Here is a 47622-nt window from a genome sequence, read left to right on the forward strand (position 1 = left end):
GGCCGGCGGGAGGCGACCACCGAGAGGATCAGCGGGCCGAGGACCTCCAGCGTCACGGCGGCGCCCAGCGGTATCCGGTCCGCGGCCTGGTAGAAGAGGATGTTCATCGCCGCCATGGCGGCACCGAAGACGAGGACCGTGCCCCAGTCCGCGCGGCCGTAGCCGCGGACCTTGGGCCGGCAGACGACCAGCAGCACGGCCGCCGCGAGGACGAGGCGCAGGGTGACGACCCCGAGGGCCCCGGCGCGCGGCATGAGCAGCACGGCGACGGCGGACCCGAACTGCACGGAGAGCCCGCCCGCGACGACGAGCGCGACGGGCCCGAGACGGCGCCCCGCGATTCCCCGCCCGGCGAGACCGGCACCTGGCGACCCGGCTTCCGCGACGTTCGCGACCGGGGCGGGACCCGCGACGGCAGCGGCGACCGGGGCGACCACATCCTTGACCGGACTGTCCACCGACTACTCCTCTGTACGACGACTCCACACGACCCGTCGATCAAGTTGATCAAGAAGTCCATGAAACTGAACCACTAGTTCAGAATAATGCACTCCAGGTGGGCCGTCCTCCTGATTCCCCCTCCCCCCTCACCACTCACGCTACGAGCCCCCGCGCGGCACCGGAAATGCCGATTGCCCTGCGGTTATGCTCCCGACGCATGAGCATCGAGCTGCGTCACCTCCGCTGCTTCCTCGCCATCGCCGAGGAATCCAGTCTGACCAGGGCGGCCGCCCGGCTCCACCTGACGCAGCCCGCGGTGTCCCGTACTCTCGCCGCGCTCGAACAGCACCTCGGCGCGCGCCTCGTCGACCGGTCCACCCACCACCTCGCGCTGACCGCCGAGGGCCGCGCGTTCCTGGACCGGGCCGGCGCGGCACTCGCGGCCTTCGAGGACGCCGTCGACCCGGCGCGGCTCCGCCACCGGCCGCTGCGGCTCGGGCACGCCTGGTCGGCGTTCGGCCCGTACACCACTCCCCTGCTCCGGCGCTGGCAGCGCGAGCATCCCGAGACGCCCCTCGAACTCCTCCGCGTCGACGACCGCACCGCGGGCCTCGCGCGGGGCGACGTCGACGCGGCGCTGCTGCGCGGTCCGGTGGACGCGCCGGGCCTGGTCACCGAGGAGCTCACCACCGAGCACCGTGTCGCGGCCCTCCCCGCCGACCACCCGCTCGCCGACCGGCCCCGGCTCGCCCTCGCCGACCTCACCGGCGAGACCGTCGTCCTCAACACCGTCTCCGGCACGACCACCCTCGCCCTCTGGCCCCCGACCGCCCGTCCCTCCGCGACCCTCACCGTCGCCAACACCGACGACTGGCTCACCGCCATCGCCGCCGCCCGCGGCATCGGCGTCTCCTCCGCCTCCACCGCCACCCTCCACCCCCACCCGGGCGTCACCTACCGCCCCCTCCCCGACGCCCCCGCCCTCCCCGTCGTCCTGGCCTGGCGCGACGCGTTCCCCCACCCGGCGACGGGCGCGCTGGTCGCGATGGCCCGGGACATCGTCGGCGGAACCTGACCCGGCCCCTCGCCGCGCTCGCGCGGGATCACCGGCGGACCCGGACCCGGGCCGGGACCGCATCCGCCCCGGCCGCGCGGGAGTCAGTGGGATGCGCGCCCGTCCCACTCCTCGCGGAGGATCCCGTACGTGATCGAGTCGCGCCAGGCGCCCCGGACGTGCACGTGCCCCCGGATGCGGCCCTCCTCCGTCATCCCGGCGGCGAGCAGGGTGCGGGCGGAGGCGGTGTTGAGGGGCGCGCGGGCGGCCCAGACGCGGTGGAGGCCGAGTTCGCCGAAGGCCAGGGCGAGGAGGAGGCCGACGGTCTCACGGCCGTAGCCGACGCCCCACGACGCGGGGCGCAGCGCGAAGCCCAGGGTGGCGGCCCGCTGCTGGTGCGGGTCGAGCGCGAGGCGGCCGAAGCCGACGAGCTCGTCCGTGGACCGCTCGACGACGCCGAGCGCGTACTCCTGCCGGGGAACGGCCCGCGCCGACTCGCGCGACCGGTCGACGATCGCCCGGACCTCCGCCACCGATCGCGGGGTGAAGCTCAGGTGCTCGGTCGCCGCGGGAGAGCCGTAGATGCCGTGGACCGCGGTGACGTCACCGGGTTCCAGCTCGCGCAGGACGAGCCGGTCGTACGGGAAGGGTGACCGCTCCATCGTGCGAGCGTATCCGGGCGCCCCGCCGCGCGAGGGGAGTCGGGCGATGCGGTGCGGGCCCGTCAGGCGGTGGGAGCCGGGGCGGGTTCGTGCCGTCGGAGGGAGCGCCAGACGTGGCCGGCCCAGGTGTGCGCGGCGGCGTCCTCGTGCGAGCAGTACAGCCCGGCGGCGGAACCGTCGGTGTCGACCGCGTACGCGGTGAACTCGTGCCGTCCGCGTCCGGTGTCCGCCGGCGTGCACCAGAAGGCGTGCCGCACGCCTCCGTCCGGCAGCCGCTCGGTGTGGCGCTGCGCGGCCGGGACCTCGGGCGCGCGGTCGAGGAGCGCGGTGAGGAAGTCCTCGGCGGTGCGGTCGGCCCGGTCGTCCTGGAAGAGCGCGACGGCCGCGCTGCGGTCGGGGCCCGCGAACTGGTCCGCCCCGTCGGCGAACCGCGCCGAGAGTCCCGCGCTGCGCTCCACCGACCAGCCGTCGCCGAGGTCGGTCCGGACCGCGACGGGCAGCGGCGTCGGGAAGCGCTCCAGGACGTGGTCCCGGTCCCAGACGTCGCCGAGCAGCCGGACGGCGGTCGGCCCGTGCCCCTCCACGAGGTACGGCAGCTCGTCGGGGTCCGCGATCCGCCCCGTCATCTCCAGGCCGAGGGCCTCCTCGCCCCACGGCTGGACGGCGTTGGCGAGCCGTCCGCGGACGACGAGGTCGGGGTAGGCGGCCTCGTCGTACCAGACGGCGGCCGTCCGCCGGAGCGTCTCCTCGTCGACCTCGAGCCAGGTCCCGAGGACGAGTTCGGTGTCCCCGCCGAGCTTCAGCGGCAGCAGGCACCGCACGAAGCACCCCACCCCGTCCACCGCGAGCAGCGCGTCCGGTCCCGGCGTCCGCCGCGCCTCCTCGGGCGTCCCGAGTGCCGCGTCCGGCAGCCCGAACCGGATGTCGATCCGCCGCTCGTCGGCGAGGGGCTCGCCGCAGCACGAACAGGAAGGGGAGGGGGTCTCGGTGCTCATTCCCGCACTCTATTCGGGCCGGTCCCGGCGGTCGGTGCGGCGCCCGGACGACGGCCCTCCGCCGGCCGGCCCTCCGCCGGCCGGCCGGTCGCCCGGCCGCGTCTCGCCCAGCCCCTCGGCCAGCGCCTCCGCCAGCAGCTCGGCCAGGTGGCGGCCGCGGTGGCCGGTGAGGTCGGCGATCTGGGTGCGGCAGGAGAAGCCGTCGGCGAGGACGGCGGTGTCGGGGGGTGCGGCCGCCAGGGCGGGGAGGAGCTGGTCTTCGGCGCAGGCGACGGAGACGTCGTAGTGGCCGGGTTCGAAGCCGAAGTTGCCGGCGAGGCCGCAGCAGCCGCCGGCGAGGTCGCCGGTGAGGCCGGCGCGGGTGCGGAGGCGGCGGTCGGGGGTGTCGCCGAGGACGGCGTGCTGGTGGCAGTGGGTCTGGCCGGTGACGGGGCGGTCGAGGCGGGGTGGGGTCCAGTCGGGGGCGAGGGTCTCCAGGGCCTCGGCGAAGGTGCGGACCGAGGCGGCGAGGCGCGCCGCCCGAGGGTCGTCGGGAAGGAGTTCGGGGAGGTCGGTGCGGAGCGTGGCGGCGCAGGAGGGTTCGAGGACGACGACCGGGGCGTTCGACTCCCCCGTCACGTCGAGCGCCCTCCGCATCACCTTCCGGGCCGCGCCCAGCTGTCCGGTCGAGACGTAGGTGAGGCCGCAGCAGACGCGGCCCGGGGGGAGTTCGACGCCGAGGCCGGCGTCCTCCAGGACGCGGACGGCGGCCTGTCCCACCTCCGGGGCGAGGTGGTTCGTGAAGGTGTCGGGCCAGAGGGTCAGGGCGGGTGGCCGGTCGGAGGCGCGTTCGGCGAACCAGGACACGAAGGTCTGCGCGGCGACCCTGGGCATGGTCCGCTCGGGGGTGACCCCGGCGAACCGTGCCGCGAAGGGCAGCCGCATCGCCGTGTTCAGGCCGCGGCCGAAGAGGTCGAGCCAGCGCGGGAGGCGGCCCATCGTCCAGTGGGAGCGGGGCCGGCGCCAGGCGCCCGTGGGGCCCGCGTAGTGGTGGTGGAGGAATTCGGCCTTGTAGGCGGCCATGTCGACGCCGACCGGGCAGTCGCTGCGGCAGCCCTTGCAGGAGAGGCAGAGGTCGAGGGCTTCGCGGACCTCCTGGGAGCGCCAGCCGTCGGTGACGACCTCGCCGAGGGCCATCTCGTGGAGGAGTCGGGCGCGGCCTCGGGTGGAGTGCTTCTCCTCCCCGGTGGCCCGGTACGAGGGGCACATCACGCCCGGGCCGGAACTCGGTCCTTCGACGCGGCATTTGGCGACGCCCACGCAGCGGGCGGCCTCGCGGCCGAGGCCGACGAGCGGGAGGCCTTCGAAGCGGAGGCCGGAGTCCAGGGGCTTCGGGCGGACCAGCACGCCCGGGTTGAGTCCGCCGTCCGGGTCCCAGACGTCCTTGACGGCGCCGAAGAGGGCGACGAGTTCGTCGCCGTACATCTTCGGGAGGAGTTCGGCGCGGGCCTGGCCGTCGCCGTGTTCGCCGGAGAGGGAGCCGCCGTGGGCGACGACGAGGTCGGCGACGGCTTCGGAGAAGCGGCGGAAGTCGCGTACGCCGCGGTCGGTCCAGAGGTCGAAGTCGATGCGGACGTGGACGCAGCCGTCGCCGAAGTGCCCGTACGGGACTCCCCGGAGGCCGAATTCGGTCAGGAGGGCGCGGAAGTCGCGGAGGTACGCGCCGAGCCGGGCGGGTGGCACCGCGCAGTCCTCCCAGCCGGGCCAGGCCTCGCCCCCGGGGCCCGAGGGGCCTCCGGGCATCCGGGTCGCCGTCCCCGCCGCGTCCTCCCGGATCCGCCACAGGGCCCGCTGCCCGGCCGGGTCGCCGACGACGACGGCGTCGATCGGGTCGGCGGCGCGGACGAGGGCGCGGGCGGGCCCCTCTCCGTCGACCTCGCAGAAGAGCCAGGCGGCGCCCCGGGGCAGTCCCGCCGCGCCCTGGACGAGGTCGGCGGCCATGCCCTCGACGGTCAGCGGCCCGTACGGGAGCAGTCCCGCGGCGGCGTCGGCCGCGGCGGTCTCGTCGGCGTAGCCGAGGACGACGAGGACGGGTTCGTTCGGGAGGGGGACGAGGGCGACGGTCGCCCGGGTGATCACGCCGAGGGTGCCTTCGGTGCCGCAGAAGGAGCGGGTGACGTCGACGCCCCGTTCGGGGAGGAGGGCGTCGAGGGCGTAGCCGGAGATGCGGCGGGGGAGGCCGGCCGGGTAGCCGGTCCTGAGCAGGGCGAGGTTCCGGTCGACGAGGTCGAGGAGGCCGGGCGGGGCGCCCTGTCCGCCGGGGCCGAGCGTCAACTCCGCGCCCCGGTAGGTCACCACGTCGAGGGAGCGCACGTTGTCCGCGGTGGTCCCCCAGGCGACGGAGTGCGCCCCGCACGCGTTGTTGCCGATCATGCCGCCGAGGGTGCAGCGGCTGTGGGTGGAGGGGTCGGGGCCGAAGGTGAGGCCGTGGGGGCGGGCCGCGTCCCGCAGCCGGTCGAGGACGAGCCCCGGGCGGACGACGGCGGTGCGGTCCTCCGGGTCGAGGGAGACGATCCCGCCCATGTGCCGTGTGAGGTCGAGCACCACGCCGGTGCCGGTCGCCTGGCCTCCGATCGAGGTCCCGGCGCCTCGGGCGACGACCGGGGTGACGCCGTGGGCACGGCACACCTCCAGGGCCGCCGCGACGTCGGCGGCGTCGCGCGGGGCGACCGTACCGGCGGGAACGCGGCGGTAGTTGGAGGCGTCCATGGTCGTCAGGGCCCTGGCGGTGGCGGAGAAGTCGACGTCTCCGGCGACGGCGGCGCGGAGGTCGGCGGCGAGGTCGGACGCGTGTTCCTGGTGTGTTCCCACAAGGCCAGGATGTCCCAGTACTCGTCTCATCCGGCGGACATCGGGCGACCGGCCCCTTCCGGACCCGATACTCTCCGCCTCGTGGCTGATATCCAGATTCCCGCTGACATCAAGCCCGCCGACGGCCGTTTCGGCGCGGGCCCCTCCAAGGTGCGTACGGAGGCGCTGGACGCCCTGGCCGCCACCGGCACCTCCCTCCTCGGCACGTCCCACCGCCAGGCTCCGGTCAAGAACCTGGTCGGCGAGGTACGTTCCGGCATCAGTGACCTGTTCTCGCTTCCCGAGGGTTACGAGGTGATCCTGGGCAACGGCGGCTCCACCGCCTTCTGGGACGTCGCGACCCACGGTCTGATCGAGAACAAGTCCCAGCACCTCACCTTCGGCGAGTTCTCGTCGAAGTTCGCGAAGGCCGCCAAGCTGGCGCCGTGGCTCGCGGACCCGACCGTGGTGTCCTCCGACCCGGGTACGCACCCGGAGCCGGTGGCCGAGGCGGGCGTCGACGTCTACGCGTACACCCACAACGAGACCTCCACCGGTGTCGCCGCCCCGATCAAGCGGGTCGCCGGCGCCGACGAGGGTGCGCTCGTCCTGGTCGACGCGACCTCCGGTGCGGGCGGCCTGCCGGTCGACATCACCGAGACGGACGTCTACTACTTCGCCCCGCAGAAGTCCTTCGCCGCCGAGGGCGGCCTGTGGCTCGCGGCCTTCTCCCCGGCCGCCCTGGAGCGGGCGCAGCGGATCCACGCGTCCGGCCGCCACGTCCCGGAGTTCTTCTCCCTGCCGACGGCGATCGACAACTCGCTGAAGAACCAGACGTACAACACCCCGGCGCTCTCGACCCTCTTCCTGCTCAACGAGCAGCTGAAGTGGATCAACGGCCAGGGCGGTCTCGACTGGGCCGTGGCCCGGACGAAGGAGTCCTCGGACGCGCTGTACGGCTGGGCCGAGGAGTCCAAGTACGCGTCGCCGTTCGTCACGGACGCGGCGAAGCGCTCGCAGGTCATCGGCACGATCGACTTCGCGGACGAGGTCGACGCGGCCGCCGTCGCCAAGGTGCTGCGCGCCAACGGCATCGTGGACACCGAGCCGTACCGCAAGCTGGGCCGCAACCAGCTGCGCATCGCGATGTTCCCGGCGATCGACCCGGCGGACGTGCGGGCGCTGACGGCCTGCATCGACTACGTGATCGAGAAGCTGTAACACCCGGTTCCGTACGGAGGGCCCGGCGTCGGACATCGTCCGCGCCGGGCCCTTCGGCGTACCGCCCGGGGGTCAGCGGCTCCCGCGCCGGTGGTCGCTGGGGGCCATGCCGTACGCGCGGCGGAAGGCGCGGCTGAAGTCGGCCTGGTGCCGGAAGCCCCAGCGGCTCGCGATCTCGCCGACGCCGTGGTGGCGGAGCTCCGGGTCGGCGAGGTCCGCCCGGCAGCGTTCGAGGCGGCGGCGCCGGATGGTGGCGCCGACGGTCTCCGGCTCGTCGCGGAAGAGCTGGTGGAGCAGGCGGACGGAGATGTGGTGGTGGGCCGCGATGGCCGCCGGTGCCAGGTCGGGGTCGGACAGGTGGTGGTCGATGAAGGTGCGGATGCGGGCGCGCAGGACCTGTTGCCGGGTCTCGGCCGACAGCGGGGCGGGGCTGTCGCCCGCGGCGGCGAGGAAGGTGGCGGCGAGGTCGAGCGCGATGCCGCCGAGGCGTCGCAGTTCGGCGGGTTCGCACCGGTCGGCCTGGGCGCGGAGCCCGTTCAGGTAGGCGGCGAGCAGCGCCCCGGATCCGGTCCGCGAGGGCAGCGCGGTGCCGAGCAGCCGGTCCGCCAGGTCCTGCCCGAGCGGCATGGCCGCCCGGGGCAGTCGCAGCAGGCTGACCCGCGAGAGCCGCCCCTCGTCGCGGAACTCGCAGTCCAGCGGGTGGGAGGTGTCGAAGAGCGCCATGTCCCCGGCGGTGAGCAGGGAGTTGTTGCGGCGTTGCTCGATGCCGATGGGGCTGCCGTGGACGAGGAAGAGGAAGTACTGCTCCGGGTCCGCGCGCCGGATGTGGGCGGCGGCCCGCCGCGCGGACATCGGGGAGAAGGCGAAGCAGGAGACGTCGGTGTCGACGAGCGCGATCGCGGTGGCGGAGCCCTGGAAACGGTCGGCGTACGGGCTGGTGATCGACACCGGCATGACCAGGTCGCCGACCATGTGGGCCCACCATTCGAAGCCGTCGCGCGCGCTGACGCTGGTGGTGGAGACCGATGCCTTCACCCTCACCCCCCAGTGATGTGTCCACGCTCATAGTGGACACCCTGCGGGCGGCGCAACAGCGCGGTATCGGCCAACTCGTCCGAACTCGGCGGTTGTTCGCGCCCGCGGTGCCGCGCACGCGGTTGCTCGCGCCCGCGGTGCCGCGCATCGGTGCGGTGGAGCGTACGGGCGCGGGGGCGGGTGAGGCCGCCGGCCCTTGCTTCCGGGTCAGCTCCTGCGCAGCAGGCGCTTGACGCCGACCACGAGGACGGTGGCGCCGGCGAGGACGAGGAAGCCGGTCGTGACGTTGCCCTGCTCGCCCTCGGTGGCGGACGCCGAGGGGGACTTCGGCGCACCGCCCGGAGCCGCCTCCGTCGGCTTGCCCGACGGGCGGCCGGCGTCCGGCCGGTCCACCCGCACCACCCGGCTGCCGCGACCCTCGGAGCCGAACATGAAGGCCGAGCCGTCCGGGGTGTACGTCACCGACTCCGCCTGACCCTGGAAGGGCGCTCCGGCGGAGGTGCCGTCGTCGCCGAGGCGGCCGTCCTTCCAGGCGTACTCCTTGGCGCTGAAGTAGCCGCGCAGGACGAGCCGGTCGCCGTCCGGGGAGAACGCGCCGTCGGTGACCCACGGGACCTCGTCGACGCGGCGGAAGACGTTCGTGGCTGACGCGGAGAGGCGGTCGGGGCCGGCGTAGAGGCCGCCGCCGTCCTCGTTCTTGCTGGCGATGTAGACCCGGCCGGTCTTCGGGTGGACCATCATCGCCTCGGCGTTGCGCGGCCCGTCGGCGTACTTCACGTCGTACTGGGTCGCCGTCACCGTCTGGTCCTTCAGGACCTTCGGTTCGGGGAAGCGGTAGATCCAGACGTGGTTCCAGGAGCCGTCGAGGTTGTCGCCGATGTCGCCGACGTAGATGTCGCCGTCCGGGCCGACGGAGATCGCCTCCATGTCGCGGGGCGTGCCGACGCCCTTCATCGTCAGGGTCGCGACCGTCTTCCCCGTACGGGAGTCGATGCCGTAGATCAGGGGCGCGTCCTGGTCGTTGTGCGTCCAGTAGATCCCCGGGTGGGCGCGGCTCGCGGCGAGGCCGCTGGACTCGGTGATCCGGGGGTCCTCGATCGTGAAGTCCCGGTCGGGTTCCTGTCCTTCGGCATGGGCATGGCCGGCCGGGAGCAGCACCAGGGCCGCCGCCGCGCCGAGGGCGCACAGAACGGATCGCATGGGCCCAAGCCTGCCACGACGGTGCTGCGGACGCCGGGCGGTGCGGCGCGTCCGTCGTCGGCGAAACCCTGTTGACCTGCGAGGGAGGCCCTGCCATGGTCGCGCGCATGCCCACTTTCACCGCGCCCGACGGCACGGAACTCGCCTATCACTTCTCCGGTTCCGACTCCGGCTCCGACTCCGGTTCCGGTTCGCCGCTGCTCTGCCTCCCGGGCGGTCCGCTCCAGGACTCCGCCTATCTGGGCGACCTCGGCGGCCTGGCCGCCCGCCGGCCGCTGGTCCGCCTCGACCTCCGGGGCACGGGCGCCTCCGCGACGCCGGCCGACCCCGCGTCGTACCGCTGCGACCGGCTCGTCGAGGACGTGGAGGCGCTGCGCGCGCACCTGGGCCTGGACACCGTCGACGTGCTCGGGCACTCGGCGGGCGCGAACCTGGCCGCGCTGTACGTCACCCGGCACGCGGCGCGCGTCGGCCGGCTCGTGCTGGTCACGCCCGGCGCGGCGGCGCCCGGTCTCGACACGAGCGGCGAGGAGCGGCTCGCCGCCGCCCGGCAGCCGTGGCGCGCGGCGGAGCCGTGGTTCCCCGAGGCGTACGCGGCGCTCCAGGAGCTCGCGGCCGGACGCGGTTCCGCGGCGGCCTTCGCGGCGATCGCGCCGTTCTTCCACGGCACCTGGGACGCGGCGGCACGGGAACGGCACGCCGCCGACGACCGGCAGCGGAACGCCGCGGGCGCGGCCCTCTACGGCGGCGAGGGCGCCTACGAACCGGAAGCCACCCGCGCGGCGTTCGCGGCCTTCGACCGGCCGGTCCTCGTCGTCGCCGGCGAGGGCGACGCGAACACCCCGGTGCCGACGGCGACCGCGTACGCGGGCCTCTTCCCGAAGGCCGAGCTCGCCGTCCTGGCGGGCGCCGGGCACTTCCCGTGGCACGACGACCCGGAGTGGTTCGCGGAGACGGTCGGCGCGTTCGTGACGGCGTAGGCCCGGGCGCGGGGGCGCACGGGGCCTCGGGCCGCCGGGCCGGCCCCGGCGCCCCGTGTCCCGGATCACGTCGCAGCGCCGGGACGCGGTCCGCGATGATGTGACCATGCGTTTTCTGTTCGTCGGCGACAGCATGACCATCGGACGCGTCGGCGACTGGACCTGGCGTCACCGGATGTGGCGGCACCTGGAGGCCGTGCTTCCCGGGGGGTACGAGATCGTGGGCCCGCGTACCGGGCTCTACGACCCGGCGGCCGCCGACGCGCCGGACGGCGTCGAGGCCTACGCGGACCCGGACTTCCCCGCCGCTGCGCGGCGTCATCTGGCCGGCTGGGGCGAGGGCTGGCTGCACATGGCGCCGGTGATCGGCGAGACGGTCACGGCCACGGGCGCGGACGTCCTGCTGATCTCCCTGGGCCTGATCGACCTCGGGTTCTACACGAACAGCGACCAGACGGAGGAGAACGTCCGGGCGTTCGTCGCGGCCGCGCGGGCGGCGAACCCGCACGTGCGGGCCGTCCTCCTGCCGGTCATCCCCAACGTCCGCGCCGGCTACGACGCCCCCTTCGCGGCCGAGTGCGCCCGCTTCAACGAGCTCCTCGCCAAGGCCGTCGCCGACCTGGACACGGCCGCTTCCCCCCTGTTGCTCGCGACGATCCCCGAGTCGTACGACCTGGCGACCGACACCTACGACGGCACCCACCCGGGCCCCACCGGCGAGCACAAGCTGGCCGCCGCCTTCGCCGACGCGATGCACCAGGCCTGGGGCCTCGGCGGCCCGTACTCCGGCTGAGCGCCCGCGGGCGGGTCGGCCGCAGGGGTCAGGCCGCGCGGGTGAGGCGGTTCGCGAAGGTGGAGAGGGTGTACGTGCCCACCCCGAGGACGACCTCCAGGGCATTGCGGCGGGTGTAGCCGGCCTCCTCGAAGGCGGCCAGGTCCGCGTCGCCGACGGCACCGGAGGAGGCGAGCACCCGGAGGGTGAACGTCCGTACGGCCGCGAGGCGTTCGGGGTCGGGTGCCGGACCGAGCGCGGCCATCTTGGCCTCGTGCATGTCGACGCACAGGTGGCACTGGTTGCGCTCGGCGACGGTCAGGACGACCGTCTCCCGGGAGTGCGGGTCGAGCGTGGTGGACTCGAAGATCGCGCTCAGCTTGAGGAAGCCGTCGAGGGTCTCCGGGGACTCCTTGAGGAGGGCGACGGCGGCGGCGGCGCGAGCGGACATGTCGGCGGGGACGGAGGCAGGGACGGAGACAGGTGCGGAGACGGGTGCGGACAAGGCGGTTCCCCCTGGATGCCTGGGCGTGGATGCGTGTGCGTGGTGCGTGGACGTAGAATCGACAACATGGTTGACCATGTCGCTGGAGAAAACGTAAACCAGGTTGTCGATATCGGCAAGGGTGATCCCCGTACGCCGCCCGCCGACGGCCCCGGCTACGAGCTTCCCCTGCTCCTCTTCGGCGGCTTCCGCACGCTCATCGACCGGCTGCACGCCCGCCTCGCCGCCGAGGGCCACCCCGACCTGCGCCCCGCGCACGGCTTCGCCATGCAGGCCGTCGGCACCCAGGGGGCCACCGCCAGCGAGATCGGGCGGCGCCTCGGCGTCTCCAAGCAGGCCGCGGGCAAGACCGTCGACCGGCTGCTCGCCCTCGGCTACGCCGAGCGCGCCGACGACCCGGCCGACGCCCGCCGCAAACTCGTCCACCTCACGCCGCGCGGGTACGCGGCGCTCGCCCGCTCCGCCGCGATCTTCGACGAACTGCGCGCGGAGTGGGTCGCGGCCCTCGGCGCGGACCGCGTCCGCGACCTGGAAGGCGCCCTGCGGAACGTCGTCCCCGCGGAGACGGCGTTCCGCCTGGACGCCACCAGCTGGCTCGGCACCCCCTGAGTCCCTACCTCACCAGGCGAAGGCCTCCGGCGACGGACCGGGGCCGGGGAAGACCTCGTCGAGGCCGGCCAGGACCTCGTCGCTCAGCTCGGTCTCCAGGGCGCGCAGCGCGCCGGCGAGCTGCTCGGGGGTGCGCGGGCCGACGATCGGGCCGGTGACGCCGGGGCGGGTGAGCAGCCAGGCGAGGGCCGTCTCGCCGGGCGCGAGGCCGTGCTTGTCGAGCAGGTCCTCGTAGGCCTGGAGCTTCGCGCGGGCGGCCGGGTCGGCGAGGGTGGCGGCGGCACGGCCCTCCGTGCGGCGCTTGCCCTCGGCTTCCTTCTTGAGGACGCCGCCGAGCAGGCCGCCGTGCAGCGGGGACCAGGGGATGACCCCGAGGCCGTACTCCTGGGCGGCCGGGATGACCTCCATCTCCGCGCGCCGCTCGAAGAGGTTGTAGAGGCACTGCTCGCTGACGAGGCCGACGGAGCCGCGGCGGGCGGCGGTCTCGTTGGCCTGGGCGATCTTGTAGCCGGGGAAGTTCGAGGAGCCCGCGTAGAGGACCTTGCCCTGCTGGATCAGGACGTCGACGGCCTGCCAGATCTCCTCGAAGGGCGTCGCGCGGTCGATGTGGTGGAACTGGTAGACGTCGATGTAGTCGGTGCCGAGCCGCTTGAGGCTGGCCTCGACCGCGCGGCGGATGTTCAGCGCCGAGAGCTTGTCGTGGTTGGGCCAGGCGTCGCCGTCGGTGCCCATGTTCCCGTAGACCTTGGTGGCGAGGACGGTCCGGTCGCGGCGGCCGTCGCCCTTGGCGAACCAGGAGCCGACGATCTCCTCGGTCCGCCCCTTGTTCTCACCCCACCCGTACACGTTGGCGGTGTCGAAGAAGTTGAGGCCCGCGTCCAGCGCCGTGTCCATGATGGCGTGGCTGGTGGGTTCGTCCGTCTGCGGTCCGAAGTTCATCGTCCCGAGGACGAGTCGGCTGACCTTGAGTCCGGTGCGTCCGAGCTGCGTGTACTCCATGGAGGTCAAGCCAACTGCTTCGAGTGCGCTCGAAGCAAGGGCATTCCCACGCCCTGGGCAGCGGGTACGGGGGGCTACTGTCCGGCCAGCGACGCCACCGCGATGATCGCGAACATCAGTACGAGCACGCCGGCCATGATCCGGTTACGGGTCTTCGGGTCCACCCGACGAGGTTAACCCGCCCGTCCGGGCCGCCCGCCCCCGGCCCGGCCGCCCTCCGCCCCCTCCAGGGGCCAGCCGCCGACCTTCTCGTACCGCGGCTGCTCGCCCCGCACCCCGCTCACCGGCAGGTTCGACCGCACGAGCGCCAGCTCGGCGACCTCCCAGCGGCCGCCCTCGAAGGTGCCCAGCTCGTCCTGGAACGGGCGCAGGTCCACCTCGTCCGTCCGCGCCCGCGCGAGCGTCAGGTGCGCCTGGTAGCGGCGGTGCTCCTCCATCGCGACCCCCGCCCGCCGCGCGGCGGCGTCCGCGCGCTCGGCCAGCAGCCGCAGCTCGTCCAGGCCCCCGGCGACGCCCGTCCACAGCGCCCGCCGCCCGAAGTGGCCGCCGCCGTGCAGCCGCAGCGCGAACGGCGGCGTCCGGTGCGCGGCCCTGGCCAGCCGCTCCCGCAGCTCCGGCAGCAGCTCCTCGTCCACCTCCCCCATGAAGGCGAGCGTGAGGTGCCACCCGGGCCGCGCCGTCCAGCGCAGCCCGTCGGCCCCCGGGAGCCGGTGCAGCCGGTCGACGACGTGTCCGAGCTCGGCCAGCCGCTCCGGGGGCGGCAGGACCGCGGCGAAGAGCCTCATGGGGAGAGTCTGACAGCGACTAGCCTCGGCGGCATGAAGATCCGTAAGGGCGGGGCCGACGACCTCCCCGCGATACTCGCGATTCTCGACAGCGCCGTGGTGTGGCTGAACGGCAAGGGGATCACCGCCCAGTGGGGCACCGAGTCCTTCTCCGGACGGCCCGCGGCGGTGGAGCAGGTCGAGCGGACGATGGGCGAGGGCGACCCGTGGATCGTCGAGATCGACGGCGTACCGGCGGGCACGATGACCCTGACCCCGCACCCCGGCCGGTACGTCGCGCCGGCCGGCGAGCCCGAGGTGTACGTCCGCCTCCTCGCGACCGACGCGCGCTTCCACGGCCACGGGGTGGGCGCGGCGCTCCTGGAGCACGCGGTGGCGGAGACCCGGCGGCAGGGCGTCTCCCTGCTCCGGGTGGACTGCTTCGCCGGCAGCGAGGGCCGGCTGATCGCGTACTACGAGGACCGGGGCTTCACCCGCACCGAGGCGTTCGCGGTCGGCGAGTGGCCGGGGCAGGTGCTGGAGCGGCGGGTGTGAGGGCCCGCCGCTCGGTGGGCGTGCGTCCGGACGGGCGCGCGGTCAGCTGAGGAAGAACCCGGCGTCCAGGCCGATCCAGCCCTTGATCCCCCGCTCGTCGTAGACGCGCAGCGCGCCGTCGGAGGTGACCTCCCAGCGGATGGTGAAGGGGCCGGTGACGCCGGCACCGGTCGTCTGGCCCACCATGCCCTGGGTGCGCCGGGGGCGGAGGTGCGGCGGCAGCGTGAGGATCGTGTCGCCGCTGACCCACGCGGTGTTGCCGGCGCGGTTCACCCGGAGGTGGAGGTGGACGCGGTTGCCCGACTGGCGGTACTCCGGGCTGTGACTGCTGCCGGCGGCGGGGTAGGCGGCGGCGTCCCACTCCAGGCCGGTCCACGGGACGTGGTCGGTGGGGCCGCTGATGGTGCCGGTGATGCCGTAGAGGGCCATGTGCCGGGTCGTCTGCGTGGCGAAGCCGAACACGAGCTGCGGCCCGTCGGGCGTCCGGCGGACGGTGATGCCTTCGGTCTCGCGGTGCTCCAGGTGGAGGGCGGTGGTGTTGAAGGTGCGCTCGATGACCTCACCGGTGGTGATGTCGTAGACGTTCCACCAGGAGTTGCCCGGCTTCGGGTTGGTGGCGGCGTCGTAGGCGTTGCCCTCGTTCTGGTGGACGAGGTTCCCGTACAGGCACCAGGCCTGGGTGCGGTACTTCGCCGGGAACGCGTGCGTCACCGTGAATTCGTGGCGCTTGAAGGCTTCGAGCTCGTAGACGCGGTACTCCGCGGTGCCGGTCGACGACACGTGGCGCACCGCGATGCGGCCGTGGTCGACGTCCAGGGCCGGGGTGATGTGGGTGGCGCCGGGGACGGGGTCGAACACCTCGACGAGTGCGTTCCCGGCCTTGACGACGGCATCGGGCGTGAACGCGACCCGGCCGATGTGCTTGCCGTAGGCGAAGCCGCTGGTGACGGGGTCCGCGTCGGTCTCCAGCCAGAGCCACGGGGTGCCGTCCACGTGCTCGACGCCGAGGCCGCCGCCGTGGCCGAAGCCCTTCAGGTGCATGACGGCGAGGACGGTGCCGTCGGCCGCGAGCTGGTTGACGCACAGGTCGCCCAGGCAGTTGCGCTCCGTGGTGGACGGCGGCGTGCCGGTCTCGCCCGGGAGCAGGCGGCCGCCGCTCATCAGCTGTACGGCGTAGCCCAGGCCGGTCACCGGGTCGTACGCGATCTGCTGGTGCACCCGGGTGTGGTGGAGGAGGACCTCCTTGCCGAACAGGTCGACGGGCTCGGCCGCGAGGTCGAACCTGTGGCCCTCGGGCAGGCTGCCGGGCGGCAGGCTTTCGGCGACGGCGGCGGCAGCAGCTGTCGCGGGCGCGACCTGGGGCACGGCGGCCTGCGGTACGGCGGCCTCGGCGGCCGCGGGAGCGAGTACCGGAGTGGCGGCCAACGCTGTCAGGACGGTACGGCGGGTCAGTGGCATGGGCGTGCAAGCCCCCCTTTTTTCACGATCTTCAGCTGCACGGTGCGGTGATCTTCACACGCGCGAGCGAAAGCCCAAGGGGGGCCCGGGACGCCCCTACGCCGCCGTCGCCAGCCGCTCGCGGGCCACGAAGCGGACCTGGGGGTGGCCGTGGCGCCAGCCCATGGCGACCTTGAGGCCGCCGACGCGGGCGAGGACGAGGCCGACGACGACCGCGGCCGCGAGCGAGATCGCACCGCCCGTCGCGAAGCCGACGCGGGCGCCGTAGGTGTCGGTGACCCAGCCGAGGAGGGGCGCGCCGATCGGCGTGCCGCCGGCGAAGACCATCATGTAGAGGCTCATGACGCGGCCGCGCATGGTCGGGTCGGTGGCCATCTGGACGGCCGAGTTCGCGGTGACGTTCACCGTGAGGCCGATCATGCCGATCGGTACGAGCAGCAGCGCGAACATCCAGAACGCGGGCGACAGGGCCGCCGCGATCTCCAGGACGCCGAAGACGGCCGCCGCGATCACGAGCATCCGCAGCCGGGTCGAGCCGCGGCGGGCCGCGGCGAGGGCGCCGACCAGGGAGCCGGCCGCCATCAGGGTGTTGAGGAGGCCGTACGTGCCGGCGCCGACGTGGAAGACGTCGCCGGAGAAGGCGGTGAGCCAGATCGGGAAGTTGAACCCGAAGGTGCCGATGAAGCCGACGAGGACGATCGGCCAGATGAGGTCCGGCCGCCCGGCCACGTACCGCAGGCCCTCTCTCAGCTGGCCCTTGCCGCGCGGGGTGCGCTCCACCCTGTGGAGTTCGCTCGTCCGCATGAGCAGGAGGCTCACGAGCGGGGCGAGGAACGACAGGCCGTTGAGGAGGAAGGCCCAGCCGCTGCCGACTCCGGCGATGAGGACACCGGCGACGGCGGGGCCGACGAGCCGCGCGGACTGGAAGTTCGCCGAGTTCAGGGAGACGGCGTTGCGCAGCTGCTTCGGGCCGACCATCTCGGAGACGAAGGACTGCCGGGCCGGGTTGTCGACGACGGTCACCAGGCCGAGGAGGAAGGCGATCAGGTAGACGTGCCAGACCTGGACGGAGCCGGAGAGGGTGAGGACGGCGAGCGCGAGGCCGCAGAGTCCGAGGGCGCCCTGGCTGAAGAGGAGCAGGAGCCGCTTCGGGTAGCGGTCGGCGATCACACCGCCGTACAGCCCGAACAGCAGCATCGGCAGGAACTGCAGGGCCGTCGTGATGCCGACGGCGGCGGCCGAGCCGGTGAGGCTCAGGACCAGCCAGTCCTGGGTGATCCGGGCCATCCACGTACCGGTGTTGGAGACGATCGCTCCGGTGAAGAACAGCCGGTAGTTCCGGATCCTGAGCGAGGAGAAGGTGTCCCCGAAGAGGGTTCCTCCCCGCCCACGGGTGTCGAGGGTGGGTTTGTGGACGGGTGCGGAGTCTGCTCCGTGTCCCGTACTCAAAGTGCGTTCGCCTCCTTGGCGCGTCGGGTCCGGGGGCTCCCCCGGCCCTGGGGCCTACCCCCGGGAAGCCGGGGGCAGGTGGGCGAGCTTCTCCAGGACCGGGGCGGCCGCGCGCAGCTTGGCCCATTCGTCCTCGTCCAGGCCTTCGGCGAGGGCGGCCAGCCAGGCGTTCCGCTTGCGGCGGGACTCCTCGAGCATGGCCGTGGCCTGCTCGGTCTGGCTGACCACCTTCTGCCGGCGGTCGTCGGGGTGCGGCTCCAGCCGGACCAGTCCCTTGGCTTCGAGCAGCGCGACGATGCGGGTCATCGACGGCGGCTGGACGTGTTCCTTGCGGGCCAGCTCACCGGGGGTGGCCGAGCCGCAGAGCGACAGGGTGCCGAGCACCGACATCTCGGTCGGGCTCAGCGACTCGTCGACGCGCTGGTGCTTGAGGCGTCGGCCCAGTCGCATGACGGAGGAGCGGAGCGCGTTCACGGCCGCGGCGTCGTCGGCGGTGCCGTGGGACAGGTCTGGCATGTTTGTTAGCCTAACTCATTACTCTGTCTAAATACCAACAGGAACACGCCGACGTCACACGAATCACATCCGGGCAGGTCACGCTTGCATATCCATGCATCACCCAAATGAGTGAGTCGGATCCGGAAAGTGACGCGAAGGGGCCCCTGCTGCCCCGACCCTGAACGGCATGGGATCGACAGTGCTCAGCCTGCGCATCGACAGTGAGCTGCTCGACCGGCTCAAGAGTCACGCCGCGAAAAGAGGAATGAGCGTCCAGGACTATGTCGTCCGGACGCTCATTCGGGAGGACTTCGACGCGCGGTTCACGACCGCCGTAGAGGAGACGGAGAAGTTCTACGGGGCCTCCGACGCGCCCCGCGACGATCAGGTCAGGCCCAGCGCCGGCATCGCGTAGTAGAAGACGAACACAGCCGACACGACGTACATGGCCACCGGGACCTCACGGCCCCGGCCGGCCGCGAGCCGCAGCACGCTGAACGCGATGAAGCCGATACCGATGCCGTTCGTGATCGAGTACGTGAACGGCATCATGACCATGGCCAGGAACGCCGGCACCGCGATGGTGAAGTCGCTCCAGTCGATGTCCTTGACCGAACCGGCCAGGATCAGGAAGCCGACCGCCAGCAGCGCCGGCGTGGCCGCCTGGGACGGGACCATCGTCGCCAGCGGCGTGAGGAACAGCGCGACCGAGAAGAGACCACCGGTCACGACCGAGGCGAGGCCCGTCCGCGCGCCTTCGCCGACGCCCGCCGTGGACTCCACGAAGCACGTGGTGGCCGAGGAGGAGGTCGCGCCGCCGGAGGCGACGGCCAGGCCGTCGACCAGCAGGACCTTGTTGATGCCGGGGAAGTTGCCGTCCTCGTCGATCAGCTTGGCCTCGTCGCCGACGCCCAGGATCGTGCCCATCGCGTCGAAGAAGCAGGACAGCAGCACGGTGAAGACGAAGAGGACGCCGGTCAGCACGCCGACCTTGCCGAAGCCGCCGAACAGGCTGACCTCGCCCACCAGGCCGAAGTCCGGCGAGGCCACCGGGTTGCCCGGCCACTCCGGGGTGGTGAGACCCCAGGACGGGACGGTCGCGACCGCGTTGATCACCATCGCGACGATCGTCATGACGACGATCGAGATGAGGATCGCGCCCGGCACCTTGCGGATGATCAGGGCGAGGGTGAGGAGCGTGCCCAGGATGAAGACCAGGACCGGCCAGCCGGTGAGGTGGCCGTCGCCGCCCAGCTGGAGCGGGACGGTGGTGTGCGCGGCGTCGGGGATGCGGGAGACGAAGCCCGAGTCGACGAGGCCGATCAGCATGATGAAGAGGCCGATGCCGATCGCGATGCCCTTGCGCAGGCCGACCGGGACCGCGTTCATGACGCGCTCGCGCAGCCCGGTCGCGACGAGCAGCATCACGACGATGCCGGCGAGGACGACCATGCCCATGGCGTCCGGCCAGGACATCTTCGGCGCGAGCTGGAGCGCGACGACCGTGTTGACGCCGAGGCCGGCGGCGAGGGCGATCGGGACGTTGCCGATGACGCCCATGAGAAGGGTCGTGAAGGCCGCCGTCAGGACGGTCGCGGTGACGAGCTGGCCGCTGTCGAGCTGGTGCCCGTACATGTCCTTGGCGCTGCCGAGGATGATCGGGTTCAGCACGATGATGTAGGCCATCGCGAAGAAGGTGGCGAAGCCGCCGCGGACCTCGCGGGCCACGGTGGAGCCGCGCTCGGAGATCTTGAAGTAGCTGTCGAGGCCGGAGGCGGGAGTTCCCTGGTTCTCGGGGTTCTCGGGGCTCTCCGGGGATGTGGCCTTGGCGGTGGCCGTGGTGCTCATGGGGTTCCTCTTCGGAAGAAGTCCTTTTTTGGCGGTTCATACGAAGGAAACACGCCAGAGGCAAACCGTTTCAGTATGAACACATGAGCGATCGAGCGTCCATCTCCGCGCGTAGACCATGCAGAGGTGCGAATTCGCGCCACCTAGACTGGGCCCATGGCGAAGTGGACACCGAAGCACGAGGCACCCGAGCCCCTGGAAGGGCCCGTCGTCGCCACCATCACCGGCGGGACGATCCTCTGGTTCGCCCTCTTCCTCGTCCAGGTCCCCTTCTACGGCTGGTTCGCCGACCGCGACCTCACCTCATGGGTGTGGACCTGCCTGGCCGGCGCCGGACTCGGCCTGATCGGCATCTGGTACGTACGGAAGCGGGACGCGGCGATCAAGCGGCACGCGGCGGCGCTGGCGGCGGAGACCGACGCACCGCACACCACCGGCGACGACGACCCCGCGTAAGACGGGCCCCGCCCACGGCGGGTCCCCCGCATGACGGACTCCCACCCGCGGCGGGTGCCGCGTAAGGCCAGGGGACGATTCCGGTCCTCCCCCGGTCTGATCTTCGCCCTCCTCGGCAGGTGAACGGTCGGATCCGGCCGTACCGTCGAAAACATGACTCAGCGGGCGAAGATCGACACGGGCGGCGGCGGGATCGAGGCGGCGGAGCCCCCCGTCGTGCACCACCCCGCCGGGCTCACCTCCGCCCAGGTCGCCGAACGCGTCGCACGCGGCGAGGTCAACGACGTACCCCTGCGGAGCTCCCGCTCCACCACGGACATCGTCCGCGGCAACGTCTTCACCCGCTTCAACGCGATCATCGGCGTGCTCTGGGTGATCATGCTCATCGTCGCGCCGATCCAGGACAGCCTCTTCGGCTTCGTCATCGTCGCGAACACCGGCATCGGCATCGTCCAGGAACTCCGCGCCAAGAAGACCCTCGACGGCCTCGCCGTCATCGGCGAGGCCAAACCGACCGTCCGGCGCGACGGCCGCGCCGCCGAGCTGTCCACCTCCGAGATCGTCCTCGGCGACCTCATCGAGCTCGGACCCGGCGACAAGGTCGTCGTCGACGGCGTGGTCGCCGAGGCGGACAGCCTGGAGATCGACGAGTCCCTGCTGACCGGCGAGGCCGACCCGGTGGTGAAGAAACCCGGCGACCGCATGATGTCCGGATCGTTCGTCGTCGCCGGTGGCGGCGCCTTCACCGCCACCAAAGTCGGCCGCGAGGCGTACGCCGCCCAGCTCGCCGAGGAGGCGTCCCGCTTCACCCTGGTCCACTCGGAGCTGCGCAACGGCATCTCCACGATCCTCAAGTACGTGACGTGGATGATGGTCCCGACCGCGATCGGGCTCGTCATCAGCCAGCTCGTCGTCAAGGACGACAACTTCAAGGACGCCATCGCCCGCACGGTCGGCGGCATCGTCCCGATGATCCCCGAGGGCCTCGTCCTCCTCACCTCCGTGGCCTTCGCGGTCGGCGTGATCCGACTCGGCCGCAAGCAGTGCCTCGTCCAGGAGCTGCCCGCCATCGAGGGCCTCGCCCGCGTCGACGTCGTCTGCCTCGACAAGACGGGCACCCTCACCGAGGGCGGCATGGACGTCACGGAACTCCGCACCCTCGACGGCGGCGACGAGACGTACGTACGGAAGGTGCTCGGCGCCCTCGGCGAGTCCGACCCGCGCCCCAACGCCTCCCTCCAGGCCGTCATCGACGCCTACCCGGACACCGTGGAATGGCGCTGCACGGAGAGCCTGCCGTTCTCCTCCGCCCGCAAGTACAGCGGCGCCGCCTTCAGCGAAGGCAACGGCGAGAACTCCACCTGGCTCCTCGGCGCCCCCGACGTCCTCCTCAAGACCGACCACCCCGCCCTCACCGAGATCGACCACCTCAACCAGCAGGGCCTCCGGGTGCTCCTCCTCGCCCGTACGGTCCACGAGCTCGACTCCCCCGAGGTCGCCACCGACGCCCGCCCCACCGCCCTCGTCGTCCTCGAACAGCGACTCCGGCCCGACGCCGCCGACACCCTCGCCTACTTCGCCGAGCAGAACGTCGCCACCAAGGTCATCTCAGGCGACAACGCGGTCTCCGTCGGCGCCGTCGCCGGCAAGCTCGACATGCCCGGCGCGGCGGACACCGTGGACGCCCGCACCCTCCCCACCGACCGGGAGGAGATGGCGAAGGTCCTCGACGAGAACGCGATCTTCGGCCGCGTCTCCCCCCAGCAGAAGCGCGACATGGTCGCCGCCCTCCAGTCCCGCGGCCACACCGTCGCCATGACCGGCGACGGCGTCAACGACGTCCTCGCCCTCAAGGACGCCGACATCGGCGTCTCCATGGGCTCCGGCTCGGAGGCGACCCGGGCCGTCGCCCAGATCGTCCTGCTGAACAACTCCTTCGCCACGCTCCCGTCGGTGGTCGCCGAAGGCCGCCGCGTCATCGGCAACATCACCCGTGTCGCCACCCTCTTCCTCACCAAGACGGTCTACTCGGTCCTCCTGGCGGTCCTGGTCGTCTGCTCCCAGGTCGAGTACCCCTTCCTCCCCCGCCACCTCACCCTCCTCTCCACCCTCACCATCGGCGTCCCCGCCTTCTTCCTCGCCCTCGCCCCCAACAAGGAGCGCGCCAAACCGCACTTCGTCCGGCGCGTCATGCGGTACGCCATCCCCGGCGGCGTCATCGCCGCCGCCGCCACCTTCACCACCTACCTCCTCGCCCGCCACCACTACAGCGGCCCGGGCGCCCTGGAGGCCGAGACGAGCGCCGCCACCCTCACCCTCTTCCTCGTCTCCATGTGGGTCCTCGCGATCATCGCCCGCCCCTACACCCTCTGGCGCCTCACCCTCGTCGCCACCATGGCCGGCGCCTTCCTGCTCGTCCTCGTCGTCCCCTGGCTCCAGGACTTCTTCGCCCTCAAACTCGTCGGCGTCACCATGCCCTGGACCGCCGTCGCCGTCGCCGCGGCCGGCGCCACCCTCCTCGAAATCGCCTGGCGCTGGGTGGACCGCAGGTTCCCCGCCTGACGTCGGGGTAGGCCTCGGGGGCCGCCGGGTCAGTCGAACCAGCGGTCCCTGGCCAGTTCCGTGGTGCGGGAGGGGTCTTCGAGGAGGGCGGCCACTTCGAAGCGGCGGGGCCATTGGCCGGCGGCCCAGGAGAGGCCGGCGGCGACGCCTTCGAGGGTGGAGGCGTGGAGGACGCCGTCGGGGGTGTGGCGCCAGTCGAGTTCGACGCCGGCGGCGCGGAGTTCGTCGTGCTCGATGTAGGAGGCGGGGGTGGCGGGGCCGAGGAGGGCGTGGACGGACGGAGGGACGTCGTGTTCCTCGCCGACGGTGGTGACCTCGGCTTCGACGGCCTCGCTGAGGCGGCGGACCTGGAAGAGGTCCGCGAGGTCGGCGGCGCGGGACGGGGAGACGGGGAGCAGGGGGGTGCCGGCGGTGAGCGGGAGGAGGTCGGGGGCGTCGGCGACGAGGGCGTCGGCGGCGTCGACGACGACGAGGGCGCCGTCGACGACGGCGCGGAGCTCGTCGGGGAGGGTGACCTGCTCGGGGTCGAGGTCGGCGAGCGCGGTGTAGAGGGCGTGGAGCTGGACGGCGGTGACCTCGCGGGAGGGGTCCGCCAGGCGGGTGAGGAGTTCGGCGGCGCCGCCGGGTTCGTCGAGGAGGGCGGCGACGGAGGTGCGGACGCCGAGGGCGCGGAGGACCTGCTCGTCGTCGAAGCCGGTCGCGTCGGCGGAGTCGTAGAGCCCGGCGAGGAGGGGGTCGGAGCCCTCGGCGCGGAGTCCGGCGGGGCGGCGGCCGTCGAGGACGGGGTGGTCGCGGAGCCACCAGGCGGTGTAGGGGCGGACGGTCTCGGTGGTGCCGTCCGGCAGGAGGACGCGGACGGGCTGGGTGAGGGCGTCGCGGAGGGGCGGCTGCGCGAGGAGCGCGAGGGCCATGGGCCAGCAGTCGTCGTCGACGAGGTCGAGGTCGCGTACGGCGACGATCTCGGTGGCGACCGGCGGCACCGGGGTGGCGGGCAGCCGGTCGAGGACGTCCTCGCACCACACGTCGACGGCGTCGAGGAGGCCGGCGTCGTCGGGTTCGGGGTAGTCGCCCTCGCGGGGTTCGACCTCGTCGGGGTCGAGGACGAGGTCGGTCGCGCGGACCAGGGCGAAGGTGGCGAGGACACCGCAGGCGGCGAGCGGGCGCTCGCCCCAGCGGGCGGCCAGTTCGGTGTCGACGTAGGCGAGTTCGTCGGGGCGCATGACGGCGGCGAAGGGGGAGCCGGGGAGGACGAGTTCGCCGGCCGGGGAGAGTTCGCCGTCCTCGTCGGGGAGGGCGAGCGCGCCGAGCCAGGGCTCGTCGCCGGGGTCGAGTTCGGCGTCCCGGACGAGGGCGAGGACCGTGTCGGCGAGTTCCTCGGCGTCGAGGGTGTCGGCGTCCTCGTCCCAGATCTCGCCCGCGTCGAGGGAGGCCGCGACGGCCGCCCGTACCTGCGGGGTCGTCAGGACCGCGCGGGGCGTGGCGGGGAGGGCGCCGAGCTTCTCCAGGAGCGGGTGGGCGGCCTCGGGGTGGGCGACCTTGAGGCCGAGGCGGGTGAGTTCGGCGGGGGTGCGGTCCTGCGGGAGGAGGACCTGGCGGGGGCCGATGGTGGTGCGGACGCGGAGGTCGTCGGCGGTGTCCGCGAGCGGTACGGGGAGGCCGGTGAGGCGGTCGGGGTCGACGCCGGCGAGGGAGTCGTAGAGGCGCCACCACCAGGTCGGGGCCCGGTCGACGCCGGCGAGCCGGTCGATGGCCTCGGTGAGGGGGACGCGGCCGATGCCGAGGGTGCGGAGTTCGGGCCGGCGTTCGAGGCCCGCCGGGAGGAGGGTCGGGAAGACCTCGGCGAGGACGGCGACGGTGTCGGCTCCGGCGCCTTCGGCGACCTCGGCCTCGATGGGGCGGAGCGCGGGCAGCTCCTCGGAGGGGGCGGCGGGGGCGAGGAACGCGACCCTCGGCAGCCGGTCGAGGATCGCCTCGCGCAGGGCCCCGTCGAGGGGGCCCTTGCCGAGCGGGCCGGGGACGAGGTCGAGGGTCGCGGTCGTCACCGGGTGCCACGCGGCGAGGAGTTCGGCGTACGCGTCGGCCGCGCGCTGCACCAGGAAGTCGGTGAGCGGGCCCGGCGCGGGGTGGCGGCGGGCGGTGTCGAGCGGCAGGGAGGCGATGAGGAGGGCGGGGATGCCGAGGGGTTCGTCGGTGGGCGTGGGGGCGTGCACGACGGGGGTGGTGCGGGGGTAGCGCGGGGCCCCTTCGCCGTCGACGGGTACGGCCCAGGTGACGGTCCAGTGGGGGCGGAGGCGTTCCTCGACCGGGCGGTCCTTGAGGAGTTCGGCGTCGATCGGGCCGGCGTGGGAGACGGTCCGCCAGCGGTGGGTGCCGGTGGCGGTGTCGTCGATGCGGACGTAGCCGTCGTCCTCGGAGCGGCGGAGGGTCCGTACGCCCTCGGTCGTCTCGACGACGATCTCGGCGAGGCCGGGGAGCGTGAGGAGCAGGGCGTCGTCGACGGAGTCGAGGAGGCGTTCGGCGAGGTCCTGGGCGGCGGTGTCGCGCAGCGGGAGGACGACGACGGTGTCGTAGCCGTCGGGGGCGGTGCCCTCGGCGGGCAGCGGGAGCCGCAGGAGGGGTACGTGGCCGTCGCGGCGGCGGAGTTCGTCGCCGAGGCCCGGGCTGTACCGGGCGGCTTCGGCGGCCAGTTCGCGGGCTTCCGCGAGGGACCAGCGGACGCCGCCGTGGCGGCCGAGGACGGCGGGCTCGTCGCTGACCGCGAGGACGGCGGCGAAGCCGACGCCGAAGCGGCCGACGGCGCCCTGTCCGTCCGGCCCGCCCTGGTCGCGCTTGGCGGAGGCGCGGAGCGTCGACAGCGACTCGGCGCCCGTCGCGTCCAGCGGGGCGCCGGTGTTGGCGGCGGCGAGGACGGCGGGGCCCTCGTGGTCGGCCGGGTGCAGGGTGAGGCGGAGGCGGCCGGTGACGCCGGCGCGGTGGGCGGCGTCGGCGGCGTTCTGGGCGAGTTCGACGACGAGCCGGTCGCGGTAGCCGCCGAGTGCGAGGTCCTCCTCGGCGTTGGCGTCCTCGCGGAACCGGGCGGGTGAGGCGCCCCAGGCGTCGAGCACGCCCCGCCGCAGCCGTGCGGTGCCGAAGGGGTCGGTTCCGTCGGTCGTCGTCCGGACGCTGACGCTCACGTCTGACTCCACTCTGCGGGGCGGTGCTGCGGGCGGTGGTGCCGGACCCGAAGGTCCGGGGCCCGAAGGTACCGCGCTCCGCCCCGCCCCGAACGCCGGGGCACGTCCGGGCCCCGGGGCGCGCGGAAGCGCGTCCGGGGGAAGCCCGTACGGGCGCCGGGGGTGCCGATCAGGCCTCGCGTGCCCGGCCCGATCGGCAGGACACCCCTTACGAGTGGCCGAGGTCCTCGGACGCGGCGTCCGGTTCGGTGGTGGAGCCGGAGTCCTTGGCGGGACGGAGGGGGAAGGCGTCGGCGGCCATGGAGTCGAGGACCGGGGGCGCGGGGCGCGGGGGCTTCGGCATGATCGCGGCCTCCGAGTGGCCTCCGCAGCCGTAGGCGAGGGAGACGACGCGGCCGTCCGCGGGGGAGAACTCGTTGGCGCAGAGGCCGAAGGCCTGCTTCAGGGAGCCGGCCAGCGGCACCAGGAAGGCGCAGGACTCACAGGAGGCGGGGGCGGCCTGGGCCATGGGCGTCTTGGCGCCGAAGGCCTCGTCCCAGCGGTCGGCGGCCATGTGCAGGCCGTAGCGGGACAGGACCCGGGCGCGGCGCATGCCGAGCTCTTCGGCGACCGCGGCGATGGCGCCCCGCGAGGGGGTGCGGGTGACGATCTCGGCGTCCTCGGCGTCGAGGTGGTCCGCCAGCTCCTCCGAGACCGCGGAGTTCGGCGGCGGCGCGTCCTCGCCGGAGTAGCCGGGCTCCAGGCGCAGGTCGTCCTGCTCGGTGGGCAGGAGGTCGCCGGGGCCCATGTCGCCGGGGCGCAGCCGCTCGCTCCACGGCACCCACTCGGGGGCGAGGAGGGCTTCGGAGCCGGGCAGCAGGACGGTTTCGTCGAGGGTGACGTTCTTGGCGCGGGAGGCGCGGGTGACCGTCACGGCCCAGCGCCAGCCCCGGTAGCCGGGTTCCTTGGACTCGAAGTAGTGCGTGACGACCCGGTCGCCCTCCGCGACCACTTCGACGTGCGCGCCGACGATGCCGGGCGCGGCCGCCTCCTCGGCGGCCTCTCGCGCGAGGTCTACTGCCTCGACGCACAGGCGGTCGGGGGTACGCGTGGCTCGCGGGGTACGCGGGGTACCGCTTCGCGTCGTCGCAGCACTCACAGGTCTCGCTTCTCTCCTACGCCGTCTCACGGGTGCGCCGGCCGAGGGGCGGGAGCGAAGCCACGGGCGGCGGGCGGAGCGGACCTGTGGGCCGCATCGACGTCCGCGCACCCGACTTGTCTCGCGTGTCTCGGGCACACCTATCGTCATCCATTCTGCGGGATGCCGAAGAGGCGCGCGGCCGAGAGCTTCCGCCGGTGACGCGCTACGCACGCTACCCCGTTCGCGGGCCTCCGCCCACCTGCCCGTCCCAAGTGGCCCGGATCGCGGACGGCCGGAGCGGCGCGCGCGACCCCGTTCGCGGACCGTCACCGACCCCGTACGGCCCGGATCGCGGACGGTCGCCGACCCCCGTTCGGCCGGGTTCCGACCGGTTTCCGACCGGGGTTCCGGCCGATTTCGCGGGCCCGGTACGGCCCTGATCGCGGCCGCCCGGCACGGGTGGGACGTGCCGTTCGAGGGGGGTCCGTGGGGTCTTCGCCGTCGTGGCACGGTTCGTCCGGGGTGCGCGTGGGGCACTATGACGGAGTGGCAGCCGCACGGTCTCCCGCACGATCCGAAGATCATGCCGGACCGCTCCGCCGAGCGGGCCGGGCGATCGGGCGTGCCCTCCATCTGCCGTTCACGGGGACGGCGAGGGGCATCCGGAAGGCCACGCACGCGCACGGCGCGGGCGAGTCGGGGCTCGGGAAGCTGATCGAGCTGCACGCCGTGAACGGCGCCGGGGACGTCATGATCACCGTGGCCCTCGCGTCGACGGTCTTCTTCTCGGTGCCCACGGACGAGGCCCGCGGCCGGGTCGCCCTCTACCTCGCCGTCACGATGGCCCCCTTCACGCTCCTCGCGCCGGTGATCGGACCGCTCCTGGACCGCCTCCCGCACGGCCGGCGCGCCGCGATGGCCGGCGCGATGCTGACCCGGGCGGTGCTCGCGATCATGATGTCGGGGGCGGTGGCGACCGGCGGCCTCGAGCTCTATCCGGCGGCGCTCGGCGTCCTCGTGGCGTCGAAGGCGTACGGGGTGGTGCGCAGCGCGGTGGTGCCGCGGCTGCTGCCGCCGAACTTCTCGCTGGTGAAGGCGAACTCGCGGGTCACCCTCGCCGGGCTGCTCGCCACCGGCATCGCCGCGCCCATCGGGGCGGGGCTCCAGCTGATCGGTCCCGGCTGGCCGCTGTACGGGGCGTGCGCGCTGTTCCTGCTCGGGGCGTTCTGGGCGCTGCGGATGCCGCCGAAGGTGGACTCGGCGAAGGGTGAGCGGCGGGCGCACCTGCTGACGCACGGCGAGCGGAAGCCGAGCCTGCGGACGGTCGGCCCGTCGGTGCTGCACGGCCTGGAGGCGAACGCGGCGCAGCGCATGCTGTCGGGTTTCCTGATCTTCTTCCTGGCGTTCCTGCTGCGGGAGCATCCGCTCTCGGGGCAGAGCGCGGCCGTCTCGCTCGGGATCGTGGGCGTCGCGGCGGGCGTCGGGAACGCGTGCGGCACGGCGGCGGGCTCGCTGCTCAGGGACCGGGGCCACGGCCCTGAAGTGATCATCGCCACCATGATCAGCATCGTGCTCGGTACGGCGATCTGCGCGGCGATCTTCTTCGGCGGCCTGATGGTCGCCGTCCTCACCGCGGTCGCGGGCCTCACCCAGGCCCTGTCGAAGCTGTCCCTGGACGCGCTGATCCAGCGGGACGTGCCGGAGGTGGTGCGGACGTCCGCGTTCGCGCGCTCCGAGACGGCGCTGCAGATGGCGTGGGTGGTGGGCGGCGGCATCGGCATCGCCCTGCCCCTGAACGGCACCCTCGGCATGGCCGTCGCGGCAGGCATCCTCGCCGTGGGCGCGCTCCTCGCGGTCCGCGGCCTCCTCGGCGCCGCCCGCCGCCGCTCCGGCCCCAAGGGCCGCCCCAAGGCGCGGGTGGCGTAGCCGGGGCTGCGGGGGCCGGGCGGCGCCCCCTCCGCGGGCCGTACGGTCCGGGTGGCGGGTCCGGAGGGGTACCGGGAGGCGGCACGCCGTACCCCCGCGTGGCGCGGGCGCGGCGGCCCGATAGCCTTCGGCTCATGACCGTTGCGTTCTTCTCCGGCTCGCGCCGCCGGGCCGCCGTCGCCCTCGGGGCCGTCTCCGCCGGGCTCCTCGTACTCTCCGCCTGCGACAAGCCGACTCCGCTCGCGACCCTGACGGTCGGGACCGAATCGGTCCACTCCGAGGCCGCCTGCTACAACAACGGCGACCCCATCAAGGAGTCGCAGATCCAGCAGTGCCTCAACAAGAAGGCCGAGAAGACCATCACCGTCGCCTCGGACGACAAGATCCGCTTCGGCGTGGACCCCGAGATCGCGGACCGCGGCTGGACGATCTTCCTCGGTGGCCAGCAGGCCGAGCAGGAGCCGTACAAGAAGACGTACCGGACCATTCCGGCCAGCGCCTTCTTCTCCTCCCAGACCGGCGAGCCCACCGACAAGACCCAGGTGACCATCGTCGAGAACACCGGCAAGACGCTCACGGGCATCTGGCACTTCCAGCTGAAGAAGGAATCCTGATCCGCCGGTGGTCCACCGGATCCTGATCGTGACGGCCGTGGCGGCGGAGGCGGACTCCGTCTCCGCCGGGCTCGGCCTGAGCGGACTCGACGGCCCTGAGCACCTCCCGCTGCCGGGGGGCTTCGCCCTGCGCCGTCACACCGACGGCGCCGTCCGCGCCGACGTCCTGACCGGCGGGGTCGGCCCCGCCGCCGTCGCCGCCGCGACGGGAACGGCCCTGGCGTGCGCGGCACCCGGGTTCGCGGGCGGCGGCTACGACCTCGTCGTCTCCGCCGGGATCGCCGGCGGCTTCCCGCCCGTGGCACCGATCGGGACCGTCGTGGTCTCCGATTCCGTCGTCGCGGCGGACCTCGGGGCCCAGACGCCCGACGGGTACCTGACCGTCGAGGAGCTCGGCTTCGGGCGGTCCGCGCACCCCGTGGCAAAGGCCCTGACCGGCCGGCTCTCCGCCGCCCTGGGCGCCGGGGGCCTGGCGCACACCGTGGGGCCCGTCCTCACCGTCTCCACCGTCACCGGTACCGCGGGGCGCGCCGCCGAGCTCGCCGGACGGCACCCGGGGGCGGCCGCGGAGGCCATGGAGGGCTTCGGCGTCGCCGAGGCCGCCGCCGCGTACGGCGTGCCCGTCGTGGAGATCCGGGCCGTGTCGAACGCCGTCGGGCCGCGCGACCGCGCCGCCTGGCGCATCGGGGAGGCCCTGGGCGCGCTCCGGGGTGCCTTCGCGCTGCTCAGCACCGTCTTCGTGGAGCCGTCGTGACCAAGCTGAAGATCGCCTACTCGCCCTGCCCGAACGACACGTTCGTCTTCGACGCGTGGGCGCACGGCCGTGTCGCCGACGCGCCCCGGCTGGACGTGACGTTCGCCGACATCGACGTCACCAACGGCTGGGCGGAGGGCGGCACCGACGACCACGACGTCCTGAAGGTGTCGTACGCCGTGCTGCCGTGGATCCTCGACGAGTACGCGCTGCTGCCGTGCGGCGGGGCCCTCGGCCGGGGCTGCGGGCCGCTCGTCCTCACCCGGGAGGCCGGGTCGGGCGCGGACCTCGCGGGGAAGACGGTCGCGGTGCCGAGCGAGCGCTCGACGGCGTACCTGCTGTTCCGGCTGTGGGCGGCCGAGTCCGTGCCGGGCGGGGTCGGGAACGTCGTCGTGATGCCGTTCCACGAGATCATGCCCGCCGTCCGCGACGGCCGGGTCGACGCGGGGCTCGTCATCCACGAGGCCCGCTTCACCTACAAGGGCTACGGCCTGCACTGCCTCGCCGACATGGGCGAGCACTGGGAGTCGACGACCGGGCTGCCGATCCCGCTCGGCGCGATCGTCGCCCGCCGCTCCCTCGGCGCGGAGACCCTGGAACGGCTCGCCGAGGCCGCCCGCACGTCCGTGCGGATGGCCTGGGACGACCCGGAGGCCTCGCGTCCGTACGTCCTGGAGCACGCCCAGGAGATGGACCCGAAGGTCGCCGACCAGCACATCGGTCTGTACGTCAACGAGTTCACCGCGGACCTGGGCGAGCACGGCTACGCGGCGGTCCGCGGGCTGCTCACCCGCGCCGCGGCGGAGGGGCTCGTACCGCCCCTCGCGCCGGACGCGCTGTCGTTCCCGTAGGGACCCGGACGTCGGACCCGGACGTCGAGCCGGGTCCGCGGGGGCCTACACGTCGAGCTGGTCCGCCACCGCGCGGAGCAGGCCGGCGATCTTCTTGCCCTGGGTCTTCTCGGGGTAGCGGCCACGCTCCAGGGCGGGCGTGATGTTCTCCAGGAGCGTCGTCAGGTCCTGCACGATGGACGCCAGTTCGTCGGGCTTGCGGCGCTGTGCCGCGGCGACCGACGGGGTCGGGTCGAGGATGGCGACGGACAGCGCCTGGTCGCCGCGCTGACCGGCGACCACCCCGAACTCCACCCGTTGCCCCGGCTTCAGGGCGTCGACTCCGGCAGGGAGCACCGACGAGTGGACGAAGACGTCGCCGCCGTCGTCGCGGGAGAGAAAGCCGAAGCCCTTCTCGCTGTTGAACCATTTGACCTTGCCGGTAGGCACGTCTGTCCTCGTCCTCGTACTCGTCGCTGGGGATGGCAAACGGCGGGTCGCCCGACCCGCCGACGCCAAGGCTAGTGCTCCGGGGACCGTCGACACGACGTCGCCGGAGTGTTCCTCCGGCCTGGGAACTACCCTGACGGGATGCGTAGTGAAACCCCCGCCGTGCCGGTGAACGACAGTGCCCCCGGTGACGGACTCGTCAAGGCCGGTGTCGTGCTGTTCGCGATCGGCGCGGTAGCGACGCTGGTCACGGTGGCTCCGCTGTTCCTGGGGAGCGACCCGTTCCCCACCGTGGCCTACACGGTCTCGATGCTGATGGGCGTCGGATTCGCCGTCGCCGCCGCCGGGGTGCTGCGGTCGATCGCCGCACAGCGGCGGCAGGCCCGGGAGTCCTCGGCCTCGGCGGCTCAGCCGCGGTAGGCGTCCCACCAGGCACGGAAGTCCGTCAGGTCCGTGAGGACCACGTCGGCACCGGCCTCGCGGAGCTCGTCGGGGCTGCAGGGGCCGGTGGCCACGGCCACCGAGACGGCGCCGGCGGTGGCCGCGCCGCGGACGTCGCCGACGTGGTCGCCGACGTAGACCCGGGCGCCGTGGGCGCGCAGCGCCTCCGCCTTGCCCTCGGCCCAGAGGCCGCCGACGACCGCGTCGGGCTCGATGCCGAGGTGCTCGAGGTGCAGTTCGGCGTGCGGGCCGTTCTTCGCGGTGACGACGATGGTGCGGCCGCCCGCCTCGCGGACGGCGTCGATGGCGTCCCGCGCGCCCGGCATGGGGACCGTGGGCTCGATCGCGTACGAGGGGTACAGGGCGCGGTAGCGGGCGGTCATCTCGGTGACCTGGTCCGCGGGGAACCAGTGCGCCATCTCCTGTTCGAGGGGCGGGCCGAGGCGGCTCACGACCAGGTCGGCGTCGATCGGGACGCCCGTCTCGGCGGCGAAGGCGACGTAGGCAGCCTTGATGCCCGGGCGGGTGTCGAGCAGGGTCAGGTCGAGGTCGAAGCCGACGGTGAGCGGTGTCTCGGGCGCGTGGGTCATGGGGCCATTCTGGAGGACTTCCGGCCCGGGGTGTTCGAATATGGGTGCTGCTTACACTAAGCCAAGCCTTACCGAACCTGTTCTCCCCCCCGATGGGTCCCCCATGTCCGCCGCATTCCCCTCCAGACGGGTCCTCGCGACCTCGGCGGCCGTCGTCGCCCTGCTCGTCGCCGTGCTCCTCAGCCTCACCGTCGGGGCCCGCGCCATCGCCCCCTCGACCGTGTTCGACGCCCTGCTGCACGGCGGGACGAGCCCCGACGCCGAGGTCGTACGACAGCTCCGGGTGCCCCGTACCGTCATCGGCCTGATGGTCGGCGCGGCGCTCGCGCTCGCCGGCACCGCCCTCCAGGGCATCACCCGCAATCCGATCGCCGACCCCGGCATCCTCGGCATCAGCCAGGGCTCGTCGGTGGCCGTGGTGCTCGCCATCGCCTTCTTCGGCGTGCACGGGATCGGCGGGTACGTGTGGTTCGCGTTCGCCGGCGCCGCGCTCGCCTCCGTGGCCGTCTACGCCATCGCGTCCGGCGGGCGCGGCGGCGCGACGCCGGTGAAGCTGGCGCTCGGCGGGGCCGCGATCAACGCGCTGCTGCTGTCCGTGACCACCGGTGTCCTCACCACCCGGGCGTCGGCGCTCGACGAGTTCCGGTTCTGGCAGATCGGCTCCCTCGACGGCCGCGACGCCGAGATCACGGCCCGCGTCTGGCCCTTCCTGCTCCTCGGCGCGGTCCTCGTGCTGTCCGTGGCGCGCGGCCTCGACGCGCTGGCGCTCGGCGAGGACGTCGCCAAGGGCCTCGGGCAGCGGGTCGCGACCGTCCGGATCGTCGGCGGGCTCGGCGCGACCGTCCTCACCGGCGCCGCCGTGGCCGCCGCCGGGCCCGTCGCCTTCGTCGGCCTCGCCGTCCCGCACATCGCGCGGGCCGTGGTCGGCTCCGACCACCGCTGGGTGCTGCCGATGGCCGCGCTCATCGGCCCGGTGATGCTGCTCGTGGCCGACGTCGTCGGCCGGATCGTGTTCCCTCCCGGAGAGATCCCCGCCGGCGTGATGACGGCCCTGATCGGTGTGCCCTTCCTGGTGACCCTGGTCCGCCGGAAGGCGGTGCCGGCATGACCGCGCCCGCCTCCACGGCCTCTTCCGGCGCCCGCTCCGGGACCCGCGCCGGTGTCCGTCCCGCCGGGTACGCGCTGGTGCGCGCCGGGAAGGGCTCGTTCCTCGTCCACCGGCGCTCGGCGGCCGTCGCCGCGGGCCTGCTGGTGCTGCTCGCGGCGGCCTCGGTGGCGTACCTCTGCGTCGGCGAGCGGTTCGTCGACCCCTCGGAGGTCGTACGGATCCTCCTCGGGCAGGCGTCGCCGTCCGCGTTCGTGGTGGAGGAGCTGCGCGAGCCGCGGCTGGTCGTCGCCCTCGCCGTCGGCGCGGCCTTCGGGATCGCGGGGGCCCTCATCCAGACCGTGGCGCGCAATCCGCTCGCCAGCCCCGACATCATCGGCATCAGCCAGGGCGCGGGGGCCGTCACGGTCGCCGCGATGACCTTCGGCCTCACCTCGTACGCCGTCCTGCCGTACCTGTCGATCGCGGGCGGTGTCCTCGCCGCCGCGCTCGTGTACGTGTTCGCCTGGCGCGGCGGACTGCACGCGACCCGGTTCGTCCTCATCGGCATCGGCTTCGCCATCGCGCTGCGGTCCCTGATCACCCTCTTCATGACCAAGGGCGACTACCTCGTCGCCCAGCAGGCCCAGATCTGGATGACGGGCTCCCTCAACGGACGCGGCTGGGACGAGTCCGCCCCGATCCGCTGGACGCTGCTCCTGATGCTGCCCGCCGTGCTGTGGGCGGCCCGCGCGCAGCGGACCGTGTCCCTGGACGACTCCACGGCGACCGCGCTCGGCGTACGGCTCGGACGCGTCCGGCTCGGGCTCGTGGCCGTCGGCGTCGTCCTCGCGTCGGTGGCGACGGGCGTCGCCGGGCCGGTCGACTTCGTGGCCCTGCTCGCCCCGCAGATCGCCCGCCGCATGACGCGGACGGCGCAGATCCCGCTGCTCTGCTCCGCGCTCACGGGCGCGGTGGTCGTGGTCGTCGCCGACCTGCTCGGCCGGCGGCTGTTCTCCCCCGTCGAACTGCCCGTGGGCGTCCTCACGGCGGCGGTCGGCGCCCCGTATCTGATCTGGCTCATCGTCCGGAGCCGTACCGCAGGAGGTAACGCGTGAGCAGCAGGCTGACCGCGCGCGGGCTGACGCTCGCCTACGAGGACCGGACCGTCGTCGACGCGCTCGACCTGGCGATCCCCGACGGCCGGGTGACCGTGATCGTCGGCCCCAACGCCTGCGGCAAGTCGACCACCCTGCGGGCGCTCGGCCGACTCCTCAAACCGGCGGGCGGCGCGGTCCTCCTCGACGGCGAGGAGCTGGCGAAACTCCCCACCAAGCGCATCGCCCGCTCCATCGGCCTGCTGCCGCAGACGCCGGTCGCCCCCGAGGCGATCACCGTCGCCGACCTCGTCTCCCGCGGCCGGCAGCCCCACCAGGCCTGGTGGAAGCAGTGGTCCGAGGAGGACGAGCGGGCCGTCGTGGACGCCATGGCCCGTACGGACGTCACCGCCCTCGCCGACCGGTCCGTCGACGAACTGTCCGGCGGCCAGCGCCAGCGCGTGTGGATCGCCATGGCCCTCGCCCAGGAGACCGACCTCCTCCTCCTCGACGAGCCCACCACCTACCTCGACATCTCCCACCAGGTCGAAGTCCTCGACCTGGTCCGCCGCCTCAACCGCCTCCGCGGCCGCACGATCGTCCTCGTCCTCCACGACCTCAACCAAGCCGCCCGCTACGCCGACCACCTCATCGCCATGAAGGCCGGCCGAGTCGTCGCCGAGGGCCCACCCGAGCAGATCGTCACGGCCGACCTCGTCCGTGACGTCTTCGGCCTGGAATCCGTCGTCGTCCCCGACCCGGTGACGGGCTCACCCCTGGTGGTCCCGGGGACGCCGTGGCATGCGGACGAGCGGGGGGAGGACGCCGCCGCCGCCGTCGTGTAGGGCTGGGGGACAGAGCGGCCCATGGGGCCGGTGGGGTCGGTGGGGTCGGTGGGGCCCGGGCCAGGCTCGGGGGCCGGGGCCGGGGCCGGGGCCGGAGCCAGAGGCCCGGAGGCCGGAGCCAGAGGCCCGGAGATTCGCCGGGCGCCCCGGGCCGCTGTCCGCGGCCCGGGATCCCGGGCGTCAGTGTCGGCGGGAGCGCCAGAGGAGGAACAGCGCGGAGGCGACTGCGGCGCTTTTGAGGGTCCAGGGCCAGGTTTCGGAGATCGCGGCGCCGAGTGCTTCGCCGCCTTGGGCCACGGGGGCGCCCCAGCGGCCGCCGATGCGGCCCCAGAGCCAGACGGCGCCGGTGGTGGCGGCGAGGCCGGGGATGACCAGGACGGCGGTCTTGGCTTCGGTGGGCGTCAGGCGGCGGGAGGCGTAGGCGAGGAGCCAGCCGGCGGCGAGCGCGAGGAGGGAGCCGAAGAGCGCCCCGCCGAGCAGGAGCAGCGCGGCGAGCAGGACGAACGGGTTACCGAGGCGGATACGGGGTCGTGCGGCCGTCCCGTCCCCGGTGGCCGGCTCCTCCCCGGTGTCCGGCTCCTCCTCGGCGGCGGGGCCGGGCGCGGTGCCCTTGCGGAGTCGGAGGATGCGGGCGAGGCGGCGGCGCTTTTCCGGAGCGGGCTCCCCGGCCGCCTGGTCGGTCTCCTCCTCGTGCTCCCGGGGCGGCGCGAAGAGGTCCGGTCGCTCGATCCCGCCGGCGAAGACCGGCGGTTCGTCGTCGTCGGTGGCGGCAGAGGCTTCCTTCTGCCACCAGTCCTTCTTCGCCCTGCCGGGGCCGGGGCCGGGGCCGGTGCCGGGGCGGGGGGTGGGGGTGGGGCGGGTGCCGGGGGCGGTGCCTCGGGCTCCCCCTTCCCGCCGGCCGTCGTCGGTACGGTCCGCGCCCGTTTCCTCGTCGTCCGCCGGGCGGGGCCTGGGGACCGGGCGATCGGCAGGGCGGGCGGTCGGGGAGCCGGCGCGGTCGACGACCTCGTCGGGGGTGCCGAGGGAGCCGAGGAGGGCGCGGACGGCGGCGGGGCTCTCCTCGCCGTGGGTGGCGCGGCGGCGGTCGATCTCGTCGCGGAGGCCGGAGACGAGCCGCATGCGGTCGCTCGCGGGGAGGTGCTGCTGCTGGGCCAGGTCGCCGACCCGGCTCAGATAGTCGTAGACCAGCTGGTCGCTCTCGATGCCCACGGTGCCCCCTCCACGGCCGGTTCGCCCGGTACGGGGCCGACGTTAGCGCCTGCGCTGCGGGCTCAGGCGTACGGATTGGGGCTAACGTGGGGCGGATGGGGATCGGTGAGCTCGACCGGGAGGCGCACGTGGCCGAGGCAACTGGCACCGGCGGGGCACCGCGCACGCTCGCGGAGGCGCTGCGGGCGCGGGGCGACGACGGCTTGGCCGCGCTGCTGCGTGCCCGGCCGGACCTGCTGAACCCGGTCCCGAACGACCTGACGCAGCTGGCGACGCGGGCCGGGACGCGCGGCTCGGTGGTGCGGGCCCTGGAGCGGCTCGACCGGTTCGCCCTCCAGACGGCCGAAGCGCTCGCGGTGGCTCCGGACCCGGCCCCGTACCCCGTGCTGCTGGGGCTGCTCACCGGCGACGAGGGCGACGCGGAGATCGAGGCGGCGCTGCCGGGTGCGGTGGCGCTGCTGCGCGAGCAGGCGCTGGTGTGGGGCGAGGACGACCGGCTGCGGCTGGTGCGGACGGCGCGGGAGCTGCTCGCGCCGTCGGCGCAGCATCCGTCGCCGACGGGGCTCGGGCCCACGGTCGCGGAGGCGACGGCCGGGATGTCGCCGGGGCGGGTGCAGGAGATCATCGCGGCGGCCGGGCTGATCTCGACGCACGATCCGGTGTCGGCGGTGGCGGCCCTCACGGCGCTGTTCACCGACCGGGCGCGGATGGGCGAGCTGCTGGACACGGCGGCTCCGGAGGCGCTGACGGTGCTCGACCGGCTGGTGTGGGGTCCGCCGTACGGCGAGGTGACGGCGAACCCGGCGCCGCCGGTCCGCTGGCTGCGCGACCGGGGGCTGCTGCTCCCGGTGTCGCCGCGGACGATGGTGCTGCCGCGCGAGGTGGCGCTGCACCTGCGGGGCGGGCGGGCGCACCGGGCGCCGGAGCCGCTGGCGCCGCAGCCGGTGGTGCTGCGCGAGTACCGTCCACAGGTGGTGGACAGCGCCGCCGCCGGGCAGGCGCACGCGGCGCTCGCGACCGTCGAGGAGCTGCTGAAGTCCTGGGACCAGGGCGGCCCGCAGGTGCTGCGCGCGGGCGGGCTCGCCGTGCGGGACCTCAAGCGGACCGCGGCGGCCCTGGACGTCACGGAGGAGACCACCGCGTTCTGGCTGGAGCTCGGCTTCGGCGCGGGGCTGCTCGCCTCGGACGGCGAGGCCGACGAGCGGTACGCGCCGACGCCCGCCTACGACGACTGGCTCGACCTGCCGCCCGCCGAGCGCTGGGCGCGGCTCGTCGCGCCCTGGCTCACCGCGACCCGCACGCCCGGCCTGATCGGCGACCAGGACGCCAAGGGCCGGACCCTCGCCGCCCTCGGCCCCGACCTGGACCGCGCGGCCGCGCCCGAGGTCAGGCACCGGGTCCTCGAACTCCTCGCGACGCTCCCGCCGGGCTCCGCCGCCGACGCCGAGTCGCTGTTCGCCCGGCTCCGCTGGGAGCGTCCGCTGCGGGGCGGGGGCCCGTCGGCCCCGGCCGCCGCCGTCGGCCCGCCGCGCCCGGCGGCCGGCGCGCACGACACGGCGGACGGCGGGCCGGGCCCGCAGGCGCCCGCCGATCTGCGGTCGCGGCTCGCGCGCTGGACGCTCGCCGAGGCCGAGCTCCTCGGGCTGACCGGCCGCGGCGCCCTGTCGGCGCCCGCCCGGGCGCTGCTGAACCTGCCGCTCGCGGAGGCCGCGTCGCTCGCCGACCACGGCGGCGGGGTCGAGCTTGCGGTGGCCGCCGCGCGGGCGGCGACCCTGCTCGCGCCGCTGCTGCCGGAGGCCGTCGACGACGTCCTGCTGCAGGCCGACCTGACGGCCGTCGCGCCGGGCCCGCTGCGGCGTCCGCTCGCCGACGCGCTGTCGGTCCTCGCGGACGTGGAGTCGAAGGGTGGCGCCACGGTCTACCGGTTCACGCCCGGCTCCGTGCGGCGGGCGCTCGATTCCGGGCAGACCGCGTCCGACCTGCACTCTTTCCTCGCCGCGCACTCCCGTACGCCGGTGCCGCAGCCGCTCGCGTACCTGATCGACGACGTGGCGCGGCGGCACGGCCACCTGAAGGTCGGGGCCGCGTCGGCGTACCTGCGCTGCGACGACGACACGGTCCTCGGCGAGATCCTGGCCGACCGGCGTTCCGCGGCCCTGGGCCTGCGCCGCCTCGCCCCGACGGTGCTCGCGGCCCAGGCCGACCCGGCCTCACTGCTCGCCGGGCTGCGTTCGATGGGGTACGCCCCGGCCGCCGAGTCCGCCGACGGCGACGTCCTCATCACCCGCGCGGACGCCTACCGCACCGGCGCCCGTACGGCCCCGGTGCCGGTGCCCGACGGCCCGCCCGCGCCCGACACCACCCTCCTCGGCGCGGCCGTGAAGGCGATCCGCGCCGGCGACCGGGCGGCGACGGCGGTGCGCAAGGAGCCCGCGGCGGCGACGGCCGCCGGCACCCTCCCCCGTACTTCCGCCGCCGAGACCCTCGCCACCGTGCAGGCCGCCGCGATGACCGGCTCCGCCGTCTGGATCGGCTACGTGAACGCCGACGGGGCCGCCAGCCAGCGCGTCATCGCGCCCGTCCGCGTCGAGGGCGGCTTCGTCACCGGCTACGACCACACGGCCGACGAGGTCCGCACGTATCCGCTGCACCGCATCACGGGCGTGGCGGAACTGGCGGACGACCAGGTCTGACCCCGCCCCCGCTCAGCGCCGCACCAGCTCGGCCGCGCGCACCAGCGCCGGATACGCGAGCCCCACCGCACAGGCCAGCCCCGCGACCACCCTCCGCACCCGCCGCCGCCCCCTCGTCCGCGCGATGAACCAGCTGGGAGCCGCCACCGCGACCGGCATCAGCAGACTCCCCGCGATCACCACCGGACGCGCGGCCAGCAGATTCACCATGCTCCCGGTCAGCACCACGAGCAACGGCCCGCCCAAGGTCCCCGTCAGCACTCCCGCCCACCAGTTCGGGTCGTGTGCTGCGGGGTCGAAATCGGGCGGAGAAACGGACCGCCTCCCACTCCCGGCGGTCTCTGGCATGCCTTCCATCCGACCGCCCCCGACCGCCCCTGTCCATCCGCTCGCATACTCATCCGACATGTGCCGGGTACTCATGTCGGGCCCGGACGCGCCGTCTTCGGTGAGCGTTGCGCCGCCCTGGATCCGGGGGGCATCGCCGGACGGCCGCTCGGGGATCCCGTGTGGGGCGGGGATCGGGCAGACTGGAGGATTGGCCGTCGTGGGAGCGGCCCGGGAAGGACCTGATCGCACGTGAATGGGCCACTCATCGTCCAGAGCGACAAGACGCTGCTGCTGGAGGTCGACCATGAGCTCGCCGAGGCGTGCCGGCGGGCCATCGCGCCGTTCGCGGAGCTGGAGCGGGCGCCGGAGCACATCCACACGTACCGGGTGACGCCGCTGGGGCTGTGGAACGCGCGGGCGGCGGGGCACGACGCCGAGCAGGTGGTGGACGCGCTCGTCGAGTACTCGCGGTATCCCGTGCCGCACGCGCTGCTCGTCGACATCGCCGAGACGATGGCGCGGTACGGGCGGCTGACGCTGTCCAAGCACCCGACGCACGGGCTGGTGCTGACCAGCACGGACCGGCCCGTCCTGGAGGAGATCCTCCGGTCGAGGAAGGTGCAGCCGCTGGTCGGGGAGCGGATCGACGCGGACACCGTCGCCGTGCACCCGTCCGAGCGGGGGCAGATCAAGCAGACGCTCCTGAAGCTGGGCTGGCCGGCCGAGGACCTCGCCGGGTACGTCGACGGCGAGGCGCACCGGATCGACCTGGCCGAGGACGGCTGGAGCCTGCGCCCGTACCAGAAGCAGGCCGTCGACGGCTTCTGGCACGGCGGCTCCGGCGTGGTCGTGCTGCCCTGCGGCGCGGGCAAGACGCTGGTCGGCGCCGGTGCGATGGCGCAGGCCAAGGCGACGACGCTGATCCTGGTGACGAACACCGTCTCCGCCCGGCAGTGGAAGCACGAGCTGGTGAAGCGGACGTCGCTGACCGAGGACGAGATCGGCGAGTACAGCGGTACGCGGAAGGAGATCCGGCCGGTCACGATCGCCACGTACCAGGTGCTCACGACCAAGCGGAAGGGCATCTACCCGCACCTGGAGCTGTTCGACTCCCGCGACTGGGGTCTGATCGTCTACGACGAGGTGCACCTGCTGCCGGCGCCGGTCTTCAAGTTCACGGCGGACCTCCAGGCCCGCCGGCGGCTCGGTCTGACCGCGACGCTGGTCCGTGAGGACGGGCGGGAGTCCGACGTGTTCTCGCTGATCGGGCCGAAGCGGTTCGACGCGCCGTGGAAGGAGATCGAGGCGCAGGGCTACATCGCGCCCGCCGACTGCGTCGAGGTCCGGGTGAACCTGACCGACTCCGAGCGGCTCGCGTACGCGACGGCCGAGGCGGAGGAGAAGTACCGCTTCTGCGCGACGACGGCGACGAAGCGGAAGGTCGCGGAGGCCCTGGTGAAGAAGTTCGCCGGGCAGCAGATCCTCGTCATCGGCCAGTACATCGACCAGCTCGACGAGCTCGGCGAGCACCTGAACGCGCCGGTCATCAAGGGCGAGACGTCGAACGCGCAGCGGGAGAAGCTCTTCGACGCGTTCCGCAACGGCGAGATCAACGTCCTCGTGGTGTCGAAGGTCGCGAACTTCTCCATCGACCTCCCCGAGGCGACGGTCGCCATCCAGGTCTCGGGCACCTTCGGCTCCCGCCAGGAGGAGGCGCAGCGCCTCGGCCGCGTGCTCCGCCCGAAGGCCGACGGCCACCAGGCGCACTTCTACTCGGTGGTCGCCCGCGACACCATCGACCAGGACTTCGCGGCGCACCGGCAGCGGTTCCTCGCGGAGCAGGGGTACGCGTACCGGATCATGGACGCGGACGAGCTGCTGGCGCCGTAGGGGCGTGCAACGGGGGCAGGGGGGCGTCTCGCCGGCCGGGCGGCTCAGTCCCGGGCCGGGGCGTACACCGGGCGCGGGTTCCTGACGCCGGCCTCGGCCGGGCCGTGGTCACCGAGGAGGGTGACCGCGGCCGCCGCGCCGCCGAAGGCGCGTATCGCCCGCAGGGCGGTGGCGAGGCGGTGGGGTCGGGGGACGGTGGTCACGAGGGTGAAGGTCGTCGCGGTCATGTCTCCATCATGGAATCCGGACATTCCGAACACATCGGCCTGGGGGTGGAACCGGGGTCCGTCGTGAGTCGGACCCCGGCCCCTAGGGGCCTCGCCCGGTGCCTGCCCGGTGGCCTGGCCGAGGGCCTGCCCGGTGCCTGCCCGGTGCCTCGCCGGGGCCTGCCCGGTGCCTGCCCGGGGCCTCCCAGCGGCCTCCCTGAAGCCATCTCCCCGGGGCCTCCCCGGGGCGAAAGTGATTCGCCGGGTCGCCCACCCGGAGTTACACTTGCCGGCTTCCCCGCCTCCCGTTCGTGGAGCGCCGCCGTCCGGTCGGAAACCGGCGGCCACCTCGTCGTGTCCGCGTATCCACCTGCCCGGAGGCTTCACCGTGTCCGTTTCCGCATCCGACCCGCTCTCGCGGGAACGCGCCCATCTGGCCTCGTCCCGCGCCGCGCTGCGCGCGATGCGCGAGGACGTCGAGGCGCTCGACATCAAGGACGTCACGGCGAACTGGGTCAACTCGCTGGTGCTCGGGCGGCAGATCGAGGACCGGATCAAGGCGCTCGCCGACCTCTCCGGCACGCCGCTGTTCTTCGGGCGGCTCGACTACCTGCACACCACGCAGGAGGGGCAGCGCTTCTACATCGGCCGGCGGCACGTGCACGACGCCGACGGGGACCCGATGGTGATCGACTGGCGCGCCCCGGTGTCGCAGCCGTTCTACCGGGCGTCGAAGAAGGACCCGCAGGACGTCGGACTGCGGCGCCGCTTCGGCTACACGGGCGGCGAGCTCACCGCGTACGAGGACGAGCACCTGTCCGACCCGGCCGAGCTGGAGACCACGAGCCGGCTGCTCCAGGCGGAGATCGAGCGGCCGCGCGTGGGTCCCATGCGGGACATCGTGGCGACGATCCAGCCCGAGCAGGACGAGATCGTCCGCTCCGACCTGTCCGGGTCGGTCTGCGTGCAGGGAGGCCCCGGCACCGGCAAGACCGCCGTGGGCCTGCACCGTGTCGCGTACCTGCTGTACGCGCACCGCGAGCGGCTGGCCCGCACCGGCACCCTGGTGATCGGACCGAACCGGTCCTTCCTCCACTACATCGAGCAGGTCCTCCCCGCCCTGGGCGAGCTGGAGGTCCAGCAGGCGACGGTCGACGACCTCGTCGCGCACGTCGAGGTGCGGGGCACGGACGAGGCGGCGACGGCGGTCGTCAAGGGCGACGCCCGGATGGCGGAGGTGCTGCGGCGCGCGGTCCGTTCGCACATCGCGCTGCCCAAGGAGTCCCTCATGGTGGTGCGCGGCTCGCGCCGCTGGCGGGTGCCCGCGTACGAACTGGAGGAGATCGTCCAGGAGTTGATCGACCGCGACATCCGGTACGGCGCCGCCCGCGACGCGCTGCCGCAGCGCGTCGCGCACGCGGTCCTGGTGCGGATGGAGCAGGCCGGCGAGGCGCCCGACGACCGCGTGCAGAACGCGGTCGCGCGGAACCCCGCGGTGAAGGCCGTCGTGAAGGAGTGCTGGCCCGCGGTGGAGCCCGCGAAGCTGGTGCTGCGCCTCCTGAGCGACCCGGAGTTCCTCGCGGAGCACGCCGAGGGGCTGCTCACGGAGGACGAGCAGAAGCTGCTGCTCTGGGCGAAGCCGGCCCGCAGCGTGAAGACGGCGAAGTGGTCGGCGGCGGACGCCGTCCTCGTCGACGAGGCCAAGGACCTGATCGAGCGGACGCATTCGCTCGGCCACGTGGTCCTCGACGAGGCACAGGACCTCTCCCCCATGCAGTACCGGGCGGTGGGCCGCCGCTGCACGACCGGTTCGGCGACGGTCCTCGGCGACCTCGCGCAGGGCACGACGCCCTGGGCGACGGAGAGTTGGGCGCAGGCGCTCGGACACCTCGGGAAGCCGGAGGCGGTGGTGGAGGAGCTGACCGCCGGTTTCCGCGTGCCGCGCGAGGTGATCGCGTACGCCTCCCGGCTCCTTCCGCACATGTCGCCGGGGCTCGCGGCGGTCGAGTCGGTCCGCGAGAACCCGGGTTCGCTGGCCGTCCGCCCCACGGACGACCTGGACGCGGACGTCGTCGCGGCCTGCGTCGAGTCCCTGGCCCACGAGGGCTCCATCGGCCTGATCGCCGCCGACGCCCGGATCGCCCCGCTCGCGGAGGCCCTGGCCGCGGCCGGACTCCCCCACCTCTCCCCCGGCGAGGAGACCACCGCCGACTCCCGCCTGACCCTGGTCCCGGCCTCCCTCGCCAAGGGTCTCGAGTACGACTACGTGGTCCTCGACGAGCCCGCCGCCGTCGTCGACGGCGAACCGGACGAGCGCACCGGACTCCGCCGCCTCTACGTGGCCCTCACCCGCGCCGTGTCCGGCCTGACGATCCTTCACTCGGCGCCCATTCCGGCTCAGTTGGGTTCCCTGTGACCCAGGTCGGGGCCCTGCGCCACGCCGACATCGGGGTGGGCAACCGTCCGGCGCGGCCTTGAGGGCGTGTCCGGAAGTGTGCGGGGTGTGTCACTTCCGGACCTCGTGCGGACCGTCGTACCGCGCCAAGCTTGTTCACAGTTGAACTAGCGAGGACGGCGGGAGAGAACGATGACTTCGGGGCACACGGTGACGGTGTTCGGCGCGTACGGGCACACCGGGCGGTTCGTGGTGGCGGAGCTGCTGCGCCAGGGGTTCACGCCGGTGCTGTCGGGGCGGGACGCGGCCCGCCTCGGGGCGCTCGCGGCGGAGTACGAGGGGCTCGCGGCGGAGCACGGGGGGCTCGACGTCCGCCCGGCGTCGGTCGACGACCCGGCGGCGCTCGACCGCGCACTGGACGGTGCGGACGCCGTGGTCAACTGCGCGGGACCGTTCGCGGCGACGGCCGCGCCGGTGATCGAGGCGGCGCTGCGGGCCGGGATCCCGTACGTCGACGTGGCCGCCGAGATCGAGGCCAACCTCGACACGTTCGCGCACTTCGCGGACCGCGCGAAGGCCGCGGGCACCGTGGTGATCCCCGCGATGGCCTTCTTCGGGGGCCTCGGAGACCTGCTGGTCACGGCCGCGATGGGCGACTGGGAGGCGGCCGACGAGGTGCACGTCGCGTACGGGCTGAGCGGCTGGCACCCGACCGCGGGGACGCTCGCCGCGGGCACCGTCTCCCGCGAGCGGCGGGACGGCCGGCGGGTGGTGTTCGCGAACGGGCGCATCGAGTACCGCGACGACGCCGCACCGACCCTGGACTGGGGCTTCCCCGAGCCGATGGGGACCCGTCCGGTGATCGGGGAGTTCACCATGGCGGACGTCGTCACCGTCCCCAGCCACCTCGCCGTCCCCGAGGTCCGCACGTACATGACCGTCGAGGCGGCCCGCGAGCTGGCGTCCCCGGACACGCCCGCGCCGACCGCGGTCGACGAGCGCGGGCGGTCCGCGCAGACCTTCCTCGTCGACGTCGTCGTGCGCTCGGGCGGCGAGGAACGGCGGGCCGTCGCGAGCGGCCGGGACATCTACGCCGTCAGCGCGCCGCTCGCCGTGGAAGCCCTCCGCCACGTGCTCACGGGGCGGACGGCGACGACCGGCGTCGCCTCCGCCGGCGCGGCCTTCGACGCGCCGGCCTTCCTCCGCGACCTGGCCCCGCACCTCACGTGCGAGCTCCCCGCCTGACCGGCCCGCCCGTACGACCGCATCGGGACCTCAGGACGCCTCCGGCTCGTCGCCGGTGGCGTCCGGGGTCCTTTCGGGCTTGGCGAAGAGGACCTCGCGGGCCTGCTCGGCGGCGCGCAGGATGCTCTCGGAGACGAAGTCGAGGAAGCGGGCGACGTTCTCCAGGCGGACGGCGGCGGGGGTGTCGGAGCCGAGGACGCCGACGCCCTGCCGGGCGATCTCGACGATCTGGGCGGTCGACCTGGCGCTGGCGATCATCGACTGGTACCAGATGTCGTCGTCGACGACGTAGCGGTCGCGGCGGCGGTCGTCGCGCTCCCTGCGCACGAAGCCCTGGCTCTCCAGGAAGGTGATGGCCTTGGAGATGGACGCCGGGCTGACCTGGAGGCGCTCGACGAGTTCGGACGCGGTGAGGCTGCCCGTGTCCGTGAGGGTGAGGCAGGCCATCACCCGGGACATCATCGTCGGCATGCCCGAGCCCGCGAGGACGGCCGTGAACGTCTCCTCGTACGCGCGCATCGCCTCGGGATCGCGCCCGTGGGCCTGCGGGAGCGCCTCCCCGCTCCGGGGCGCGGTCTGCTTGCGGCGCTGGGCGCGGCGCTCGGTGGCGCGGTGGGCCAGCTCGGCGCGGTAGGCGGTGGGGCCGCCGTTCCGCATCACCTCGCGCGTGATCGTCGAGGTCGGCCGGTCGAGGCGGCGGGCGATCTCCGCGTAGGCCAGGCCGTCGGCCAGACCGACTGCGATCTGCTGGCGCTCGGGCTGGGTGAGGCGGCCTCCCGGCATCGCGGTCTCCTTTGTGGTGCTTCGTGCTTCCTGGCGCCTTCAGCATAGCGTTCACCGTCAATTCATTGCAATGGATGAGGTGATTGCTGTTGCATTACATTCAGAACCATTGCAATGAATTTGCTGCCCTGACCTGCTGTTTCCATGTTCCTACGCAACGAGGTTGTTGCTGCAACCTCGAACGCAACGTAGCTTTTCCCTTGCCGGAAAGAGCGGGACGACGAAGAGCCCGCCACTGAGAAGGAGAAAGACCATGCAGAAGTTCGCCACCCCCGCCGCCGTCTCCACCGTCCTCGACATCCCCGCCGGCACCATCCGCCTCATCGCCGCCGACCGCACCGACACCACCGTCGAGATCCTCCCCGCCAACGCCGCCAAGAGCCGCGACGTCAAGGCCGCCGAGCAGATCGAGGTCGACTACACCGACGGCGTCCTGCGCATCGAGGCCCCCGCCCCCAAGAAGCAGCTCTTCGGCGACTCCGGCTCCGTCGAGATCACCGTCCAGCTGCCCGCCGGCTCCCGCGTCCAGGCCAAGGCCGCCCTCGCCGAACTCCGCGGCGTCGGACGCCTCGGCGACGTCACCTTCGAAGCCGCCCAGGCCACCGTCAAGCTCGACGAGACCGCGAGCGCCCACCTCGCCCTCCAGGCCGGGGACATCACCGTCGGCCGCCTCGGCGGCCCCGCCGAGATCACCACCCGGAAGGGCGCCCTGCGCGTCGCCGAAGCCCACCGCGGCACCGTCACCCTGCGCACCGACCACGGCGACATCACCGTCGGCGCCGCCCGCGGCGCCTCCGCCGCCCTCGACGCCGGCACCGCCTACGGCCGCGTCACCAACGCCCTCCGGAACAACGGCACCACCGACCTCACCATCAACGCCACCACCTCCTACGGCGACATCACCGCCCGCAGCAACTGACCCGCCCACACCCCGAAGGAGCACCTGACATGACCGACCCGGCCATCTCCGCACACGGGCTGCGCAAGTCCTACGGCGACAAGACCGTCCTCGACGGCATCGACCTGAACGTCCCCGAAGGCACCGTCTTCGCCCT

At 73.7% G+C, this 47622-nt stretch carries 43 protein-coding genes and 1 pseudogene; 23 read left to right on the forward strand and 21 right to left on the reverse strand.

All coding sequences use genetic code 11. The features are described 5' to 3' along the window. The coding region (locus tag ACFCY7_RS20615) for a DMT family transporter (RefSeq protein WP_376487101.1) at positions 1 to 458 on the reverse strand (458 nt) is incomplete at its 3' end. Positions 459 to 658: 200 nt separating this feature from the next. Between ACFCY7_RS20615 and ACFCY7_RS20620 the strand changes: the two genes are divergently transcribed. Then, on the forward strand, positions 659 to 1516 hold the full coding sequence (locus tag ACFCY7_RS20620) for a LysR family transcriptional regulator (RefSeq protein ID WP_376487103.1): 858 nt from the start codon (positions 659 to 661) through the stop codon (positions 1514 to 1516). Positions 1517 to 1599: 83 nt separating this feature from the next. On the opposite strand, the gene ACFCY7_RS20625 is transcribed toward ACFCY7_RS20620, so the two are convergent. From ACFCY7_RS20625 to ACFCY7_RS20635, 3 genes are all read right to left on the reverse strand, one after another. Then, the gene (locus ACFCY7_RS20625) at positions 1600 to 2157 is read right to left on the reverse strand and encodes a GNAT family N-acetyltransferase (protein WP_376487106.1); all 558 of its coding nucleotides are present in this window, start codon (positions 2155 to 2157) and stop codon (positions 1600 to 1602) included. A gap of 62 nt (positions 2158 to 2219) precedes the next feature. Continuing rightward, positions 2220 to 3152 carry a DUF2199 domain-containing protein gene (locus tag ACFCY7_RS20630; protein ID WP_376487108.1) on the reverse strand — a complete coding sequence of 311 codons (933 nt, stop codon included), beginning with the start codon at positions 3150 to 3152 and terminating at the stop codon, positions 2220 to 2222. A 9-nt stretch (positions 3153 to 3161) separates the two neighbouring features. Beyond that, on the reverse strand, positions 3162 to 6032 hold the full coding sequence (locus ACFCY7_RS20635; protein WP_376487110.1) for an FAD-binding and (Fe-S)-binding domain-containing protein: 2871 nt from the start codon (positions 6030 to 6032) through the stop codon (positions 3162 to 3164). A gap of 51 nt (positions 6033 to 6083) precedes the next feature. On the opposite strand from ACFCY7_RS20635, the gene serC reads away from it, so the two are divergent. Beyond that, on the forward strand, positions 6084 to 7202 hold the full coding sequence (gene serC, locus ACFCY7_RS20640) for a phosphoserine transaminase (protein ID WP_376487113.1): 1119 nt from the start codon (positions 6084 to 6086) through the stop codon (positions 7200 to 7202). Positions 7203 to 7274: 72 nt separating this feature from the next. On the opposite strand, the gene ACFCY7_RS20645 is transcribed toward serC, so the two are convergent. Further along, positions 7275 to 8243 (reverse strand): helix-turn-helix domain-containing protein, encoded by a 969-nt coding sequence (locus tag ACFCY7_RS20645; protein WP_376487116.1) that lies wholly within the window; start codon positions 8241 to 8243, stop codon positions 7275 to 7277. Between the two features lie 201 nt (positions 8244 to 8444). Further along, positions 8445 to 9437, reverse strand: coding sequence for a WD40 repeat domain-containing protein (locus ACFCY7_RS20650; protein WP_376487118.1), 993 nt, complete (start codon positions 9435 to 9437; stop codon positions 8445 to 8447). 107 nt (positions 9438 to 9544) lie between these two features. Between ACFCY7_RS20650 and ACFCY7_RS20655 the strand changes: the two genes are divergently transcribed. After that, positions 9545 to 10417, forward strand: a complete 873-nt coding sequence (locus ACFCY7_RS20655) for an alpha/beta fold hydrolase (protein WP_376487121.1) — start codon at positions 9545 to 9547, stop codon at positions 10415 to 10417. A 106-nt stretch (positions 10418 to 10523) separates the two neighbouring features. Further along, positions 10524 to 11210, forward strand: a complete 687-nt coding sequence (locus ACFCY7_RS20660) for a GDSL-type esterase/lipase family protein (protein WP_376487123.1) — start codon at positions 10524 to 10526, stop codon at positions 11208 to 11210. 28 nt (positions 11211 to 11238) lie between these two features. On the opposite strand, the gene ACFCY7_RS20665 is transcribed toward ACFCY7_RS20660, so the two are convergent. After that, on the reverse strand, positions 11239 to 11640 hold the full coding sequence (locus ACFCY7_RS20665; protein WP_376487125.1) for a carboxymuconolactone decarboxylase family protein: 402 nt from the start codon (positions 11638 to 11640) through the stop codon (positions 11239 to 11241). A gap of 120 nt (positions 11641 to 11760) precedes the next feature. On the opposite strand from ACFCY7_RS20665, the gene ACFCY7_RS20670 reads away from it, so the two are divergent. Further along, complete coding sequence (locus ACFCY7_RS20670; RefSeq protein WP_376487127.1) at positions 11761 to 12303, forward strand: MarR family winged helix-turn-helix transcriptional regulator; 543 nt, start codon at positions 11761 to 11763, stop codon at positions 12301 to 12303. Positions 12304 to 12312: 9 nt separating this feature from the next. On the opposite strand, the gene ACFCY7_RS20675 is transcribed toward ACFCY7_RS20670, so the two are convergent. Continuing rightward, positions 12313 to 13302 (reverse strand): aldo/keto reductase, encoded by a 990-nt coding sequence (locus ACFCY7_RS20675; protein WP_376487130.1) that lies wholly within the window; start codon positions 13300 to 13302, stop codon positions 12313 to 12315. Positions 13303 to 13475: 173 nt separating this feature from the next. Further along, entirely contained in the window at positions 13476 to 14087 is a 612-nt protein-coding gene (gene thpR, locus ACFCY7_RS20680) for an RNA 2',3'-cyclic phosphodiesterase (RefSeq protein ID WP_376487133.1), read from the reverse strand. 33 nt (positions 14088 to 14120) lie between these two features. Here thpR and ACFCY7_RS20685 point away from each other — a divergent pair, with 33 nt between their 5' ends. Then, positions 14121 to 14621 carry a GNAT family N-acetyltransferase gene (locus ACFCY7_RS20685; RefSeq protein ID WP_376487136.1) on the forward strand — a complete coding sequence of 167 codons (501 nt, stop codon included), beginning with the start codon at positions 14121 to 14123 and terminating at the stop codon, positions 14619 to 14621. Positions 14622 to 14663: 42 nt separating this feature from the next. On the opposite strand, the gene ACFCY7_RS20690 is transcribed toward ACFCY7_RS20685, so the two are convergent. The 3 genes from ACFCY7_RS20690 to ACFCY7_RS20700 all read right to left on the reverse strand — a co-directional run bounded on the left by ACFCY7_RS20690 (position 14664) and on the right by ACFCY7_RS20700 (position 18044). Beyond that, the gene (locus ACFCY7_RS20690; protein ID WP_376487138.1) at positions 14664 to 16079 is read right to left on the reverse strand and encodes a signaling protein; all 1416 of its coding nucleotides are present in this window, start codon (positions 16077 to 16079) and stop codon (positions 14664 to 14666) included. Between the two features lie 96 nt (positions 16080 to 16175). Continuing rightward, positions 16176 to 17528: an MFS transporter gene (locus ACFCY7_RS20695; RefSeq protein WP_376487141.1), complete on the reverse strand. Its 1353-nt coding sequence runs from the start codon at positions 17526 to 17528 to the stop codon at positions 16176 to 16178. A 54-nt stretch (positions 17529 to 17582) separates the two neighbouring features. Beyond that, complete coding sequence (locus tag ACFCY7_RS20700) at positions 17583 to 18044, reverse strand: MarR family winged helix-turn-helix transcriptional regulator (RefSeq protein WP_367827514.1); 462 nt, start codon at positions 18042 to 18044, stop codon at positions 17583 to 17585. A 169-nt stretch (positions 18045 to 18213) separates the two neighbouring features. On the opposite strand from ACFCY7_RS20700, the gene ACFCY7_RS20705 reads away from it, so the two are divergent. Then, positions 18214 to 18441 carry a hypothetical protein gene (locus tag ACFCY7_RS20705; RefSeq protein ID WP_376487142.1) on the forward strand — a complete coding sequence of 76 codons (228 nt, stop codon included), beginning with the start codon at positions 18214 to 18216 and terminating at the stop codon, positions 18439 to 18441. Here the strand turns inward: ACFCY7_RS20705 and ACFCY7_RS20710 are convergent. Then, positions 18411 to 19874: an NCS2 family permease gene (locus ACFCY7_RS20710; RefSeq protein ID WP_376487143.1), complete on the reverse strand. Its 1464-nt coding sequence runs from the start codon at positions 19872 to 19874 to the stop codon at positions 18411 to 18413. The genes ACFCY7_RS20705 and ACFCY7_RS20710 overlap by 31 nt on opposite strands. A gap of 156 nt (positions 19875 to 20030) precedes the next feature. Here ACFCY7_RS20710 and ACFCY7_RS20715 point away from each other — a divergent pair, with 156 nt between their 5' ends. Next, positions 20031 to 20330 carry a DUF2530 domain-containing protein gene (locus ACFCY7_RS20715; RefSeq protein ID WP_376487145.1) on the forward strand — a complete coding sequence of 100 codons (300 nt, stop codon included), beginning with the start codon at positions 20031 to 20033 and terminating at the stop codon, positions 20328 to 20330. A 153-nt stretch (positions 20331 to 20483) separates the two neighbouring features. Beyond that, positions 20484 to 22892, forward strand: coding sequence for an HAD-IC family P-type ATPase (locus ACFCY7_RS20720; RefSeq protein ID WP_376487147.1), 2409 nt, complete (start codon positions 20484 to 20486; stop codon positions 22890 to 22892). A 29-nt stretch (positions 22893 to 22921) separates the two neighbouring features. On the opposite strand, the gene ACFCY7_RS20725 is transcribed toward ACFCY7_RS20720, so the two are convergent. Together ACFCY7_RS20725 and ACFCY7_RS20730 are read right to left on the reverse strand one after the other, a co-directional pair. Continuing rightward, positions 22922 to 26077 (reverse strand): sacsin N-terminal ATP-binding-like domain-containing protein, encoded by a 3156-nt coding sequence (locus ACFCY7_RS20725; RefSeq protein WP_376487149.1) that lies wholly within the window; start codon positions 26075 to 26077, stop codon positions 22922 to 22924. Positions 26078 to 26273: 196 nt separating this feature from the next. After that, the gene (locus ACFCY7_RS20730) at positions 26274 to 27203 is read right to left on the reverse strand and encodes a DUF3027 domain-containing protein (protein ID WP_376487152.1); all 930 of its coding nucleotides are present in this window, start codon (positions 27201 to 27203) and stop codon (positions 26274 to 26276) included. A 528-nt stretch (positions 27204 to 27731) separates the two neighbouring features. Here ACFCY7_RS20730 and ACFCY7_RS20735 point away from each other — a divergent pair. The 4 genes from ACFCY7_RS20735 to ACFCY7_RS20750 all read left to right on the forward strand — a co-directional run bounded on the left by ACFCY7_RS20735 (position 27732) and on the right by ACFCY7_RS20750 (position 31330). Next, the gene (locus ACFCY7_RS20735; RefSeq protein ID WP_376487153.1) at positions 27732 to 29111 is read left to right on the forward strand and encodes an MFS transporter; all 1380 of its coding nucleotides are present in this window, start codon (positions 27732 to 27734) and stop codon (positions 29109 to 29111) included. A 134-nt stretch (positions 29112 to 29245) separates the two neighbouring features. Further along, positions 29246 to 29725: a DUF2771 domain-containing protein gene (locus ACFCY7_RS20740; protein ID WP_376487156.1), complete on the forward strand. Its 480-nt coding sequence runs from the start codon at positions 29246 to 29248 to the stop codon at positions 29723 to 29725. A 7-nt stretch (positions 29726 to 29732) separates the two neighbouring features. Further along, a complete protein-coding gene (locus ACFCY7_RS20745; protein WP_376487158.1) occupies positions 29733 to 30479 on the forward strand; it encodes a futalosine hydrolase in 747 nt (248 codons plus the stop codon). Further along, positions 30476 to 31330 carry a 1,4-dihydroxy-6-naphthoate synthase gene (locus ACFCY7_RS20750; protein ID WP_367827500.1) on the forward strand — a complete coding sequence of 285 codons (855 nt, stop codon included), beginning with the start codon at positions 30476 to 30478 and terminating at the stop codon, positions 31328 to 31330. The genes ACFCY7_RS20745 and ACFCY7_RS20750 overlap by 4 nt, the downstream gene beginning before the upstream one ends. Positions 31331 to 31375: 45 nt before the next feature. Here the strand turns inward: ACFCY7_RS20750 and ACFCY7_RS20755 are convergent, their stop codons facing one another. After that, positions 31376 to 31759: a cold-shock protein gene (locus ACFCY7_RS20755; protein WP_033211384.1), complete on the reverse strand. Its 384-nt coding sequence runs from the start codon at positions 31757 to 31759 to the stop codon at positions 31376 to 31378. Between the two features lie 141 nt (positions 31760 to 31900). Here ACFCY7_RS20755 and ACFCY7_RS20760 point away from each other — a divergent pair, with 141 nt between their 5' ends. Beyond that, entirely contained in the window at positions 31901 to 32179 is a 279-nt protein-coding gene (locus ACFCY7_RS20760) for a hypothetical protein (RefSeq protein WP_376487162.1), read from the forward strand. Here ACFCY7_RS20760 and ACFCY7_RS20765 read toward each other — a convergent pair. Then, positions 32167 to 32790, reverse strand: coding sequence for an HAD family hydrolase (locus ACFCY7_RS20765; RefSeq protein WP_376487164.1), 624 nt, complete (start codon positions 32788 to 32790; stop codon positions 32167 to 32169). The genes ACFCY7_RS20760 and ACFCY7_RS20765 overlap by 13 nt on opposite strands. A 103-nt stretch (positions 32791 to 32893) precedes the next feature. Between ACFCY7_RS20765 and ACFCY7_RS20770 the strand changes: the two genes are divergently transcribed. The 3 genes from ACFCY7_RS20770 to ACFCY7_RS20780 are packed head-to-tail and all read left to right on the forward strand — an operon-like array spanning position 32894 to position 35816. Beyond that, the gene (locus ACFCY7_RS20770; protein ID WP_376487167.1) at positions 32894 to 33898 is read left to right on the forward strand and encodes a FecCD family ABC transporter permease; all 1005 of its coding nucleotides are present in this window, start codon (positions 32894 to 32896) and stop codon (positions 33896 to 33898) included. Then, positions 33895 to 34992 carry a FecCD family ABC transporter permease gene (locus tag ACFCY7_RS20775; RefSeq protein ID WP_376487168.1) on the forward strand — a complete coding sequence of 366 codons (1098 nt, stop codon included), beginning with the start codon at positions 33895 to 33897 and terminating at the stop codon, positions 34990 to 34992. The genes ACFCY7_RS20770 and ACFCY7_RS20775 overlap by 4 nt, the downstream gene beginning before the upstream one ends. Next, the gene (locus ACFCY7_RS20780) at positions 34989 to 35816 is read left to right on the forward strand and encodes an ABC transporter ATP-binding protein (RefSeq protein WP_376487170.1); all 828 of its coding nucleotides are present in this window, start codon (positions 34989 to 34991) and stop codon (positions 35814 to 35816) included. Before ACFCY7_RS20775 ends, ACFCY7_RS20780 begins: the two co-directional genes overlap by 4 nt. Before the next feature lie 180 nt (positions 35817 to 35996). On the opposite strand, the gene ACFCY7_RS20785 is transcribed toward ACFCY7_RS20780, so the two are convergent. Next, the gene (locus ACFCY7_RS20785; protein ID WP_376487171.1) at positions 35997 to 37025 is read right to left on the reverse strand and encodes a hypothetical protein; all 1029 of its coding nucleotides are present in this window, start codon (positions 37023 to 37025) and stop codon (positions 35997 to 35999) included. A 95-nt stretch (positions 37026 to 37120) separates the two neighbouring features. Here ACFCY7_RS20785 and ACFCY7_RS20790 point away from each other — a divergent pair, with 95 nt between their 5' ends. Next, on the forward strand, positions 37121 to 39718 hold the full coding sequence (locus ACFCY7_RS20790) for a helicase-associated domain-containing protein (protein ID WP_376487174.1): 2598 nt from the start codon (positions 37121 to 37123) through the stop codon (positions 39716 to 39718). 12 nt (positions 39719 to 39730) lie between these two features. Here ACFCY7_RS20790 and ACFCY7_RS20795 read toward each other — a convergent pair whose 3' ends face one another. Then, positions 39731 to 39928 carry a hypothetical protein gene (locus ACFCY7_RS20795; protein WP_376487176.1) on the reverse strand — a complete coding sequence of 66 codons (198 nt, stop codon included), beginning with the start codon at positions 39926 to 39928 and terminating at the stop codon, positions 39731 to 39733. Positions 39929 to 40297: 369 nt separating this feature from the next. Between ACFCY7_RS20795 and ACFCY7_RS20800 the strand changes: the two genes are divergently transcribed. Further along, complete coding sequence (locus ACFCY7_RS20800) at positions 40298 to 41938, forward strand: DNA repair helicase XPB (RefSeq protein ID WP_376487178.1); 1641 nt, start codon at positions 40298 to 40300, stop codon at positions 41936 to 41938. Positions 41939 to 41982: 44 nt separating this feature from the next. Here the strand turns inward: ACFCY7_RS20800 and ACFCY7_RS20805 are convergent, their stop codons facing one another. Continuing rightward, the gene (locus ACFCY7_RS20805) at positions 41983 to 42165 is read right to left on the reverse strand and encodes a hypothetical protein (RefSeq protein WP_376487180.1); all 183 of its coding nucleotides are present in this window, start codon (positions 42163 to 42165) and stop codon (positions 41983 to 41985) included. A gap of 442 nt (positions 42166 to 42607) precedes the next feature. Between ACFCY7_RS20805 and ACFCY7_RS20810 the strand changes: the two genes are divergently transcribed. Then, complete coding sequence (locus ACFCY7_RS20810) at positions 42608 to 44560, forward strand: HelD family protein (protein WP_376487191.1); 1953 nt, start codon at positions 42608 to 42610, stop codon at positions 44558 to 44560. A 171-nt stretch (positions 44561 to 44731) separates the two neighbouring features. After that, positions 44732 to 45784 carry a saccharopine dehydrogenase family protein gene (locus ACFCY7_RS20815; RefSeq protein ID WP_376487183.1) on the forward strand — a complete coding sequence of 351 codons (1053 nt, stop codon included), beginning with the start codon at positions 44732 to 44734 and terminating at the stop codon, positions 45782 to 45784. 30 nt (positions 45785 to 45814) lie between these two features. On the opposite strand, the gene ACFCY7_RS20820 is transcribed toward ACFCY7_RS20815, so the two are convergent. After that, positions 45815 to 46567: a helix-turn-helix domain-containing protein gene (locus tag ACFCY7_RS20820; protein WP_376487186.1), complete on the reverse strand. Its 753-nt coding sequence runs from the start codon at positions 46565 to 46567 to the stop codon at positions 45815 to 45817. A gap of 253 nt (positions 46568 to 46820) precedes the next feature. On the opposite strand from ACFCY7_RS20820, the gene ACFCY7_RS20825 reads away from it, so the two are divergent. Together ACFCY7_RS20825 and ACFCY7_RS20830 are read left to right on the forward strand one after the other, a co-directional pair. After that, on the forward strand, positions 46821 to 47486 hold the full coding sequence (locus ACFCY7_RS20825) for a DUF4097 family beta strand repeat-containing protein (protein WP_376487189.1): 666 nt from the start codon (positions 46821 to 46823) through the stop codon (positions 47484 to 47486). Between the two features lie 29 nt (positions 47487 to 47515). After that, a pseudogene (locus ACFCY7_RS20830) lies at positions 47516 to 47622 on the forward strand (ABC transporter); the annotation flags it as partial.

The organism is Streptomyces sp. NPDC056361, from assembly GCF_042262805.1.
Lineage (GTDB): Bacteria > Actinomycetota > Actinomycetes > Streptomycetales > Streptomycetaceae > Streptomyces.

What these genes read in the sequence shown, in the direction of transcription:
- ACFCY7_RS20790 (WP_376487174.1), top strand. Translation starts at nt 37,121, where the DNA reads ATGGGGATCGGTGAGCTCGACCGGGAGGCGCACGTGGCCGAGGCAACT.
- ACFCY7_RS20690 (WP_376487138.1), bottom strand. Translation starts at nt 16,079, where the DNA reads ATGCCACTGACCCGCCGTACCGTCCTGACAGCGTTGGCCGCCACTCCG.
- ACFCY7_RS20715 (WP_376487145.1), top strand. Translation starts at nt 20,031, where the DNA reads ATGGCGAAGTGGACACCGAAGCACGAGGCACCCGAGCCCCTGGAAGGG.
- ACFCY7_RS20825 (WP_376487189.1), top strand. Translation starts at nt 46,821, where the DNA reads ATGCAGAAGTTCGCCACCCCCGCCGCCGTCTCCACCGTCCTCGACATC.
- ACFCY7_RS20820 (WP_376487186.1), bottom strand. Translation starts at nt 46,567, where the DNA reads ATGCCGGGAGGCCGCCTCACCCAGCCCGAGCGCCAGCAGATCGCAGTC.
- ACFCY7_RS20805 (WP_376487180.1), bottom strand. Translation starts at nt 42,165, where the DNA reads ATGACCGCGACGACCTTCACCCTCGTGACCACCGTCCCCCGACCCCAC.
- ACFCY7_RS20625 (WP_376487106.1), bottom strand. Translation starts at nt 2,157, where the DNA reads ATGGAGCGGTCACCCTTCCCGTACGACCGGCTCGTCCTGCGCGAGCTG.
- ACFCY7_RS20660 (WP_376487123.1), top strand. Translation starts at nt 10,524, where the DNA reads ATGCGTTTTCTGTTCGTCGGCGACAGCATGACCATCGGACGCGTCGGC.
- ACFCY7_RS20770 (WP_376487167.1), top strand. Translation starts at nt 32,894, where the DNA reads ATGTCCGCCGCATTCCCCTCCAGACGGGTCCTCGCGACCTCGGCGGCC.
- ACFCY7_RS20685 (WP_376487136.1), top strand. Translation starts at nt 14,121, where the DNA reads ATGAAGATCCGTAAGGGCGGGGCCGACGACCTCCCCGCGATACTCGCG.
- ACFCY7_RS20665 (WP_376487125.1), bottom strand. Translation starts at nt 11,640, where the DNA reads ATGTCCGCTCGCGCCGCCGCCGCCGTCGCCCTCCTCAAGGAGTCCCCG.
- ACFCY7_RS20760 (WP_376487162.1), top strand. Translation starts at nt 31,901, where the DNA reads ATGCGTAGTGAAACCCCCGCCGTGCCGGTGAACGACAGTGCCCCCGGT.
- ACFCY7_RS20765 (WP_376487164.1), bottom strand. Translation starts at nt 32,790, where the DNA reads ATGACCCACGCGCCCGAGACACCGCTCACCGTCGGCTTCGACCTCGAC.
- thpR (WP_376487133.1), bottom strand. Translation starts at nt 14,087, where the DNA reads ATGAGGCTCTTCGCCGCGGTCCTGCCGCCCCCGGAGCGGCTGGCCGAG.
- ACFCY7_RS20775 (WP_376487168.1), top strand. Translation starts at nt 33,895, where the DNA reads ATGACCGCGCCCGCCTCCACGGCCTCTTCCGGCGCCCGCTCCGGGACC.
- ACFCY7_RS20810 (WP_376487191.1), top strand. Translation starts at nt 42,608, where the DNA reads ATGCGCGAGGACGTCGAGGCGCTCGACATCAAGGACGTCACGGCGAAC.
- ACFCY7_RS20630 (WP_376487108.1), bottom strand. Translation starts at nt 3,152, where the DNA reads ATGAGCACCGAGACCCCCTCCCCTTCCTGTTCGTGCTGCGGCGAGCCC.
- ACFCY7_RS20675 (WP_376487130.1), bottom strand. Translation starts at nt 13,302, where the DNA reads ATGGAGTACACGCAGCTCGGACGCACCGGACTCAAGGTCAGCCGACTC.
- ACFCY7_RS20740 (WP_376487156.1), top strand. Translation starts at nt 29,246, where the DNA reads ATGACCGTTGCGTTCTTCTCCGGCTCGCGCCGCCGGGCCGCCGTCGCC.
- ACFCY7_RS20815 (WP_376487183.1), top strand. Translation starts at nt 44,732, where the DNA reads ATGACTTCGGGGCACACGGTGACGGTGTTCGGCGCGTACGGGCACACC.
- ACFCY7_RS20720 (WP_376487147.1), top strand. Translation starts at nt 20,484, where the DNA reads ATGACTCAGCGGGCGAAGATCGACACGGGCGGCGGCGGGATCGAGGCG.
- ACFCY7_RS20620 (WP_376487103.1), top strand. Translation starts at nt 659, where the DNA reads ATGAGCATCGAGCTGCGTCACCTCCGCTGCTTCCTCGCCATCGCCGAG.
- ACFCY7_RS20710 (WP_376487143.1), bottom strand. Translation starts at nt 19,874, where the DNA reads ATGAGCACCACGGCCACCGCCAAGGCCACATCCCCGGAGAGCCCCGAG.
- ACFCY7_RS20650 (WP_376487118.1), bottom strand. Translation starts at nt 9,437, where the DNA reads ATGCGATCCGTTCTGTGCGCCCTCGGCGCGGCGGCGGCCCTGGTGCTG.
- ACFCY7_RS20670 (WP_376487127.1), top strand. Translation starts at nt 11,761, where the DNA reads ATGGTTGACCATGTCGCTGGAGAAAACGTAAACCAGGTTGTCGATATC.
- ACFCY7_RS20700 (WP_367827514.1), bottom strand. Translation starts at nt 18,044, where the DNA reads ATGCCAGACCTGTCCCACGGCACCGCCGACGACGCCGCGGCCGTGAAC.
- ACFCY7_RS20705 (WP_376487142.1), top strand. Translation starts at nt 18,214, where the DNA reads ATGGGATCGACAGTGCTCAGCCTGCGCATCGACAGTGAGCTGCTCGAC.
- ACFCY7_RS20655 (WP_376487121.1), top strand. Translation starts at nt 9,545, where the DNA reads ATGCCCACTTTCACCGCGCCCGACGGCACGGAACTCGCCTATCACTTC.
- ACFCY7_RS20795 (WP_376487176.1), bottom strand. Translation starts at nt 39,928, where the DNA reads ATGGTGAATCTGCTGGCCGCGCGTCCGGTGGTGATCGCGGGGAGTCTG.
- ACFCY7_RS20635 (WP_376487110.1), bottom strand. Translation starts at nt 6,032, where the DNA reads ATGAGACGAGTACTGGGACATCCTGGCCTTGTGGGAACACACCAGGAA.